Genomic DNA, 54,265 nt, shown 5'->3' on the forward strand with positions numbered 1-54,265 from the left:
TGATCTCCCGCCACACCGTCAGCAGTTCCGCTTGTCCTTTCCAGCGGGTGAGCCGCGCGGGGAGGGTCACCCAACGTTTCCCGCGGGTTTCCGGGAACTGCGCGTACCACTGGGCGAACCAACCGGGGTCAGGGCGGTAGCCGCGCGGATAGGCAGCCGGGTCGATGCCGCGTGGGATGACGACCAAACGCTCCGGGTCGGTTTTCGGGTAGTGGCAGAGCACGTAGTGGCGAATCGCTTCGGAGACGCAGATCGCCGTTTCGCCGCGGGTCATCACGGCGCTGTAGCGGTTCACGGAGTAGAAGCCGTGCACGGTGGTCACCAGCCGAGGACGCAAAGCAGGTGGAATGCGACGCCAGGCGAGGTAACCGACCCAGGCCGGGAGGCGGGAGCGCAGGTGGAGGATATCGACCCGCTCGCGCATGAGGAGGTCGCGCACTTTGGGAACGAAACGCCAGAGGGTGGCGACTGACTTTTTGCCTACGGGCCAGGGAATCCATTCTGCGCCGATCGCGCGCAGATGGTCGGCGTAGCGGCCCCCGTCGGCGATCACGATCGCGCGATGCCCCGCGGCAACCAGCGCTTCGGCGATCTCGACGGTACCGCGTTCGACGCCCCCCGAGTGGAGCGCCGGTAACATCTGGACGACGGTGAGTGGCCGCGCGTGCATAGGGAAAAGGCTAGCGGTTGAACCATTTCAGTGTCGCGCCCCAGGGTGCGACGTCGATGCGGGTGGCGTGACTACAGGCAAAGTCGAGTGCGAGCCACCGTTCGCGCGGCAGCCCCAAGAGGTGTCCGGCAATGGCTTTCAACGGGCCGGCGTGGCCGACGACGACGATGGCATCGACGTCGAGACGGCGTTCGCGCGTCTCCTGCCACCATTCGAGCGCGCGGATCGCCATTTCGGCGGCCGATTCGCCGCCGGGGGGCTGGAAGCCGAACGGGTTCGCCGCCCACCGGGCGATGAGCTCGGTGTCGATCGTCGCAAACGGGACGCCTTCCCATTCGCCAAAATCGATTTCCAATAACCGGTCGTCGTAGGACGGACGGCCCAACGCGCGGGCGAGTTCCGCGGCCCGTTCGCTGGGGCTGCTGTAGAGGTGGAAGTGTTCGGGCAGCAGTGGCGTGAGACGCGCTGCGACCGCTTCCGGGTCTTCCGCGAGTGGCCATTCGCTCTGGCCGTAGCAGACGCCGTCGGGTGCTGCCGTTTTGGGGTGTCGGATCAAATAGAGTTCCATGCGCACAAAATTCCTAGTAATCCTGTGGTAAAGGCCGTCGATTCGATCGCGCCGAGCACGTCACCGGTAAAGCCGCCCAAGCGCTTGTCGGTGCGCCAGATCCAGTAGCCGGCACCAAGCCCGATGCCGGCGATCATGCCCGATGCCACCGCAAGCGGCAGTGCGGCTAAGGGCAGTACGATCGCCAGTCCCGCTTTCGCCCATTCGCCGCGAGTCAGTTTGGCGGCGGCGAAGGGGTAGGCCTTGCTGCCATCGGCGGAACGCAAATAGGGCAGGCGCGTCATCGGTATGAGAACGATGAAGCGGGCAGCCGCATGGGCAGCGACGAGCGCGCTGCAGACGGCGAAAACGCCATGGGCGCTGCCCAGCAGGGTGAGCGCCTGCCACTGCAGGGTCAATGCCAGCCACAGTGCGACTGCGCCGAACGTGCCGACGCGAGAATCCTTCATGATGGCAAGAACGCGAATTGTATCGTAGCCGCCGCCAAAGCCATCGACGGTGTCGGCCAGTCCGTCTTCGTGAAATGCGCCTGTGACGATAAGGTGGGTTGCTAGGGCGCAGAGCGCCGCAAGCGAGGCACTGGCGAAAAGGGTGGAAGCGACGAGGTACGCGCCTGCGCTCAGTCCCCCTACGATGAGTCCGACCCAGGGAAAATAGGGCAGGGTGCGCGGAACGTGCGCGGCGCGATAGCGCCCGGCGCTTGGGCAGGGTAAGCGCGTGAAGTAGCGGAGCGCTTGCGCGAAGCGCCTCCATTCACGGTGTAAAGAACGCATCCAGCGGGGCGGCATTTGCCGATAGCGGTTCACGCGCGGTCGGCGACGCCAGCCGATTCGAAGCTCGCCATTTCGTTGAGAAACGCGGCGGCGGCTTGTACGAGTGGGTAGGCAAGCGCCGCTCCGGTACCTTCGCCCAGCCGCAGGTCGAGGTCAAGGAGGGGCGATACGCCCAGGTGGTCGAGCACGGCGCGGTGCCCCTGTTCGTTCGAGCAGTGGGTGAAGATCAGGTAGGGGCGGATTTCCGGTGTGATCGCCAGCGCCGCGACAGCCGCTGCGGTGGCGATGAAGCCGTCGACCAGCACCGCGACGCGGCGTTCGCTGGCGGCGAGCATCGCGCCCGCCATTTGGGCGATTTCCAGTCCGCCATATTCGGCGAGGATCTGCCACGGGTCGGAAGGCGTGCCGCCGCGCGCCAACGCTTGTTCCAGCACGGCGCGTTTGCGCGCGACACCCGCGTCATCAAGCCCTGAGCCGCGACCGACCAGCGTGGCAAGCGGCAACCCCGTGAAGCAGTGCAACAAGAGGGTGGCGGTAGCGGTGTTGCCGATCCCCATTTCGCCCAGGATCAGGACGTCGAGGGGATCCGGTAGGCGGCTGACGATTTCCGCCCCGGTCGCGACAGCGCGGTGGGCAAGCTCCAAGCCCAGCGCAGGCGCAGTCACCGCGTCGTTGCTGCCAAAAGCGAGTTTCGCATCGATGAGATCGGGGTGTGGTGTGAAGAGGTGGTCGACCCCGGCGTCGACTACTTTCAGCGGGATGCCGAAGGTGCGGCAAAAGACGTTGATCGCAGCGCCTCCGGCGAGGAAGTTCCGCACCATCTGCCAGGTGACGTCGCGTGGGTAGGCAGAGACGGGGTGGGTGCGGGTGAGGCCGTGGTCGGCGGCGAAGACGAGTGCGTAGGGGTGGTGCGCGCTTGGGTCGAGGCGGTTCTGGATCAATCCGAGTTGCAACGCCACCGCTTCGAGCCGCCCCAGCGCACCCAGGGGTTTCGTTTTGCGGTCGATTTTGTGTTGGAGTTTGGGGGCCAGGGTTTCGTCGATCGGCGCGGGTGTTGGGCGCATGGGTGTTCCTTTCAGGATTTGAGCGGGAGGGGAAGTCCTGCAGCGACGAAGGTAACCCGGGTGGCAACGGCCGCAACCGCCTGGTTGAGCCAGCCCGCTTCGTCACGGAAGTGACGAGCGAGGGGGTCGTTGGGGACGATGCCCAGCCCCACTTCGTTGGCCACGAGAAGAATCGTGTGGTGCGGCGCCGCTTTGGCGAGATGTTCCAAGAGCGCGGCGCGTTCGGCTTCCCACGCTGCGCGCCGGGTGGCATCGGAGGCGTCTCGTGGTGTCGGTGGCAGAGCGTTCGGGGGCGACCACGCCGTTTCCCACCAGAGCAGCCAATTGCTCAACCAGAGGGTGAGGCAGTCGATCACGACGGTGTTGGCGTGTGTAAGCGCTGCGTCGAGCGCTCTGCTCAGGTGGTACGGCGCTTCGATGGTGTGCCACGTGTTCGGTCGCTGCGCGCGGTGGTGGGCGATGCGCGCCGCCATTTCGTCGTCGCCTGCGTGGGCGGTGGCAAGGTACGCCACGGGCTCAGGGGCGGCGCGGGCGAGCGATTCGGCGTAGCGACTTTTGCCGGAGCGGGCGCCGCCCAGGATGAGGTGGATCGTCGCTTGGGGGTTAGGTGTCGGCGGCATCGGGGTGACGCTACGCGCTGTGGTCGGCCAAGAACGGTATCGCGAGTTGTTCCATCGCTTGGGCAAGCGCGACGTCCTTCGCGGTGAGGCCACCGGCGTCGTGGGTGGTGAGGGTGACTTCGACCCGGTTCCAGACGTTGCGCCATTCGGGGTGGTGGTTTATTCGTTCGGCAACGAGCGCCACTTGGCTCATCCAGCCGAACGCTTGGACGAAATCGGTAAAGCGGTAGGTGCGCTTGAGCGTTTCGCCTTCGCGTTGCCAGCCGCGTGGTAACAAAAGGGTTTCGAGGGTGTGCCGGTCTGCGTCGTTGAGCTGAGCCATTGCGGTCACTCCTGTCGCGTCGATGCGGGGATGATACCCAATTCATGCGCTGGCGCGGCGTACCGTTCCCAGTGGAGGTGGTCGGAAAGGGGGTCACGCTTGGCCCAACCGACTTGTTGCAGCTCCGGTTCGGGAAGGAATTCGCGCACCCATCCCAGGCAGAGATAGGCGATCGGGACGACGTGGTGTGGCAAACGAAAGATCTCCCGTAAGGCTTGCCGTCGGATGATGCTGACCCAGCCAACGCCAATTCCTTCTGCGCGCGCCGCCAGCCAGAGGTTTTGGATGGCGCAGACGCAGGAAAAGAGATCCATCGAGCGCTGGTGGGTGCGCCCCAGTACTACGGGACCCCCACGGCGGCGGTTGCAGGCAACGAGGAGGTTGATCGGTGCTTCGCGAATCCCTTCCAGTTTGAGTTGGCGATAGCGGGTGCGCCGTTCGCCGCTGAAGCGCATTGCGGCTTCTGCGTTGGCTTGGGTAAATGCGGCATGGACTTGGGCTTTGGTTTGCGGGTCACGCACGATGACGAATTCCCACGGCTGGGAAAACCCGACCGAAGGGGCGCGGTGCGCGGCGTCCAACAGGCGCATCAGAAGTGGTTCAGGGATAGGGTCGGGGAGAAAGTGGCGGCGCACGTCGCGCCGCTCGGTAATCGCGCGGTAGACCGCAGCGCGTTCGGCAGGGGAGAAAGCGTTAGCGATCATCTCCGGACGTGCTCGGTTGCGGTGGTAAGGTGCGGAGCCGTTCGATGTAGGCAAGCGGTAACTGCAGTTGGGCCGCGAGCGCTTCGTTGCTGGCTGGGGAAGTTTGAATCGCGGCAATCGTGCCGCTAAGCCCCTGCGAGAGCGAGTGTGCCGGGCGTTCGCCGGGTAACGGGGTACCGTCGGCGGCGTATTTGTTGCCGTAGCCGCGCGGTGTGACCATTTTTCCGTGCGCGACGAAGGTGTTGCTGTTGCCCACAAGCACGGTCGAGAGCATACCGATTTCGCATTCGGCCATTTCGGCAAGCGTCGTCATCTGGATCTGCTGCCGTTTGCGGTATGCCGATTTGACGATGGCTACTGGTGTGGTGGAGGCACGGTGTTGCAAAAGCAGCCATTGCGCTTCGACGATCTGCTGGGTGCGTCGTCCCGATTTGGGGTTGTAGAGCGCGACGACGAAGTCGGCGGCGGCAGCGGCGGCGATGCGTCGGGCAATCACCGGCCACGGCGTGAGGAGGTCAGAAAGCGAGATCGCGCAGAAGTCGTGGGTGAGCGGTGCGCCGATAAGTGCCGCGACCGCAGAGAGTGCGGTGACGCCCGGTACGACCTCGACCTGAATATCCGCTTCGGCATCGGGGCGCCAGCCGCTGGCCAAAAGCGCTTCGAAGGTGGGGCCAGCCATGCCGTAGATGCCGACGTCCCCGGAGGAGATCAACGCGACGGTGTGTCCGCGTCGGGCGTATGCGATCGCTTCTTGTGCGCGGTCGATCTCTTCGGTCATCCCTTTTTTGATGATCGTTTTCCCGGCGGTGAGATCGGCGACGAGCCGCAAATAGGTGACGTAGCCGATCACCACATCGGCCGCTGCGATCGCTGCGCGCGCGGCATCGGTCATGTGCGCTTCGCTCCCAGGGCCGATGCCGACGAGATAGAGCGTTCCTTTGGTACTCATACGCTAGCTCCTTCAGCGGGGTTCAGAGCAAAGCGAGCGGTACACGTCGCGTTCGGATGCGTTGCGGGTTGCGCCATCGGGTTTCGTTCCTTCAGGGGGTTGGTAACAGTAGGCGAGGGAGATGGTGACGTTGCGCCCGTCACTGCCGCAACGGCGCAGTTTTTCCACCGGGAGCATCGGGTAGCCCGGATGTTCGGCCAGGGTCGATGCGCGCCACCCCGCTGCGAGCAGCGCCGCCGCTTCGGCAACCGAAGGGGTGCCGGTATAACGGCGCACCGTCTCCGAAGGGGAAGGAACCGGAATCGCGGCGAGCGCTTCGGGCGGGTAGAACGAGAGGCTGGCGCCAGCGTGAAGGTAGGGCGCCAACGCTTCGTGTAACCCCGATTCGTCGCGCTTCAGGGTGATCGACGCGCAATGGACGATTGTGGCCGGTTCGGGCAGACGTGCCAACGCTTCCTGCAGGGCCGTGGCGATCGTTTCCGCAGGGGTGCCCCGGTCGCAACCGACACCGACGGCAACGCGGGTGCGGTCGATCCGCTCCGGCGGCGCGTAATGGATGAGCCGTTCTGGGAACGCTGCGCGGACCTGCGGCGGGGGTGGGATGCGACCCACCCAAAGGAGCGCGCGGAAGTGGTTGGCGAGTTCGCTGGGAAAGGGGCTGTCCGGCGAAACGTGCCGCACGTGGATGTGTTGGGGCAGTGGTATGCCGCGGCGGCCGCCGGCGTGGTGGGACCACCAGTCGCGGTCGTGGTCGCACGTTTGCCACAGGAGCACGGGGTCCCCATTGACGACGGCAGCCGAGACATGGACGACCGTGTCGTGGCTGGCTTGGAAGCGCCAGTCGAGTTCGCGGCCCAAAAGGTCGACCGCAAGGCTTTTCTGGCTGTCGGATGCGGTGGTGAGCACACAGGTGGCTCCCAGCGCTTCGGCAATCGCTTGCGCCAACGCGTTGGCGCCACCCAAGTGGCCCGAGAGCACGGGGATGACGAAGCGGCCGGAGTCGTCGATCACGACGACCGCTGGGTCGCGGTTTTTGTCGGCAAGGAGCGGCGCAATGAGGCGGACGATCGCACCCAGTGAGACGACCGCGACAAGGGCGTCGTGTTGCTGCCACAGCGTCTCGATCGCGTCGGCGGTTTTTCCGGCGTAAGGAGCAACGCCAGGTGTATTGCCGAGCGCGGCTGCGTGTTTTTCCGGGAGGTAGAGCGGCGCGGACGGTGCCACCGCGGCGCGCGCGCGGGCCGCGGTCTGAGCGCCGTGGCGGGTGATTGCGACGAACGCAGGGGCGGCGAACGTACTGCGCGCCGCTTGCCAGATGGCAGCTTGGTTGGGAGATGTTTGAGTCGGGGCTTCTGGCGTCGGGTTCGTTGGCTTGGGGGGCATCGTTGGTGTCATCGTGGCGTTACTGGGGGCCTGGGTTCCTGGGGCTTGCGACAGCGGCGTGGGATTCATGGGGTTTCGCTTCGGATGCGGGAACGGTCACGCTGGTGCGTGGAGATGCCGCGGTCTTTTTGCGACAGCCGCGAATGCGTTCGCCGACCGGCGTCGCGTTGGGGTTACGCAGGATGAGGAGCGCGAGGTAACTGAGCGTGGCGTCGGCAAGAGCGCGGAGCGCTTCGCCGCGAAGGATACGCTCGTTAGGCAAGCCGACTCGTTCCGCAAGGAGCGCGTGCGGAAGGAGCGACCGTTCGCTGAGCCAGGCAACGAGCGTAGGCCAGAGGGGTTTGACTTTGAGCAGGATCAGGGTCTCGAAGTGGGGCAGGACCGCTTCGATGAGAGGTAAACCGTAATTGGCGGGAAGCACCGCGATGCGTTCTTCCTGTGCAGCAAGGGGAATCGCTGCGGCTGCCGCGGCAGCGGCGAAGCTATTGACACCCGGCAGGGTTTGGATGCTCATACCGGGAGCCCGTTCGCGCACGGCCGCAGCCAGATATTGGAACGTGGCGTAGGTCGAGGCGTCGCCTTCGACAAGAACCGCAACGTCGCGACCCGCAAGCAGGGTGGGTAGGATCGCCTCCGCGGCGCGGGCCCACGCCCTGGTGAGGACAAGGGGATCGTGGCTCATCGGGAAATGGAGTTCGATCGCGTCCGCCGGGGTGGTCAAGCCTGCCCGGTTCGCGATCGTCAGCGCGACCGATTCGCCACCCTGTTTGCGTACCGGATAGGCCCACCGTGCCGTGCCGGTGAGGATGCGCCATGCGCCGCGGGTGATCCAATCCGGGTTGCCGGGGCCAAGCGAGATTCCGTAAAGGGTGCCCAGCGCCTCGGTCGTTGCGGCGGCTGGAGGTGTGGTCTCAGACAGGAAGTGTGGCGAAACAGTCATGATGGCTCCTTCGTCGCCGCAACGAGCCAGACCGGGTTTTCGGCGGCGAAGCGGTGCATCGCCAGGATGGGTTTGGTGCGTGCCGCCCACAGTTGGGTGGCGTGCCACGGGGCGTCGAGTGCGGTCATCGCCGCGGTGGCGGTAGCCAAGTTTTCCAGGGTCACGAAGGTGGCGACGAGCCGTCCGCCAGGGGCGATGCGTTGCCAACAGTAGGTCAGGAGTTCGGCCAGTTCGCCACCGGAGCCGCCGATGAAGACCGCGTTGGGGTCGGGGGCTTCCTCGAGCCCAGCGGGCGCTTTGGTGTGGCGAATCGTCCAGTTGGCCGCGTGAAAGCGGCGCGCGTTGGTCAGGGCGATCGCGACGTCGTCTGCGTTTTTTTCGAATGCCCATACCGCCCCTTCGGGGGTGAGGCGGGCCGCTTCGAGGCCGACGCTGCCCGACCCGGCGCCGATGTCCCAGACGGTGTCGTGTGGGGTGAGGGCAAGAAGCGCAAGCGCCACCGCGCGCACTTCCCGTTTGGTGATCAGCCCTTTTTCCGGTTGTCGTTGGGCGTAAGCGTCGTCGTCCCAGCCGAAAGCCGCTTCGGTGCCGGGGGTGGTGCTGGTCAAGATCGCGATGTGCGGGTGGGGAAACGCGGTTGCGGCAGCCTGCGACGGTTCGAGATCGCGCCACAGCGCTTCGCCGTCGAGCCCGATGCGCGCAGCGACGCTGATGCGGTACCGATGCGCCAGGGATAGCTCGGTGAGCGCACTGGCGATTTCGGTTGCGCCAGCACCGGGCGCCGTCAATGCGACGATCGGTGATCGGTTGTGCGCAGCCGCTACGAGCACGGGGCGCAACGGATGGTGGGGAGCGTTCTTCCACGACCACGGTTCGCGTACTTTGCCGTGCGCGGAGACGAGCGTGGCGTTGTGCCAGGGGATACCCAGACGCGCACAGGCCAGTTGGACCGAACTGCGCTCAGGCAGCACCGTGACCGCGTCGGGACCGAAGTGCGCAAGCAGTGCGGCCGCTGCGCCGTGAAAGAGGGGATCCCCCGTGGTCGCAACGACCACCCGTTCTCCTTGTGCGATCGCACGAGCGCACCGCTCTGGCAGTTGCGCGAGCCACGCTTCGAACGGTTCGAAACGGGCGTTGGGCGCAAACCGTTCGGCAAGCGGGGCAAACCCCTTCGCCCCGAAAACGAGGGTGGCCTGTGCCAGCGCGTCGGTGACTGCGGGCAGAAGCGGTTCTCCGGGTAGCCAGCCGATGACGGTCGGATTCATCGTTCCTCCCATTCTGCAAGCCACTGCGGCGCTGTGGATTCATCGATGCGCGCCACCGCATTGCCGGCAAAATCGACGGTTTGGATGGTGAGCCGCCGAGCCGACCCCGGCCAATATTTCGTTTTGAGCGTGTGCCAGGCGCGTGCAGCAAGCGCCGAGTGAAACGCGACGTCGAGGCCAAGTTCGGCCAATCGTTCTGCGGCAAAACGGGCCGTTTCGGCGGCGGCGATCTCAGCAACCAGGGCGGACGGCGCGCCGACGGCCCGCGCGCAGTCGGCAAGCAAGGTGCGATCTACCTCCCCTTTTCCGGCGTGGGTGACGGGCATTCCTTGCGCCATTTTGGTGAGTTTGCCGACCATCGCGCCGATGATCAGGTGGCGGATCCCGTTTTTGCGCGCGGCATCGAACGCGGTGCGGACGAAGTCCCCCATCTGGACGAACGCCGCTTCGGGCAGCTCCGGCCACAGCGCCATCATCGCCTTTTCGGTGCGCCCACCGGTGGTCAATACGACGGTGTCACACCCTTGGGCACGCGCAACCCCGATCGCTTGGACGACGCTTGCGCGAAACGCCGCGGTGGAGTATGGGCGAACGATGCCGGTAGTTCCCAGGATCGAAATGCCGCCCACGATTCCCAAACGCGGGTTGAGCGTGCGTTTGGCAAGCGTTTCGCCCCCAGGCACTGCGATGGTGACGAGAAGACCGTGGTCCGCGCAGTTCGGAAGTTCCGGCGTCAGGCAGACAGCGCGTTCGGGAAGGGGGGAAGTGGGTAGCGCGGCGCAGGTGGCTGGAGGTGCTGCACCCAACAGTTCGCTCAGATTCTCACACAAATTTTGCCGCGGCACCGGGTTGATCGCGGGTTCGCCCACGGGAAGACCAATGCCAGGGCGCGTGACGATGCCAACCCCTTCGCCAGCAGCCACGAAAAGGCCAGGGGCGGAGACCCAGGCAACGGTTGCGGTGATGGGCGCTTTGTCGGTGACGTCGGGGTCGTCTCCTGCGTCTTTGATCACGACCGCGGTGGCGCGTCCGTCGGGATAAAGGCGCTTTTCGTGGATGGGGAAGACGACGCGTTGCCCGTTGGGGAGCTTGGTTTCGATCGCATCCGGGATCGCGCCGGTGAGTAACCCTTGTGCCGCCGCACGCGCTGCTGCGGCGGCACACGCGCCGGTGGTGAATCCGGTGCGACCGCGGTGGGCGCGCCGCTTGGCGTTGGGATCTGCGTGGCCGGTCACAGCGCGCGATTCCTTCAGCGTTCCGAATCCGCCGTTTCCGCGAGCGCCATCAATGCGTGAAGTGCCGCAACCACCAACGTCGATCCCCCTTTGCGCCCGCGCACGACGATCCACGGGGCACGGTTGCTGGCAATCAGTGCCTCTTTCGATTCGGCGGCGGAGACGAACCCGACAGGCATACCCAGGACCACCGCCGGCTGTGCTTGCCCGGCTTCCATGAGTCGAACCACTTCGAGGAGCGCGGTGGGGGCGTTCCCGATCGCGACGACCGAACCGGCCAAGAGGCCCTGTTCGGCGGCACGGCGCATCGCCATCACCGCACGTGTGGTATTCGCCGCTTTTGCCGCGGCGATCACTTCGGGATCCGAGATGAACTCATGCACTTCGATGCCGAAGTGCTGTAGCCGAGGTTTCGAGAGCCCAACACGGATCATCTCGACGTCGACGATGAAGGAGGCGCCGCGCCGTACCGCTGCGATCGCGGCGGAGACCGCCTCGGGATGAAACTGCACAAGCCCGTTCATTTCGAAGTCGGCCGAGGCGTGGATCATGCGTCGCACCACGGGCCATTCGTGCGCAGGGTAGGCGTGAGCGCCCACTTCACGGTCGATGATCGCGAACGATTCGTGCTCGATTGCGGCACCTGCAGCGGTGAGTTGTTCGGTAACACGCGGAGTGGGTAACGGGTTCGTCATACTTGTTCCTGGAGTTGCTCAGTGTGGAAGTGGAGATCGGGGCCGTTTTCGTGATGGGGGTGGTCGTGGGGTTCGTGAACGCCACGGTGGTGGTGGAGATGGTGGTCGTGATGATCGTGGTGATGATGGCCAAGCCCGTGTGCGAGCGCAAATGTGCGGTATTTGCACCCGGTGCAGGCGAGCGTCGGCAGCGTTTCGTGCGGTTGGGTGAGGAGTCCGTCGAACCAGGCGGCGATCTCAGGGCGAAACCCGAGGTAATCACCAAGCGCCCACGCGACGGTGGGATATTGCCGCTCGAGACGCGCCACCTGCGCGCGGATCCGTTCGATCAAAACGCCGGTGAAGAGATAGACCGGCAGCACGATGATCTGGGTCATGCCCCAGGTGACGAAGCGCTGCGCAACCCGTTCCAGCCGCGGGTAGGTGACACCGGTGAAGGCGAGGTCGACCAGTTCGTGGTCGGTCGCTTCGAAAAGGCGTCGCGCGAGTTTCGCCAATTCGGCATTTGCCCCGGGGTCACTCGAACCGCGCCCCAATAGGATCACCCCTGTGGTCTGCGGATCGGGCATCGCCAGGCGGCGCATCGCACGCTTGCGTTCGCCTTGAAGCGCGGCAAAGAGTTCGTCGCCGGTTCCCACTTGCGGGGTGATGGTGAATGTGACGTCGGGAAAGGCGCGTGCGGCTTGGGCGACGGCTTGCGGGATCTCCATCTTGACGTGACCCGCGGCGTTGATGATGAGGGGGATTACCAAAACTGTCGCTGCCTCTGGGGCTGCCGCGCGTGCGGTTTGGGCAGCATGGGCCAACCCTTCGGGCAAAAGCACTTCGGCAAACTCGATGAAGCAGGTGAGGATGGTGTGGTGCGGATGGCGTTCGCGGGCGGCTGCGGCGAACTGCTCGACTTCATGATTGCCTGCGGGTTCGCGCGAACCGTGGCCGACGATGAGGACGACGGGGTTGGCGGAAGGGCTCACGACGCTCCTCCGTTGGGTTTTTCGGGTGCCTTGTCTGCACGACGAAAGCGGTGGGTGAAGGTTGGGTCGTAGAGCTTACTGCGGGGGGCAGCGTCCCATTGTCGCGCACCGAGCGCTGGCGAAACGATGATCATCGCTTGCGAGACGATCTTTGCGGCGCGGCAAGCGGTGCTGAGTTCGGACAAGGTGGTGCGGACGATCCGCTCTTGCGGCCATGACGCTTTGTGGACCACCAGCACCGGGCTCTCCGGCGCCCAGCCGGCGGCAAGGAAGGCGCGTTCGATTTCCCGCGTCAGTGTGATCGACAGAAAGAGACAGACCGTGGCTTGGTGCGCGGCGAGCGCCTCGAGCCGTTCGCGCGGCGGCATCGGGGTTCGTCCTTCCGCACGGGTCAAGATCACCGTCTGGGTGACCTCTGGCAGCGTGAGGGATTCGCCCGCTGCCGCGGCAGCGGCAAACGCCGACGAAACGCCTGGCACCGCGCGCCATGGGACACCTGCTGCGTCGAGCAGCCGCGCCATTTCGGTGAGTGCGCCGTAGAGCGTGGGATCCCCTGTTTGGAGCCGCACCACGGTAGCGTGGCGTTGCGCCCGTGTGGTCAGCCACTCGGCGATCGCCTCGAGCGTCATACCTTTCGAATCGGCAATTTCGGCCGACTGCGGTGCGTAGCGCGCGACCGCCTCATCGACGAGCGAACCGGCATAGAGCACCGCGCCTGCTTCACTGAGCAGCCGCTGCCCTTTGACGGTAATGAGTTCTGGGTCGCCAGGGCCCGCCCCGACGAACCAGACGGTGCCGGGGCAGGGGCTAAGCGGTGGCAAAGACACGGGGTGTTACCTACCAGTGCGCGACCGTTACGCGGCGCGATGCAGACGAGCGGTAAAGAGCGTGTCTTCGCCGAGCCACGGTTTGGCGTGTTTCGCTGCGGCAAGGAGCGCCAAATCGAGCGCCGGTTCGACCACCAAGACGCTCAAATAGGCAGCACCAAAGGTCGCGATCTGCTGCCACGCTTGTGCACCCAGTCCCAGGAAGGCCCAGAACGCGACCCACAGCACCACACCACCCTGGTAGGTGAGGGAAAGACGAAAGACGTCACGGTAGCGCAAATCGGTGTAGGGGGTTTGCGGCGCGATGGTCCGTTTCGCGACCGCCGCGACGGCAAAGAGCGGGACGAGAAGGGTGGTGACGTTCGCGAAATATTGCGGCAAATCGTACGGGGCGAAGAAGAGGCTCTGAACGAGCAACGCCGTGGCTAAACCGACCGCCGCCGGGGCAAGGCCAAAGAGCAAGAAGAGCGTGCTGCCCAAGATGAGGTGCACTTCGGAAACGCCCACCGCGGGGTGTGGCAGCAGTTCGAACGCCGCAAATGCGATCGCGAACGCACATGCGCTGCGCACCCAAAAGCGCAGGAGGTGTGCAAACGTTGGAACCACGCGTTCGGAAACGAACAGCGTCGTCCAGACAGAGCGCGCCGCGCCGAAGAGTGTGGCCGTGCCAGTGAGGTAGGAGAGGGCCATCTTGGCCCCGGTCAAGAGTCCAGGTTCGATATGCATCGTGCTTCCCTCCGAGCCATGCCGTTACGAAAATTCTGCGCTCGGGGGAAACAGCGAAACCGTGAATACGGAGTACGATGACGCTATCCCACGTGCCGTCACCCCGCGGCGCAGTTGGGTTTGCGCGTCACGATCGGTCTCCTGGCTTGCCGTCGCCCTGCCGCGACGCCTTCCCAGAGCGGTTGCTCCAGTGGCATCGTGTCGCGTCAGTCAGGCTCACAGTAGCGGGGGCTGCGCCGGATTTGCACCGGACTTCCCGTGTGGCCAATTGGCCACTATCGTCACGCGTGCGGTAATTATCAGGATTTGTCGTGTTGGAGTCAACACAAGCGTAGCACAGGAAGTCTCTTGACATCGAAAATGAGAACTACTATCATTGGCGTCATTGATCCGATCGGCGGCAGAGGAGAAGAAGTGATGAGTGGTTGCACGTTACAGCGGTTTGCGATGGGGGTATTCGTTACGGTCGCCTGTTTTTCGACAGTAACCGTTGTGCACGCAGAGCAGGGGATGGATGCGGTAAAGACGTATATGGTCGAGCATGCTACTCGAATGTTGGAAAACAGCAAAAAACTTTCAAATGCTGCCGAACGGTATTACCAAGCAAGCAAGACCTTCCGTTTCGACTACGGAGCGCTTTGGCAAAAGGATCGTCCGAATGTTGTCGGTTGGGTAAGTGAAATGAAAAAAGCGTGGTTATCCGCGCACAACAACTATGAAGAGGTGGAAGGGATCGTGGCAGGGATACCGACGTTGGCGCAATACGATTTGATTCTCGATGCGGGCAATCCTGGGACCTGAATCCGTGGTCACCAAAGTCGAAACCTTTCCTGTGAGCTGTCCGGCATGAAATTTTTGCCGGACAGACCGATTCATTGTCATGCCGACCATCTTTTCGGGGGTGATGGACCCGTATTTGCCCGCAAAAGTCGGCCTTGTCGGGACGGCGTTACGTCATATTGCAGCTTTCAGGCGAAGGGCTACCTTCCACCGCAGCGGAATCCGTCCTTGGGGTGGGTTTCAGCCCGACCATCGTCATGGCGATGCCGCTCGCAACAATCGCTGCTGAAGCGCGACGAACACCTGCACATGGCCGGCAAATCCGCGGCCAAAGTCGAGAATGAGTTTTCTGGCATGTGCCACAAACTTCGCCGCCCGGTACATGATCTCCTGCAACACCGTCTTGAGCCTTCTGCGCTTGGCCGGGTGGCGAATGGGCGCAATCTCGCCGGTCAGGCCCAATTGGCCAAGGAGGCGCAGGCAGTTGTAGGCGAATGCCCCCAGATGCAGGATCACGTCGTTGGTGTCGAACTTGCCCGACGGCAACCGTTCCAGATCAAGGTCAGATTTGATCTCGGCATGGAACTGTTCGTGTGTGCCGTGATACCGGTAGTGCTCGATCACCTCCACAGCCGGCAGGGTGAGGCTCGTCCACCAGCCTTCGATCTCAATGTCCGGCACCAGCAGGTGTTGTCCCTTCTTGTCGATGGTGCGCTCGGTCACCCGCACGATCAGCCGGAAGGTGCGCTTTTGTTTCTGCCAGGCGCGCTCGACCTGGAGGTCGAGAAGTCCCACCCGCTTGCCTGGTCGGGTCACTTCAAAGGCGTTCGCTTCCTCGGCCCGCTTGACCCAGGCCGTTCTGTCCTGCTTTCTTGGGTTCCACTTCGTGACGAATTCCAATACGCGCCCATCACGCGCCCAGGCGTCGCGTTCTTCCGCTTTGGCGAACAGCAGTCGCGCGCTGTCAAAGCCGCTGTCTTCGACCATCAGGACGGGTTGATCCGCCCTGACCAAACGCTTGACCCGAGGAAACGCCCGTTCGTAGAAGTACTCGGTCTCGAGCGCCGAATGCCAGTTCCCGGCACGCAGTTCCAGTCCCATGTTCCAGCCTTCGTTGCCCAGGTAGCCCGCAATCGGGCAATAGCCATCAACGCCTTGGTAGGTGTGGCCGACGTCCTCCTTCTTGGTATCGCTGTTGTCCATGACGAAGGTGTCGATCTCGAAGCGCACGAATCCTTTGTGCGGCGTGATCGGCGCTTTTGTCCTCTCCAGCAGGCGCACCGACAGCTCGTCCGTCCGCTCCCGCAACTCGCCGGCCTTGGCGTCGAGTCGCTGGCGCATCCAGGCACTGCTCGGCACCTTCGACAGCCCCAGCGCTTCCTTGAAGAAGCGATCCTGCCGAAACGGCTCGATGGCTTCGAAGTCGCTCTTGCCCAGACTGAGCAAGCCAGTCATCGCCTTGACCAAGTCGGAGGTCTTCATGCCTTGCGATACCGGCAAGCGCGGATCGATCACGGCTTCCACCTGCGCCGCCTCGCAGCATTGCCCAATCAGCGCCAGGCCGGAGTAAGAGGTCAGATTCAGCTTCGCGGATTGACGGACTTCAAAGCGGGGCATGATCAGTTGGGTGAAGAAGGAAGATGCCGTATTCTATCAATAAATCATATGGTTGCAATTGATCGGGGACAGGTTTCCCACGGATTCAGGCGTGAGGCAGTTGTGTTTCGCGATCGCGCTGAGCAGCTTTTGGGTAGCTTGCAGGGTGAAATGACGCCAGAAACGGTGGCGCAGTTGCGCGCACTATTTGCCGAGATGAAAACAGTCATTTTGAACAAAGGAGACGGCGGGCGCATCACGACACTCAGTCACGAAGCCGCTGACTTGGTGCACAAGGCATTTGCTGCTGTGGAAATAAAGCGCGACTGGCGTTCGGTTTTCCCTCTGTTATTCGAAACGTTGGACCAGATTCCCGAATTGGCGGCTGCGCAGCGGTGGGAAGAGGCGGAGATGAAGCGGCTTGAAGCGTATGCGTTCTTCGATCCCGATATCGAACAGTACCTCATGCCGCGTGCGCCGTCGTTGGTGGTGGCGCTGGAACGATCGTTTTGGGAGGGCAGTGCCGATCGTCCTGGGCTGCAACGGCTCATCGCCGAACGAGCGGATGCGCAACGGTTAAGGACACACTGATTTATTCGCAGATCGATGGGCCGAACTCATCCCTGACATGCGACAATTGAAGTACTGACATTTGATAGGCACTTGACGATGCAAGCGAGCTTTTCCGAACTGGAATATGCGAGCAAGAAGAAAGTGACGCGGCGCGACCGGTTTCTTGCCGAAATCGATGCGGTAACGCCTTGGTCGGCGCTGGTGGCTGAGATCGAACCGTTCTACCCGAAGGGAACCGGACGAGGCCGGCCGCCGATTGGCGTGGAACGCATGCTGCGCATGTATATTGCCCAGCAGTGCTTCGGATTGTCCGATGAAGGGATCGAAGACGCCATCTACGACAGCCAGGCCATCCGGCGCTTCGTTGGCATCGACCTGTCGCGGGAGTCTGCGCCCGATGCCACCACCCTGCTCAAGTTTCGCCGCCTGCTGGAAAAGCACCATCTGACCGAGCGCATCTTTGCTGCCATCAATACCGTGCTGGCGCAGAAGGGTTTGATCCTCAAGGAAGGCACGGTCGTTGATGCCACGATCATCGCCGCACCGTCCTCGACCAAGAACCGAAGCGGCAAGCGCGATCCGGAAATGCATCAAACCAAGAAGGGCAATCAGTGGTACTTTGGCATGAAAGCCCACATTGGCGTCGATGCCGAAACCGGCATCACCCACACGCTGGTGACCACCCCGGCCAACACCAATGATGTCACCCAAGCCCATGCCCTGCTGCATGGAGAAGAGAAAGTGGCCTTTGGCGATGCGGGCTACCAGGGCGTCGAGAAGCGGCAAGAGAACCGCAACGGCAAGGTTCGATGGGAAGTTGCGATGCGTCCGGGCAAACGCAAGGCGCTGCCGAAGACGGCGATGGGCAGGTTGATCGACAAGATCGAGCAACTCAAGGCAAGCGTGCGTGCCAAGGTCGAGCACCCGTTTCACATCGTCAAGAACCTCTTCGGCATGAAGAAGGTACGCTACAAGGGATTGGCGAAGAACACTGCGCAGCTCTACACGCTCTTTGGGTTGGCGAATCTGCTGATCGCCAAGCGGCAATTGTTTGCGCTGGTTGTGCAACCTTTTTTCTGTAAATTTCCGTGGTGTTGGTCATGACGCCGGGGTTACGGGTTGAGGTTGAGATAGACCTTGCCGGTCATCCACTCGTCGTCGAGTTCGGCCAGCAGCGCCGAGACCAGGCGCAGGCAGGAATCCATGTTGGGGAAGATGCTGGCCACTCGGGTGCGTCGTCGCAGTTCCCGGTTGATGCGTTCCAGCCCGTTGGTGGTACGCAAACGGATACGGTGCGCAGCGGGGAAGTCGAACACCGTCAGGGATTCAGGAATCGCGGTTTCGGCCCACTCGGCCAGTTTCGGATGCTCCTTGCGCCAGGTGTCCAGGGCGGCTTTCAAAAGCCGCTCGGCTTCTGCCTTGTCCGGAGCATTGAAGATCGCGCGCAGTGTCGCGGCGACGTGCTTTTTCGCCTCCTGTCGGGTGACGAACTGGCCGGCGTTTTGCTGCAGATGGAACTGGCAACGCTGCCAGGGAACAGAAGGGAACACCGCTTTGCGGGCAGCTTTGAGGCCCGCATGATCATCCGCGATGATGAGCTTGATCCCGTGCAAACCGCGGGCAAGGAGGGATTCCAGGAAACGTCGCCAATTGATCTCGGCTTCCGACGTGGCCACCGTGCAACCGAGCACCCGCCGTTTGCCCGTCGCATCGACGCCGACGGCGATCAAGACGGCACAATCGACGATTCGCCCTTCCAGCCGCACTTTCTCGTAACGGGCATCCAGAAAGAGATAGGGCACTTCGCCCAGAGGACGCTCGCGCCAGGCCGCAAGCCCCTCGTCGAGCCTGGCGGCGGCACGGCTCACCTGGGCGGTGGAGAGCGAAATCTCCGGCCCCAGCAGGCGCTGCAGTACCTCGATCACCCGGCGGGTGGAGACCCCCTGGACGTACATCTCGGCCAGGGCCAGATGCACCGCCTGATCGGTGCGGGTGCCTTTTTCGAGGGCAGAAGGGTAGAAGTCGCCGCAACGCACCTGGGGCACCTGAAAGGTCAGCTCACCAAGGCGGGTGAGTACCGTCTTGGGTTTGTACCCGTTGGCGTAGTCACGCCGTCGCTCACTACGTTCATAGGGCGCCGCTCCAAGGAACTGGGATCGTTCGATCTTGGCGGCTTCATTGACGAGGATGCGCAGAGCCTTGCCGGCACCCTCCAGTCCGTGTTCGAGCAACACAGCATAAGCCATTTCCAAAGGATTGGTTTCGACACGCATCGCCATGATGGGCATACTCCTTTCTCGAAGTCATGGCGTCAGACCGAGCGCCGCGCGCTTCCTGCCAGAGGCACTAAACGGAATTTACAGAAAGGATGGTACACAACCGTTTGCGCTCAACGCCCAAGGTGCGTCCTGAGAGAGGCGAAATGAGGAAATTCGCCGAGAAACGGGGCGAAAGCCAGCCGAAAATGGCGGCAAAAAAGACATTTCTTGCCCACCGAGGTGTGAATGTCGAAGGGATACGGTCACTCTCGCTCATTTCCAGTAAAATGCTGATTTGTTCAGCGTGTCCTTAAGGGAGCACATTGCAGCACTCAAAAAGGAGTTGAACGAAGGCAGAGCGCGATTGAGCGCCCAAGCCAGTCCGTTGGCAGTTTTGTTGCAGTCTCTGGCGATCATGATTCGAGAAGGTCTCGAAGCGGTTTTGGTGATTGGGGCGTTGCTCGGTGTTCTGAGAACGATGCAAGGAAACGAGTACACGCCCTACGTGTGGGGTGGGGTATCACTTGCCGTGCTCGCCAGTTTTGCGCTTTGGCTGCTTGCTGAACATATCGTTACCATAACGACGATGCAAAGAGAGTTGCTCGAAGGGGTCACCGCATTATTGGCTGCTGCAGTTTTGGTATATGTCACGCATTGGATTTTTCATAAGACTTATGTCGTGCAGTGGGTGCGTTTCGTTCAAACAAAGACCTGAATCCGTGGGAAACCTGTCCCCGATCAATTGCAACCATATGATTTATTGATAGAATACGGCATCTTCCTTCTTCACCCAACTGATCATGCCCCGCTTTGAAGTCCGTCAATCCGCGAAGCTGAATCTGACCTCTTACTCCGGCCTGGCGCTGATTGGGCAATGCTGCGAGGCGGCGCAGGTGGAAGCCGTGATCGATCCGCGCTTGCCGGTATCGCAAGGCATGAAGACCTCCGACTTGGTCAAGGCGATGACTGGCTTGCTCAGTCTGGGCAAGAGCGACTTCGAAGCCATCGAGCCGTTTCGGCAGGATCGCTTCTTCAAGGAAGCGCTGGGGCTGTCGAAGGTGCCGAGCAGTGCCTGGATGCGCCAGCGACTCGACGCCAAGGCCGGCGAGTTGCGGGAGCGGACGGACGAGCTGTCGGTGCGCCTGCTGGAGAGGACAAAAGCGCCGATCACGCCGCACAAAGGATTCGTGCGCTTCGAGATCGACACCTTCGTCATGGACAACAGCGATACCAAGAAGGAGGACGTCGGCCACACCTACCAAGGCGTTGATGGCTATTGCCCGATTGCGGGCTACCTGGGCAACGAAGGCTGGAACATGGGACTGGAACTGCGTGCCGGGAACTGGCATTCGGCGCTCGAGACCGAGTACTTCTACGAACGGGCGTTTCCTCGGGTCAAGCGTTTGGTCAGGGCGGATCAACCCGTCCTGATGGTCGAAGACAGCGGCTTTGACAGCGCGCGACTGCTGTTCGCCAAAGCGGAAGAACGCGACGCCTGGGCGCGTGATGGGCGCGTATTGGAATTCGTCACGAAGTGGAACCCAAGAAAGCAGGACAGAACGGCCTGGGTCAAGCGGGCCGAGGAAGCGAACGCCTTTGAAGTGACCCGACCAGGCAAGCGGGTGGGACTTCTCGACCTCCAGGTCGAGCGCGCCTGGCAGAAACAAAAGCGCACCTTCCGGCTGATCGTGCGGGTGACCGAGCGCACCATCGACAAGAAGGGACAACACCTGCTGGTGCCGGACATTGAGATCGAAGGCTGGTGGACGAGCCTCACCCTGCCGGCTGTGGAGGTGATCGAGCACTACCGGTATCACGGCACACACGAACAGTTCCATGCCGAGATCAAATCTGACCTTGATCTGGAACGGTTGCCGTCGGGCAAGTTCGACACCAACGACGTGATCCTGCATCTGGGGGCATTCGCCTACAACTGCCTGCGCCTCCTTGGCCAATTGGGCCTGACCGGCGAGATTGCGCCCATTCGCCACCCGGCCAAGCGCAGAAGGCTCAAGACGGTGTTGCAGGAGATCATGTACCGGGCGGCGAAGTTTGTGGCACATGCCAGAAAACTCATTCTCGACTTTGGCCGCGGATTTGCCGGCCATGTGCAGGTGTTCGTCGCGCTTCAGCAGCGATTGTTGCGAGCGGCATCGCCATGACGATGGTCGGGCTGAAACCCACCCCAAGGACGGATTCCGCTGCGGTGGAAGGTAGCCCTTCGCCTGAAAGCTGCAATATGACGTAACGCCGTCCCGACAAGGCCGACTTTTGCGGGCAAATACGGGTCCATCACCCCCGAAAAGATGGTCGGCATGACAATGAATCGGTCTGTCCGGCAAAAATTTCATGCCGGACAGCTCACAGGAAAGGTTTCGACTTTGGTGACCACGGATTCAGGAAAGATCCAGCAGTCAGTGTCAGACGGTCATTTGTTTGCGGTAGGAATGCTCAGTTTTTTGTCGTCTTCCGGGAAGGGTTCGAGACGGTACTTTTTTACGAAGCGCTGCTGCTCGATAGCCCTCCGTTTTGGGTGTTTTCCGGTTTTCTGATCGGTGTCGCGGGGACGATTTTCATCGCGTGGCTGCTATTGAAATTGGGTAGAAAGTTGCCTATCGAGAAGTTCTTTGCGGCGACCGGTATCTTGCTTATGATTCTTGCATTGGTGTTTACTGGTTTCGGAATGCGGGGACTGCAAACCGCAGGAGTTATCGAATCAACTCCTGTCCCTCATTTCCCGGAGTCGACTTTTCTGCAACTTTACTTGGGAATTTTCCCTACTTGGGAAAGCTTAATGGCGCAGGCAGCTCTTCTCTTGATGTTCCTAGTGGGGGTATTGGGAATCGTAGTTGTCGCCCGAAAAAACAGGGCAGCAACGCCCTCGTAGAGGTCGAAACCCCCAGCGTCTTCATGGTGAGTTAGGGTCGAGCAAAAACCGTGCGTCCGTGATTCCGGCTTGTGTGAGGGCCACCATCAATTGTGCCGCGGCTTCGAACGGCACCGTGCGTTCCACCGCAAGCAGCACCGGAGGTGGTGCGCTGGGTTGTGCACCGTCAACGAGCGCTGCCAACCGTTTTGGAAGTACCTCGCGGGGGAGCGGTTCGCCGTTCCAGAGCAGTGTTCCCGATGCGGTCAGCGTCAAAATGATCGCTTCTTGCGGTGGCGTTGCCGGTTCGGCATCGGCGTGGGGCAGTTTCGTACGGACCGCGTGCAAAAGGGCGGGAGCGGTGACGAGCAAGATCACGAGGAGCACCAGAAGCACATCGACGAGCGGGACGATATTGATCGTCGGGTTTGCCGTGATTCGGCGCTTTACGGTCAGGAACGGCAACGAGCGGTGCTTCATGGTGTTCGAGGAGGCTGTTCTTCGTTTTCCGCTAAGAGCAGCAGGTAGCAGGCGTGGGCAAAGGCCTCCAGCTCTGGGATCACCAAGCGGTTGGCGCGGCCGAAGAGGTTGTGGGCAATCGCCGCGGGGATCGCTACCGCCAGCCCCACCGCGGTCATGATGAGCGCCTCCCCAACCGGCCCGGCAACGGCGGCAAGCGACGCTTCGCCGGCGATCGCGATCGTGCTCAAAGCGTGGTAGATGCTCCAGACGGTACCGAAAAGGCCGATATAGGGGGCGGTGTTGGCCGCGGTGGCAAGAAGGGTCAGGCCCCACTCCTGCTCGGCCACTTCGCGTTCGAGCTGTGTTTGCAACGCCCGGTAGAGCCATTCGCTGCGGTGGAGCATCGCCCGGTGGCTGGCGGTACGCCAGGCGTCGAGCGCCGCGTGCGCCAGCCGCCCGTAAGGGTGATGCGTCGCCTCGCGCGGCGCAACCAGCGCGCTCAGCGCCGCGTGGCTGTCGACTTCGGCAAAAGCAGCGCGAAACGCGCGAACGAACGGCCGCTCGCGTGTGGCCAGCCAGAGCCGCGCGCCGATGATCGCTACGGTTGCAAAGAAGAGGAGCACGAGAACGATTAAAACTATCCACCCCACGGCATCGAGGCGGGCGAAAAAGGGGTGCGCAAAAAAGGCAAGCGGCATGAACGGTTCGCTCACGATGTTACCCGGAGTGTAACTGGAAACGAAAGGGTTGCCAGACGGTCACAGTCCGATCCTGAGATGCTCTCGGCAGGGCGCAGCGCCATTGGCGCACCGCTTTCAACGCGGCGGCGGTAAGCGCGGGATGGTCGGTGGAGGAGCGTTCTCGGTCGATCTCGGCGGCAACGATCGTTCCCGCCCCGGTGAGGGTCACGCGCAGGGTGACTACCCCCTCTATTCCGAGCCGCCGCGCCACGAGCGGGTAGGGAGGGGGCGGGCGATGGGTGCAAAAGACTTTGAGCTCAGCGTTTGCTGGCTCGGGGGGCGTTGGCGCGGGTGCTGCAGGAGAGGGCGCTGCCAGAGGTGCTGCTGCTGCTGCCGCAGGATCGTTCCCGTGGGTTGCGGCAGCAGGGTGGGCTTCCAGCGTAGCTGAGGGGGTTGGCTCGGCAGCCGTCTCCGCGTCGGCCGGTGGCGCTTTCTTGGAGGGAATGGGGGGGACAAGTGCAGAAGTGGCGATCGATGACGTCTGACGCGCCACCACCGGCTGTTCGACAGGGCGCGCGGGTTGCTCTTTTCGCGGCGGACGTTCCCGGCGATTGGCGGGTTTCGGGAACGAGTTGGGTGTAAGGGGAGCAGCAACTTGGGTTTTCGCGACCGGTTCAGGGGCTGCGTTTGGCATGGGTTCGGATGCAGGGGTTGCGGTAGGTTCAGGTGCAGGTTCGGGCGTCGGTTCAGATGCAGGACGGGACGCGGCGGACGCGCCATTTTGGTTTGTTACGGCAGATTCGGTCGTAGGCCCTGGTGCAGGGGCAGTAACCCAACCGACGGAAAGCGTTACGGCACGGGGCGGAGCCAGGGGGGTTGGGGTAGGAGCAAGCGCGCCCGCAGAAAGCGCCGCCCCGCCTACGAGCGATAGGCTGAGGAGCGCCCCTGCGGTTCGCTGTCGGTTGTGCCATGCGGTCATGGGATGAAGCATACCATCGGCATGCGCTGCCTGTGCGTGTTCAGAAGCGCACGCGCAGACTGGTCCACAGGGTACGCCCAGGGCCAGGGACTGGGGTACCCCACTGCGGCACGTTGGGGGGCGTCGGGTTGGTCATCGTCGTCCCTTGACCAATGTAGGCGCCGCCAAGCGGGTGGGCGTAAGAGCGGTCGAACACGTTGTCGATGCCGAAATGCCACGTCACGGCGTTGGAGAGCGTCAGGCTCCCTTGCCAGTGAAGCAGCGCGTAGCCCGCTGTCGGAATTTCGTTGCGTATGCGGTTGGTCCGCGATTTGCGTTCGACCGCTTCGACGATGAAACGCTGTTGCCACTGCCCACGCGTCTGGTCAAGCGTGAGCTTGACGTTGCGCGGCATCACCCCGTAGAGGTTGTCGCCCGTTTCGGTATTGCTGCCGCGGCTACACGCGAGCGTTGCGGCAAACGCCCAAGCGCCCCAGCCGTTGCGGGCAAGGGGCCCGCGTAGCGTCAACTCATGCCCGTAGAGCTTCGCCCGTTGGTTCACATATTTGAGTACCGTGAACCGGTTGGTGACGGGGGTGGCGCGGGGGGCGTTGGCGGTGGCGTCCCACTGCACGGCGTCGATGTAGTCTTCGATCACGGTGAGGTAGGGGCGCCACTCGATGCGCCACCCTTGGTCGCTTGCTTGCCAAGCCAGGCGTGCTGCAGCAGTGTAGGCCTGCTCCGGCTTCAGATCGAGGTTGCCGATGTAGCCGTTACCGTCGCCGACGAAATTGTTCATGAGCGCCGCCATTTGCCAGGTGCTCCACGGGTAGCGCTCATAGAGGCTCGGTGCGCGGCTCTGATGCGCCAGGTCGAGCACTGCGCTCCATTCCGGCGAGAGTTGCCAACTGTTGGACCAAACCAGGTTCCAGAGGGTGTCGCTGCGGGAGCGGTCGCTCGTATTGAACGCGGTGCTGTCGCGCAGTTGATAAGTGAAGCCTGGCGCGGTGCCGTCGCTGTTGGCGTAACCGTGTACCGGATCGGCGTCGGTGGTGACGCGCTCGACGCGCACCCCGAGCGTGGTGTGCCACGTGGGCGAGAGGGCGCGTTCCCATTCGGTGAAGAGCGCGGTCCGTTCCCGCACACCGTTGCGGATGTTCCAGAAGGTGTCGGGCCACATCCCACCACCCGAAGGGGGCCACCAGTCGTCCAGGGTGTAGCGGTTCCACTCTCCGCCCACGCGCACGAGTGACGCATCATCGAGTGCGACCGTTGCTTTGATCTTCGCGCCGTCGGTGGTGCTCGAGGCGTACATCGGCATTCCAGCGGCGCAGGTCGGGCCGAGGGGGGCGCACGGGGAACCGTCAAACGCCGTCGGGCCACCGGACGCCATCCCGTACCAGTAGCGTTTGTCTGCGCCGAAATCCATGAAGTGGTCGACCGTTTCATGGTAGAGCCGTGCTTCGAGCTCTCCCCAGGCGAAACGGCCGCGGTAGGTCAACGCGGCACGCTTCTCCTCGTTGTCCAAAAGATCCATCCGTTGGTTGGGGTAGAGCTGGTAGGGTTGCTGCTGCAGCCCCACTTCGGCACGTACCTCGTGTTCGCCGCTCTTCCAGCCGAAATCGACGGCGTGGTTGCGAACCTGGTAGGCGGTGGAGCCGATTGCGTCGGTATCCAAGGTGTGGCCAAGCCGTCCGGTAAAGCGGTAGTTTTTGAAGGGGCCGCCAGCGCGCAGGTTGTCGCTTTCGGCAAAACTGCCCTGGTATTGTGCTGCGAAGGTCTCGGTGCCGTACCAGGCGGCGAAGTCGACCGCTTTGCCGTTGCCGTTGCTGCGGTAGGTGGCGCCCGCTTCGCCACCACGAACGGGCGTTGAGTCGCTCGCGAATGGCGCTTTGCGCCGTTCCACCACCACCGCGCCGCCGATCGCGTCGCCACCCACCGAAACGGGGGTGACGCTCGGGTAGAGGGTGAGCTGTTCGATGCTCGTTGGCGCGATATAAGAGAGCGGCGTATTCATATGGTTGGGGCAGGTTGCGGTGAGATCCGCACCGTCGATCGTTACCCGCAGCCGTTCGTCGGCCAGTCCGCGCACCACCGGTAGCGGCGAAAGGGCTCCGCCAGCCAGGATTGAGCCGCCAGGTAATTCGCGGAAAAGCGCTGCGGTGGTCTGATACCGAGCGCGCAGCGAACGGATTGTTTCCGGGGTCAAGGCGAGCGCGTTGCCGCCGTCTTCGATCGCCTTGTCCGTGACCGTGATCGCAGGAAGCGTCTGTTGGGCTGCAGCAGGCAGAGAGACCGCTGCTAAGAAGGTGATAATGAGGTGCCTACGCATCAATGCGCTCCAGTAATCGAATTGCAGTGCGATATTGTGAGAAGAGCGCCGAACGCAAGCAATTGACAGCGATCAACTCGTTTGTTGCTGTTTGTTGATTCTGGTCAATGTCGCATCTCGATCGCTTCGGCTATACTTGAACCATGAATCGTCGAAACGCTGCGCTGTTGGTTGCCCTGTGGTGGTGCCTGACTGCGTTCTTCCCACTGGTGTCGTGGGAAGTGCAGGCGCAACACGTTTCTGCCGACGGCTGCCTCTTGGTCGGTGACGATTCTGGTGCGGCGATCGGGGTGCCATCGCGAATCCCCAGCGCCGCACACGACCATCACGATCCTTTCGCGGCGTGCGGATACTGTCTTCTTGCAACGACCCACCCAGGCATTGCGTCGCCATGGGTCGCGCCATGGGGGAGGGTTGTCACCGTCGCGACGCTGCCTGTCGCCTTTTATTTCGTTTTTGTCGATGCGATCGCGCATCGCCTCCCCCCGGTGCGCGCGCCACCCCGTTGATACTGCGATCGTTGAGGTTGTCGTGGAGTCATCGTATCAGCGGAGTACGCAATGGGACGTTTCTTCGTCACGTGCCGCCGTATCGTATGGGTGGTCTGTGCGGTAGTGCTTACTGCCTGTTCGGATCGACCGGCGTTTCACGCCCAAGAGATCACAGGTGCCGAATTCGGGCGTGATTTCGCGTTGCCGGATACCGAAGGGAAGGTGCGCCGCCTTGCCGATTTTCGCGGTGAGGTGGTGGCGCTCTATTTCGGTTTCATTCAATGTCCGGACGTCTGCCCAACGGCGCTTGCGCGTGCCGTCGAGGTGAAACGCCTTTTGGGCGCGCAGGGCGAACGCTTTCGCGTGGTGTTCGTGACTGTCGATCCCGAACGCGACAAACCGGAGGTGGTTCGTGCGTACCTGAATGCGTTCGATCCGGCGTTCGTCGGGTTGATTCCGCCCGATGCAGCAACGCTTGAAGCCACCGCCAAGGCGTTCCGTGTTTTTTACCGCAAGGTGCCTACGGGTGCGAGTTATACGATGGACCACACGGCAACCACGTTCGTTTACGACCCGAAAGGGAAATTGCGCTTGGCCGTGCCGCATGCGATGGGTGCGAAGGAGTTCTCTGAGGACGTCGCGCGGTTGTTGGCCGAGGCGCCGTGAGTGACGATTGGGTGGGTGTGCAAACCCTACCCGGAACGAGGAAAGGATTTGCCGTGGAAATGACACGTTTTGTGGTTCGCCGTAATCTGTTGGCTTGGCTGGTGGTTGGCGCAGTGGCTGGGGTGACCGCCACGGCACACGCACAAGCGCCGGTGACGATAACCGACCCGTGGGTACGGGCAACGGTACCTGGTCAGAAAGCCACCGGCGCGTTCCTGCAAATCACCGCGCACGAAGCGGTGACGCTGGTGGGCGGCAAGACACCGGTTGCCCCGGTGGTGGAGATCCACGAAATGAAGATGGTAGGCGACCGCATGCAGATGCGCGCGCTCCCCAATGGCTTGGCGATTGGAGCTGGGCAGACGGTTGCGCTCGAGCCCGGTGGTTACCACGTGATGTTGATCGATTTGCCGAAAGCGGTCGAGGTGGGGCAGAAGGTTCCCCTGACCTTGACGTTTACCACGGCCAACGGAGAGCGATTGGACGTCGATATCGAGGCGGAAGTCCGCCCGCTGGGGCGGATGGGGCGCCCGATGTCGCACGGAGGGCTTGGCCATGGGCCTCAGCGTTGAAGCGCTTCTTGGGGGGTCGGTCGAGTCGGTCGCAGCTGGCATACCCGCTCATCCTTCGCAGCAGAAGGAGACGCACGCTACGCGCCACGTCGAACGCGGCGTGCCTCTTTGGGCCGCGAAGCACGCTGGCCCGACGTGGCGCGTCGAGCGGGGAATCGTTGCGCTCTTTCAGCCCGACGATGGTCGTCTGAGTGCTGCCGAGCGGTTCGTGATGCTTGCTTACGGTGGTGACCTCATCGGGGTGGAGGCGCAACTCTTCGGCACGTATGCGTTCGATGCGGTTGCGCTCACCCGTACGGTGCTCACCTCGTGGAGCGCGGCACCGCTGCTACCGACGCACTATTTGCGCCAGGCCGAACGGGCGCACGAAGGGGCGCTCTTGCGCTCAGGTTCGGCGCTCGCGCGGCTCCAACGGTTGCGCAGGCTGCTCGACCGTGCTGCACCGGGGGCGCCGTGGCCAAGGCTGCGCGACATCGCCGCGATCACTGGGTTGCAGGTGGAGACGGTCTCGCGCCTCCTGTCACGAGAGCGTGGTAGGATTGTCGCTTCGTGTTCGTGACCGGATTTCCCCGACGATGGCAGACGCACCCGAACGGGCGCTGGCAACGCCAGCGCCCACGCAAACCGATGCAACCGAAGCGCGCCACCAGGCGCGGATGGCGCGCAAAAAAGCGGTAATCGACCAGAAGATCGCTGCGGCGAAAACCGAACGCGGTGTGGTGTTGGTCCATACGGGGCCAGGCAAAGGGAAATCGACCGCGGCGTTTGGGTTGCTGGCGCGGGCGCTCGGTCATGGCTTGCGTGCCGTCGTCGTGCAGTTCGTGAAGGGGCGAAGCGACACGGGCGAAGAGGCCTTTTTCCGGCGGCAGGCGAACGTCACTTGGGTGGTGAGCGGCGAAGGGTTTACCTGGGAGACGCAGAGTCGAGCGCGCGATGTCGCGGCGGCGGAAGCAGGGTGGCGCGCCGCGGAGACGGCGCTAGCGGACCCTACGGTTGGTCTCGTGGTGCTCGACGAACTCAATATCGTGCTGAAGTACCGCTACCTGCCGCTCGAGCGGGTGTTGACGGCGCTCGCCAACCGTCCGGCGATGCAGCACGTGGTGATCACGGGGCGCGGCGCGCCGCCGGAACTGCTCGCCGCTGCCGATACGGTGACCGAGATGCGGCTCGTGAAGCATGCGTTTCAGGCGGGCGTTGCCGCGATGCCGGGGGTGGAGTTTTGATCGCTTCGTTGCTTGCTGCCCCAGCGTCGGGGCAGGGGAAGACGGTGGTAACCGCGGCGCTTGCGCGCGCGCACCGCAAGCTGGGGCGACGTGTGCGGCTCTTCAAGTGCGGTCCCGATTTTCTCGATCCGATGGTGCTCGCTGCGGCCTCAGACGCGCCGGTGGAGAACGTCGACCTTGCGATGTGTGGGCTCGACGATGCGCGCTGGCGGTTGGCGCGTGCGGCTCGGGATGCCGACGTGGTGCTCGTCGAAGGGGTGATGGGCCTGTTCGACGGCGATCCGTCGGCGGCCGAACTGGCAAAACGCCTCGGATTGCCGGTGTTGCTGCTCATCGACGCAGGCAAGATGGCGCAGACCTTTGCGGCGATCGCGCACGGGTTGGCGTCGTTCGACCCCGAATTGCACGTTTGGGGGGTCGTGGCGAATCGTGTCGCGGGGGCGCGTCACGCGGCAATGCTCAGCGAACGGTTGCCGTCTGGGCTGGCATTCGTCGGCGCGTTGCCTAAGCGATCCGAGGCGCAGTTGCCCGAACGCCATCTGGGGCTTTTCCAGGCTGCTGAGATCGCCGACCTCGACGCGCGGCTCGACGCATTGGCCGACGCGATTCTGCCGTGGGTTGCCGACGCTCCCTGGCCTGAGGTTGATTTGCCGGATGCGCCTGCACCGAACCTGCCGCCGCTGCTTGCGGGCAAGCGCATCGCGGTGGCAGAGGACGCGGCGTTTTCGTTCCTCTACCCAGCGAACCGCGAATGTCTTGAAGCACTGGGGGCAACGCTCATCCCGTTTTCCCCCGTTGCCAATGAGGCTGTGCCATCGGCTGCCGACGCCGTCTGGCTCCCCGGGGGGTACCCCGAGCGTTTCGCAGCGGAGCTGGCGGCAGCAGAGCGGTTTCGCATGAGCCTTCGCGCCGCCCATGCTGCTGGGGTTCCGATCCTTGCCGAATGTGGCGGGATGGTGGCGGTGGCGACCACGCTCGAAACGCTCGATGGGCAGCGATATCCGATGGCTGGATTGCTCCCGGGGCATGTCGTGATGCAGTCGCGCCTTGCGGCATTGGGCGGGCAGCGGCTGGTGCTGCCGGAAGGGACCCTCACAGGCCACACCTTTCACTATTCCCGTTGGGAAACGCCACCGCAGACGCCGTGGCGCTTCGCGGAATATCACCCCCCACGGGACAAGGGAGCGCACGGCGAAGCGATCTACCGGGTGGAGTCATTGACGGCAAGCTACGTCCACTGGTATTTCCCTTCGGCACCTGCCGTGATCGCCGCCTGGTTGGGTGGCAAGCCGGAGTGAGCGGTGCGCTTGCCGGTCGATCGCGTCCTCGATTCCCCCCATGCCGACGCACGCCCGTCCGACGCCGTGGTGACGCTCGCGGTGATCCATGCGATCAGCCTGCCGCCGGGCCACTTTGCCGGAGACGCGATCGAGCGCTTTTTCCTCGGCAGACTCGACCCAGACGCGCACCCGTTTTTTCGCACGATTGTCGGGCTTCGCGTCTCGGCGCATTACCTGATTCGACGCGATGGTACGACCATCGCGTTCGTCCCGCCCGAACGACGGGCGTGGCACGCGGGAGTTTCCCGCTGGCGCGGGCGCGATCGGTGTAACGACTTTTCGATCGGGATCGAGCTCGAAGGCGACGACAGCACGCCGTTTGCGCGGGCGCAGTACGATCGCCTCGCCACATTGCTGACGGCGCTGCGTCACCGTTTCCCGCACATGGTCGACCTCGCGGGCCATTGCGATATCGCGCCCGGTCGTAAAACCGATCCCGGGCCGCTTTTCTCATGGGCGGCACTCGCTGAGCGCTTGTACCCTACCGGCCTATCCTGGCACTTTCCCCACACGTGATCGCAGCGGTGTCGCAGATTCGCCACAACCTTATCCGCTTTCTGCTTGTTTTTGCGTAATTTTTCTTGAAACGTCAAGCTTTTGGCGCTATCCTAGCGACACCCCCAAAGAGAAGACACTGCCGCTGGGCGTTTGCCTAAAGCGGTAGGAATTTCTTCGCCCGACACGAGTCGGGTGGTCGAAAAAAAAGGAGTCACACAATGAGATGGGTACAGTGGTTTGGTCAGGCGGCCGCCCTGACTTTTTTTTCCGGGCTGCTTTATGTTGCCCATCACGATCCTCGTCCGCTCTTGACCTGGTCGATCGAACCGGTGAACGCCGCCAATTTGCCTGCGCTTCCGCCGGCGTTCGTCGGATACCAAGGCGAGGATCGTCCGCTGGCGATTCCCGCGAACGCAGAGGGTCGTTCCAGGGTCGCGGTAACGCAAGGCGACGATCGCGCCGAATTCGGTGCCCAAACCTCGTTGCAGATCTATTCGCTCACGGAAAGTACCCCCGAACTCAGAAAATTGCGCCGTTTCGTCGCGAAGCGCTACGATACGCCGGAGCAGCAATTGGTGCGCTGGTTCAAGGCGATCGAGACCGAAGCGCGCCGTTATGGCTTCGATCCGCTGCTGATCGTCGCGATGATCGCGGTCGAATCGGGGTTCGACCCGAAAGCGAAGAGCGATCAAGGGGCATTGGGCCTGATGCAGGTAATCCCTGAATGGCACCTGGACAAGATCGATGCACGTGTCGATGGCGCACCGCAAGCCGACCACCTTTTCGATCCCGAGATCAATATCGCGGTCGGGATCGAAGTGTTGGCCGAAGGGTTGCAGCGTTTCGGTTCGTTGGAATTGGCGCTGCAGTACTACAACGGGAGTTTGAAAGATCCACAAAAGCGCTACAGCAAAAAGGTGTTGGCGCGCTATCGGCAATTACAGCGTGTGGCTGGGCTCGAAGGTACGCGCGTTGCGGTTTTGCCCGGCACCGACGATACCCGCTGAGGTCCGGCGAAACACCACGACATGGCGGGTGTCGAGCCGTACGCCGATCGCGCTCTCGAGCGGCAAGGGATCGTGGCTGGGGTGATCCATGAGGACGATGGCGCCGCTTGCGAGCCGCAAGGTATAGCGGATGATCGAACCGCGAAAGACCGCATGGATCGGGCGCGCGATCACCGGGCTGGCTTCGTCGTGCACGAGGTCGTCTGGGCGCAGCAGCACGTCGACCGCATCCCCCGGCGAAAGGGTGGTATCGGTGAGGCACGGTAACGTGCCCAGTTCGGTGCGCACCTGTCGTCGCGCTTCGAAGGTTCCGGGTAAAAACGCCCCCTCGCCGACGAATTCGGCAACGAAGCGGTTCTGGGGTTGATGGTAGAGCCCATACGGGGTATCCCATTGGACCAGTTGGCCGTTTGTGACCACGCCCAAACGGTCGGCGATCGCAAATGCCTCGAATTGGTCGTGGGTGACGAGGAGTGCCGTTACCGCTTCGTGTTTGAGGATGCGGCGCACCTCCATTGCCAGACGTTCGCGGAGCCTCGAATCGAGGTTGGAGAACGGCTCATCCAAGAGCAGAAGCCGAGGCCGTGGCGCCAGCGCCCGAGCCAACGCAACGCGTTGCTGTTGGCCGCCGGAAAGCTCATGGGGATACTTGTGCGCGGCGGCGCCGAGATCGATCAGGCTGAGAAGCGCTTGGACGCGCGCCGTGCGCTCCTTGGGCTGCCACGCCCGTAGCCCGAACGCGATGTTCTCCGCAACCGTCAAGTGCGGGAAAAGCGCATGGTCCTGAAATACCATGCCCACGCGGCGGCGGTGGGGTTCGAGCGCGCGGCGGGCATCGGCAACGGGCGTGCCGTCGATTGCGATCGTCCCTGCGTCCGGGGTATCGAACCCCGCGATCAGCCGCAGCACCGTCGTCTTGCCGCTTCCGCTCGGCCCCAGCAGGCAGCCGATCATGCCCGCATCGAGCGTCAGCGAGAAATCGCGCAGAACCGTATGGGTGCCAAATCGCTTCGTGACCTGCTCCAGTGTCAGCATGGTGTTTCCCGAGTGTGTGCCGAGGTGGGATGGGTGACCTCTTTGGCAAGGAACCAGGCGGGAAGGGTGCCCGCCAACGTCACCGCCAATGCCGGAAGTGCCGCCTCTTTCCAACGCCCGTCGTTGGTCAATTCGAAAATTCGGGTAGCGAGCGTCTCCCAACCGAATGGGCGGGTCATGAGGGTGATCGGCAACTCTTTCAAGATATCGATGAAGACGAGTGCCGCTGCGGCGAACAGCGCCGGCCGCAGCAACGGAAGGTGGATCCGGCGCAGAACGCCGTATTGGGTTTCGCCCAAACTGTGCGCCGCTTCGTCCATCCGCGGCGTGACCCGTGCCAGCGCCGTCTGGATGGGGCCGAACGCGACCACCAAAAAGCGGATTGTGTACGCGATGAGCATCGTCACGACCGTCCCGCCCAGAATGGGCGGCCAGTGGGCATCGAACCACCGGCCCAGCGCGACCCACGCGTGATCGACCGCGCTGGTGACCGCGACGACGCCCACCGCCAGAACCGCACCCGGCAGCGCATAGCCCACGGTGGCGATGCGAACTGCGGTGTGCATGAGCGGGCGACCATCGAGCCGCTGCGCGTAGGCAAGGAGCACCGCGAGCAACACGGTAACGAATGCGCCACTACCGCCCAGCAAGAGCGAATTGGCGAAAAAGTGCCAGTAACGGCTCGTCAACGCGTCCCGCCCCAGTGTCCACGCCCAAACGCCGAGTTGCGCAACGGGCAAGAGGAGCGCGACCGCCAACACCACGGTGCAGACGAGCGTTGCGCTCCAGGCGGGGAGTGGTGCGAGCCGTGTCGGGGTGAGTGGCTGACTGCGGCCCGTGGTGGTGAAACGCGCCCGCTTGCGCGCCCACTGTTCGAAGAGCAGCGCCAGAACTGCCAAAAACGCGAGGAGCGCGGCGATCTGCATCGCAGTCGGTAAGGAAAAGAGTGCATACCACGCCTTGTAGATCCCGACGCTCAACGTTTCGACGCCGAAAAGCGCGACGACCCCGAAATCGGCGAGCACCTCGAACGCAACGAGCGCGCACCCCGCAACGATCGCCGGACGAGCAAGCGGGACGGCGACACGCCAAAAGGCTTGTCGTCGGGTGAGCCCCAACGCTTGTCCTACCTCCAACGCCCGCGCGCTGGTAGTCACGAACGCGACGCGCGCTGCCAAATAGACGTACGGATAGAGCGCGAACGCAAGGACCCAGGCCGCGCCCCACAGTGTCCGCACTTGCGGCAAAGGGAGGTCCCAGCGCTGCAGGAAGCCGGCGACACTGCCGGTGACGTCGAACCAGGCAAGATAGACGAAGCCGAGCACGTACGCAGGCATCGCGAGTGGCAGCAGAAGTGCCCAGCGAAAGAGCGCTACGCCAGGAAAGCGGTACGCCGTGGTGAGCCACGCCAGCCCCACCCCCAACCCGAACGCCAAGAGCAAGACGACGAGCAGCAACTGCGCCGTCTCTAGGAGTTGTGTCGGTAAGAGATAGGTGGTGAGATGGTGCCACACGTCAGAATCGATCGCGCGAAACGACGCGACGATCGCAACGAGCGGTGCAGCGGCAAGGGCAACGAGCCCCGCCACCACGACGTGCCAAAAAGCGAAACGGGGCACACCTGCGGGTGTGCCCGTCACGGCAAAGCGTTTCAACGTGTGCAAGTGACCGATTAGCGCCAGCCAGCGCGATCCATCAATTGTACCGCTGCGCGCTGCAATTCACCCGCTTTGCTGAGCGGCGTCTGGCTCGCTTGGAAAGTACCCCAGCGGGCGACGACGGGGCTCACCGGTGTGCCTTCCACCACCGGGTATTCGTGGTCCTGCTCGGCAAAGATCTTTTGCGCGTCAGAGGTAACCAACCACTCGATGAACCGTTTCGCCAGTTCCGGGTGTTTGGCGTGTTTCGTCACGCCAACCCCTGAGACATTGACATGCACGCCGCGATCCTGTTGATTGGTCCATACCGGCACCACGGGGAATTGTGGGTTTTTGGCGACCAAGCGTCCCAGGTAGTAGGTGTTGGTGATACCGACATCGCAGATTCCTTGCGCGATCGCTTCCAGGACGGCCGTGTCGTTGGGGAAGGGGAGCGTGGCAAGGTTCGCGACCCACCCTTTGACGATCGCTTCGGTCTTGGCTTCACCCAGATCGGCGATCATCGTCGCGACCAACGACTGGTTGTAGACGTTTTTCGACGTGCGCAGGCACAAACGCCCTTTCCATTTCGGGTCGGCCAAATCCTCATAGCGCGCGATTTCGTCGGCGCGGACGCGCTCGACGTGGCGCATCACGGTGCGGGCGCGCAGGCTCACGCCAAACCAGTGGTTGTCTGCATCGCGCAGATGGGCGGGAATTTTTTGCAAGACGACGTCGCTGGTAAGCGGTTGCAGCACGCCAGATCTCTTCGCAAGCCACAGGTTGCCCGCGTCGACGGTGATCAAGACGTCGGCTGGTGTGTTTTCGCCTTCGGCTTTGAGCCGTTCGATCAACGCGCCGTCTTTGTCCGTGGTAAAGCGGACGGTGATGCCAGTGGCTTTGGTGAACGCATCGAACACCGGTTGGATCAACTGTTCGTTGCGCGACGTATAGACGGTAAGCGTCTCGGCCGCAACGGTTGCCGAAACGGGCGCAGCGATCAGCGCTGCGGTGAGTGCGGTCAGAAACGTTCGGCGTTGCATTGCTGTGGGCTCCTGTGATGTTGAAGACACGCGCCATGATAAAACAAACAAGAATCGTTTGCAATAACTTCCGAGAAATTTTGTGCGCAGCAAAGACGCCGAAAGAGAGGCGTAAGTTTCCCGCTCAGCCGACAGTGAGCAGGCGCGCGATCCGAACGCACGCTTCGGCGATGCGATCGGCGTCGGTGGTGTAAGCAAAGCGCAGGTAGCGGTGGGCGTTGTGTTCGCCGAAATCGCGCCCCGGGGTCACCGCGACGTACGCTTCTTCCAGGAAACGGTGGGCCCAGGTGTCGGCGTCGTCCCCGAGCGAAGCGATGTCGACGTAGGCGTAAAACGCCCCTTGCGGGTGCGCGGGCGGAGTGAGGTGAAGCGCGGCCAACCCTGCAAGGAGCGTTTCGCGGCGCTCAGCAAACGCCTGGCGCCGTGCCTCCAAAATTGCCAGCGTCTCCGGCGAGAACGCAGCGAGTGCGGCGTGTTGCGCCACGGTAGAAGGCGCGATGTAGAGGTGCTGCGCGAGTTTTTCCGCTTCGCGCGCGATCGCGGCGTCGGGGCACAGCAACCAACCGAGCCGCCAGCCGGTCATGCCAAAATATTTCGAAAAGCTATTGACGAGGAACGCGTCGGGAACCGTTTGGTAGAGCGTTGCGCGAGGGCTCTCAAACGTCAACCCCTGGTAGATTTCATCCAGGATCAGCACGCCGTAATGGGCACGGACCACGTCGGCAAGCGCGGCAGCCTGCGCGGGGGTGATCATCGTACCCGTGGGATTGCTGGGAGAGGCGAGAAGCAGTCCACGGGTGCGCGGCGTCCAAGCCTCGGCAACGGCCTGCGGCGTCGGTTGGAACGCTGTTTCGGGATGCACGGGGAGCAACCGAGCGTGCCCTTCGAAGAGGCGGATCAGATGGCGGTTGCAGGGGTAAGAGGGGTCGGGCAGCAGCCATTCGTCCCCCGGATGGGTGGTGAGCGCCAAGGCCAACGTCAGCGCAGCCGACGCGCCCGCGGTGACGACGATCTGTTCTGGGGTAACCGCCGCCCCCAACCGTTCGGTGTAATCATGGGCGATCGCTTCGCGCAGCTCGGGAAGGCCTGCGGCATTGGTGTAGGGGACACGCCCCGATCGTAGAAACCGTTCAGCTGCGGCGACGATCGGTTCCGGTGTGGGGAAGTCCGGTTCGCCCACCTCCATGTGGATCACGTCGTGACCGGCGCGTTCGAGCGCGTGCGCGCGGCGCAGCAGTTCCATCACATGAAAAGGGGCGATTTCCGCAACCCGTGGGGCGAGCGTCCAGGAGGGCATCGTTTCCTACTCACGTTGTCAGACAAGCGGCAATGTTTTATCATGTTCGCTAGCGATTGGCTAGAGGATGCGTGCAGATGGCGATGATGCAGGTCATACGGCGTGTGGCCGTGGGTTTCCTCTTAGGCATGTGGCTGTCGTTCGCCCATGCCGCAGCAGGCCCAGGGGTGCGGTCGGAAGCCTATCTGGCGGTCGACGCCCAGACGCTCGCGGTGTTGGCGCAGCACGGGAATCCAGAAGAGCCGCGGCCCATTGCGTCGATCACCAAGCTCTTGACGGCGCTCGTGGTGCTCGACGCCCAGCAACCGTTGGACGAGCGGATCACGATCACCCACGCCGATTACGACCGGATCAAGGGAACGCGATCCCCGTTGTCTGCGGGAACGCAGCTCACCCGCAGCGAAGCGCTCAAAGTGGCGCTGATGGCTTCCGACAACCGCGCCGCAATGGCGCTTGCGCGCCATTATCCTGGCGGACCAGAGGCGTTCGTACGCGCGATGAACGTGAAGGCCAAGATGCTTGGCATGCGCCACAGCCGCTTCGTCGATCCGGCGGGGTTGTCCCCGGAGAATGTCGCCTCCATGAACGATCTGGTGCGCCTAGTGCGTGCCGCCTACCAGCACCCGTTGATCCGCGACTATTCGACGCAAGAGGAAACCGTGGTGCGAACCCGAAGCGGTTTGGTGCGGTTTCGTTCCACCAATGCGTTGGTGCGCAACGACTCCATGCCCGTTGCGCTGCAAAAGACGGGCTATACCCGCGAAGCGGGGCGTTGTCTGGCGCTGGTGACTCCGGTCAAAGGGCGCCCAACCATTTTCGTCCTCTTGAACAGCTGGGGGAAATATACCCGCATTGCCGACGCCAAGCGGTTGCGCTATTGGTTGGAAACGGGCAAACCGTTGCCTGCCCGCGCGCAGCAGGGTGGTCGCCGTACCGGTTGACCGTGGGTACGGGCCGGTTGCGTTCGGCTACTGCTTGTGCCCAAGCGCGCGCGAAATCGCTGCCGCGGTGGCTTTGACGAGTGGTGCTTTGTCGCGGTCGAACCGTTCCGCAGGGGTCGAGAGCGAAATGCCGGCAACGAGTGCGCCGGTTTCGTCGCGGATCGGTGCGGCGATGCAGCGCACGCCGAGCTCCTGTTCTTCCAAGTCGTACGCAACCCCCTCCTGAGGCAACTTGGCGAGTTCGGCTTCGAGTGCAGCACGCGTGGTTAACGAATGGGGGGTTTGCGGCGCCAGACCCGTACGGGCACAATAGGCGGCGCGCTCAGAGGGCGACATCTCGGCCAAGAACCACTTGCCGGTGGCGGTGGTATGGAGCGGCGCGCGCGAGCCGACGATATGGACCACGCGTACCGACGAGCGGCCACCCGAGGCGCGCTCGATATAGACGATCTCGTCGCCATCGCGTACCCCCAGATTCACGCTCTCGCCCGTGGCGTCGTGGAGCTGTTGGAGATAGGGAAGTGCGACGTCCCGCACGGTGAGCCGCTCTTTCACCTTCGCGCCGAGTTCCAAGAGGCGCAGCCCCAGTTGATATTGGCCGCCGTCGAGTCGTTCGACGAGGCCGCTTGGGACGACTGCGTTGAGGATGCGGTGCACGGTGGACGGCGGGAGCCCCACCTGCGCGGCCAGATCCCGGAGTGCAACGGGGGCGTTGTGTTCGGCCAGGAGATCAAGGAGGCGCACCAGGCGGTCGATGACTTGGATTCCTGAGGGCTTCTCGTGGGGGGCGTTCATCTTTTTTGGGCTGATCACGATCCCGTCATTGTACCGTACTTTCCATCATATGGAATAACGCTTCCCTTGACGGTAGGATTCGAACTGTTTAGAGTGCACGAAACAGCGAAAGGTGTCCTGCACATGAATCTACAGCAGTTGCGTTATGTGATCGAGGTGATTCGCCACGGCATGAACGTTTCCGACGCCGCCGAATCGATGTTTACCTCGCAGCCTGGCGTTTCGAAACAGATTCGGGCGCTCGAGGAGGAGCTGGGTGTCGAGATTTTCGTGCGCCACGGCAAGCGCCTCACCGGATTGACGGAGCCGGGCAAACAGGTGGTTGCGCTCTGTGAGCGGATTCTGCGCGACGTCCATAGCCTCTATACCGTTGCGGAAGAGTTCGCGAAAAGCGACGACGGCGTGTTGGCGATCGCCACCACCCATACCCAAGCGCGCTATGTGCTGCCGCCGGTGATCGACCGCTTTCGTCGCCTCTACCCGAAAGTGCGCTTTTCGCTCCATCAGGGGAGCCCCCGGTACGCGTGCGAAATGGTCTTGGCGGGCGATGCCGACCTGGTGATCGCCACCGAAGCGATCAGCCAATACCCGGAATTGGTCGAATTGCCGTGCTACCAGTGGACCCATTCGCTGGTGGTTCCGAAAGACCACCCGTTGGCAACCGTCGAGCCGCTCTCGCTCGAAGCGATCGCGCACTATCCGCTCATCACGTACGACGGCGCGTTCACGGGGCGCGACCACATCAACAAGGCATTCTTGGGACGGGCGCTGAAACCAACGGTAGCGCTCACGGCGATCGACTCCGACGTGATCAAGACCTACGTGCGTTTGGGGCTGGGGGTTGGGATCATCGCGAAGATGGCGTTCGACCCCGCTGTCGATGGCGATCTGGTGCAGCGGGATCTTGGCCATTTGATCGAATCGAACGTCACCCGCATCGGGATCCTGCGCAACGCCTACCTGCGCGGCTTCGTCTTTGCGTTCATCGAAACGCTCGCGCCTCACTTGAAGCGCGACGTGGTGGCGCGCGTGGTACGCGGTGAGGGCAGTTTTTACGAATTGTGACCGCGAAGCGGCATGTGGCCCAGGGGCTGCGCGCCGCGCCCGGCAGCAATGTGGGGGCACGCACCGATCGCGCGTTGTAGGTAACTGTGCGCCGCGGCAAAACAGGTTTGGGCTGCTTCGGCAGTGAGGGTTGGCGCGGCGTGCGGCGCGGCAGTAGAATTTTCTCCCGAAGCGTTCTGCTTTGTGAACCAAAAGCCGAGTTCCGCGGTGAGCGCCGCGGCAAGCGTACAACCGGTGCCGTGAAGCGCGCCAAAGGGTTGGCGGGGGGCGCGGAATTCCAGCATCGTTTCCCCATCGAACGCCAGATCGACCAGCTCGTCGCCCGGCAGATGCCCTCCTTTGAGCACGACCCATCGCCCGGATGTGGCGGGAAGGAGTGCACGCAGCCGTTCCGCGGTGCGGCGCATTTCGGCGCGCGACGTCGCTTCCGGTAAGCCAGTGAGCGCTGCGGCTTCCGGCAGGTTCGGGGTTACCACGGTCGCAAGTGGCAGCAGCTGTTCGACCAAAACGGAGACCGCGTCGGCATCGAGCAGCCGGTCGCCACTGGTCGCGATCATCACCGGGTCGACGACAAGGGGCGGCAGTGCTGCAGGGTCGGGAAACCAGCGGCGCAACGCTGCCGCAACCGTTTCGATCACCGCGCGGTTACCCAGCATCCCGGTTTTGATCGCGGCAACGGGGAGGTCGGCGAAGAGGGTGTCGAGCTGCGCGGCAAGGAAGGTGGGGGGCGGGGTGTGAATCGCAGTGATGCCGCAGGTATTCTGCGCGGTGAGCGCAGTGACCACGCCGCAGCCGAACGCGCCCAGTGCGGTGAAGGTCTTGATGTCGGCCAAGAGCCCCGCGCCGCCAGACGGGTCGACACCGGCGATCGCGACGCAGTTGGGGATAGGGGTGGAGTGGGGTTCGGTCATAACACCGCTTCCGCTTGCGGGGAAAGCCACTTCCGCAATTTTTTCAGCGCGGCGGCTTCGATCTGCCGCACCCGTTCCGCAGAGATCCCGTATTCGGCGGCCAGTTCCTGCAGCGTTGCCGGTTTTTCGCTGAGCCAGCGGCGGGTGACGATCGCGCGGCTGCGTTCGTCGAGCTGCGTGAGCGCCTGCTGCAACCCCTCATGGCTCAACCGTTCCGCTTCCGCTTCGGCCACCGCCTCTTCCGGCGTGCCGCCGGGGTCGGGCAGGTAGGCGAGCGGCGCGCGCCAGTCGGCCTCTTCGTCGCTATCGATCGGCGCCTCCAACGCGACGTCGCCACCTGCGAAGCGCGCGTGCATCTCCGCGACCTCTTCCGGTTTCACCGCCAGCGTTTCGGCAATCGCGTCGGCTTTCGCGCGCGTGAGCGGTTCGCTGCCCAGAAGTTTGCGTAGGTTGAAGAAGAGTTTTTTCTGCGCCTTGGTGGTCGCGATCTTCACCAGCCGCCAGTTGCGCAGGATATAGTCGTGGATCTCCGCTTTGATCCAGTAGGCGGCAAACGTGAGGAAGCGCACCCCTTTGTACGGGTCGAAGCGGCGCACCGCTTTGAGGAGCCCCACGTTGCCCTCTTGGATGAGGTCGGCTTCCGGCAAGCCGTAGCCGAAATATTGCCGGGCGATCATCACCACGTAGCGCAGGTTCGCGAGCACCAGCTTGCGCGCGGCGTCCAGGTCGTTCGTTTCATGAAAGCGACGCGCCAGCTCCTGCTCTTCGGCCTCAGAGAGCACGGGAAAGCGGTTTACCGCCTGGATGTAGCGGGACAAACTGTTTACGGGACTAGGAAGCGACCCTTGCCACGCCGCGGGCAGCGCCGCGGTGCTGTGGACGCCAGATGCAAGCGGTTGGGGTAGCGTCGTTGTGGCTTCGCGCATCGTGAACCCTCCTTCCTCGACCCGATGGTCATTTTAGCACTCTCACCCTTGGAGTGCTAAAACGGGCGGAAAGTTCCACATAAAAACAGTGTCAACGATTTGTGGCGCGAGTGCAACAGCTCGGTGCAGGGAGAGAGACGCAATTGTTCATTGCCTCTTGCGTTGGGACGTGATCGTGGTCACAATAAGCGCCAAGCATTCGCGCTTGCGGTGCTCAGTTGGCGGGTGCAGGCGCACCCAGGGTTAACATCTCATGCAGAGGAGAAGCACGATGCAAAAGAAACTGATCGCTCTGGCAGTTGCCGGGCTGGTCGCTGCGCCGGCGATGGCTCAGTCGAACGTGACGATTTATGGCGTGGCGGACGCCTATTTTGGGTTTGGTTCAGACGACAATAAGGATATCTCCGCGATCGACAGCGGCGGGCTGGCCGGTTCCCGTATCGGTTTCAAAGGGTCTGAAGACCTGGGTAATGGTCTGAAAGCTGTCTTTACCCTGGAGCAAGGTTACGCAATCGATACCGGTAAGGCCGGTCCGTCCGTCGGTGACAGCGTCTTCAGTCGTCAAGCGTGGGTCGGGCTGCAGGGCAGCTTCGGTACGGTGTCGCTGGGTCGTCAATACGCACCGGGGTTCTTCGTGGCCGATTATGACGCATTGCTGAGTTCTAAGATCAGCCCGCAATCTACGCTTTCCGGTCTGAAAGGCATGACCATTACGCCAAACTCGCCAGCACGTTGGGACAACTCCGTGAAGTACACGGGTAGCTTCGACGCGGTAAACGTGCAAGCCATCTACTCGATGGGGACAACCGAAGTCGCAGCAAGTGGGGTGAGCGACGACGACAAATACGGTTTGTCGGCCGCTTACGCGAATGGTCCGGTCAGCGTTGGGGTGATCTACCACAACGTGGGTTACGCCAGCAAGGATCAGTCTGAATGGTTGATCGGTGCGTCGTACGATTTCGGGATGGCGAAAGTTGCCGGTTCGTATCAAGCCGCGTCCAACATCGGTGGTATTGCGAATGCCGATTCGAAGCTCTGGAACTTGGGTGTGATCGTTCCGGTGGGTGGAGGCAACGTGCATCTTGCGTATGCGAAGGTTGACGAGGACGGTACCAGCGTCGATCCGTTCTCCTACACCTTGGCTTACACCTATCCGTTCTCCAAGCGCACCACTGCCTATGCGGGTTATCAGAAACTCGACTACGATACCGCTACCAAGGATGACATGGATCTCTTCGTGGTTGGTGTGAACCACAAGTTCTGATCGCATCGGCTGAACGGTTCGATCATGATGAAAAGGGCGCGCAGGCGCCCTTTTCTTTTTGCCTTTTGTGCTCCATGCGTACCGAACTACCTAAACGTTGCGGTTGGCGTTCGGTGCGCTATTCTTCCGTCAGCGGCGGTTGTTGCGCATCGCGCGTTGTTCCAGCAAATCCGCGTCGAACGCAATTCGGCGCGGCCCTTTCATGCGTGGCTCCTTGCGTCAAATTCCGGGAAGGCGTTCGCAAGCGCTTCGTACGCGGCGCGTTGCGCGTCGTTCGCAGGTTGCGGAAGGACGACGGTGAGTTCCAGGTAGAGGTCGCCTGCTGGGTTTCCGGGAATCCCCCGGCCTTTGACGCGCAGCGTCTTGCCGTTTTGCGCGCCCGCCGGCACGCGGACTTTGAGTTCGCTGCCGTCGGGCAGTCGCACCGGGACGACCGCGCCCAGCGCCGCTTCCCACGGCGCGAGCGGCAGTTTGCGGTAGACGTCGCGCCCTTCCACCCGATAGTCGGCACTCGGGCGGAAATGGACTTCGAGCAGCAGGTCGCCGTTCGGGCCACCGTGGATACCCGGTCCCCCTTGGCCCGCCAGCCGGATGATCTGCCCTTCGCGGATCCCTTTGGGAATTTTGATTTCGAGCGTGCGCGGTTTGACCACGAGATGGCCGTGCGCGTCGAGCTCGGCAGCGCGCAGGGTCACGGTTTTGGTGCCGCCGCGGTAGGCCTCTTCCAGGTCGATGAGGATCTTCGCGTGGTGGTCTTCGCCGCGAAACGCTTGGGTTCCGGTGTGGGCGCGGCGATGGGTTCGGTGTCCGGCGCCCATGCGGCCGAAGAGTTCGGTGAAAAAGTCGGAGAAGTCGCCCATCTCGGCAGCGTCGAAGGGGCCGCCGCGAAATTCGAAGCCGGCGTCCCACCCGGGTGGCGGCCGGAACTCTTGCCCGGCCCGGTAGTGGGCGCCCAGTTGGTCGTACGCGGCGCGTTTTTCCGGGTCGGAAAGGACCGCGTAGGCTTCGTTGATCGCTTTCATCTTCTGTTCGGCATCCGGCTCTTTCGAGACGTCCGGGTGGTACTGCCGCGCCAGTTTGCGGTACGCTTTTTTGATCTCGTCCTGGGTTGCAGTGCGCGGCACACCCAAGATTTGGTAGTAGTCGCGAAATTCCATCCGCTCAGCCTTTTTCTGCTTGCATTGCCTGTTTTCAATGTAGGCGCGCGCGGATGGGTTTTCAAGTGGCGCGCTGCGGCTGGGAGCGGAGCGGTTGTGGTGGACAAGCCTAAACGGGGCGGCAAGGTGGTGCGGTTGTGGCGGGCAAGGCCAAACGGGGTGACAAGGTGGTGCGGTAGAATCGGTCAACAGCTTGGGGAGGTGCTCTATGCTCGGCCGTCGCAAACTTCCCATTGGTATTCAGACCTTTGCGAAGATCCGCAACGAAGGGTACTACTACGTGGATAAGACTCCGCTCGTTGCCGCTCTTGCAGAAGGCGGAGGTGCTTATTTTCTTTCTCGTCCACGCCGCTTCGGCAAGTCGCTTTTCCTCGATACCGTGGCCGAAGCTTTTGCCGGAAATCGTCTGCTGTTCGAGGGTGGAGCGCGCGCCGAGCGGCTTGGGGCTGATCCGCAAGCGGCTGCGCGCTCGCGGCTTTATCTTGCCGACCATTGGGATTGGGGCAAGCGCCATCCGATCGTTCGGGTTTCGTTTGCCGAGGGGCGATTGGAGCGGCGGGCGCAGCTCGAGGAGCACATCCATGCGGTACTGGAAGAGAACGCCGAGCGGTTGGCGGTACCGATCTCGGATCGTGCAAGCGACGTCCATATCCGGTTTCAACAGCTGATTTCGCGCGTGGCAGAGCGGTACGGCGAGCGGGTGGTGGTATTGATCGACGAGTACGACAAGCCGATCCTCGACAATCTCACCGAACCGCAGGTGGCGCGGGCGATGCGCGAGGGGTTGCGAAACTTCTACTCGGTACTGAAGGGGCGTGATGCCGATCTGCGCTTCGTATTGCTGACCGGCGTTTCGAAGTTCAGCAAGGTTTCGCTTTTTTCCGGTTTGAACCATTTGCGTGACATTACTTTGTCGCGCGCGTTCGCCACGATCTGTGGCTATACGGAGCACGATCTCGATTCCGTTTTCCAGCCCGAGTTCGCCGCAGCGGCAGAAGCGGGTGTGCCATTGGAGCGGGAAACGGTGCGCCGATGGTATAACGGGTACGCGTGGGAGGGCGAGCCGGTATACAACCCGTTCGACATCTTGCTGCTTTTTGCCGAACGTGTCTTCCGGCCCTGGTGGTTCGAGACGGGGACCTCTTCGTATTTGGTCGACTGGCTTCGCTCACGCGGCTACTTTACCCCTGCGCTGGAACAGACCTTCGCCACGGAACAGCTGCTGTCGGCATTCGATGTCGATCATATCGAACCGGAAGCGATGCTGTGGCAGAGCGGTTACCTGACGATCGAGGCGGCTATCCCTTCCCATAGGGGAGTGGTCTACCGCTTGCGGTTGCCTAACCAAGAGGTGCGCTCTGCGCTCAACGAGGCGTTGCTCACCGTCTGGGCGCCGCCGCAGGTCAATGCGCTTGCCAACGCGGCTACCTTTGCTGTGTACGACATTTTGGCCAAGGGTGATGCGACCGCGCTGCGCGATCATTTCGAACGGCTTTTTGCGGCGATACCGCACGATTGGTATCGTAAGAACCCGATCGCGCAGTACGAGGGCTATTTCGCGAGTGTCTGTTACAGCCATTTGGCAAGCCTGGGCGTGACCATCGTTGCCGAGGATGTCACGAACCAGGGTCGGGTCGATCTGACGGTGCAGCACGGCGGTACCGTTTGGGTCTTCGAATTCAAGGTGGGGGAAGGGCAAGGGGCACAGGAGGCGCTTGCTCAGCTTCGAGCCCGGGATTACGCCGCGAAGTACCGCAATGCACCCGGCGTGAACCAAGTGGTCGAGGTCGGGGTGGCCTTTTCGCCGCGCACGAAGCGCATTGCCGGTTGGGAGGTGAATCGGATTGCGGTCAATTCGGCGGGGTGATGAGCCGCTGATGTTCGATTTTGAGGCATCGGTCTTGCACGACGGTGATGCCGCGCGCGATCAGGGGTTCTACCGCTGCGTCGTTGCGGATCCCAAGCTGTAGCCAGAAGGTTTGGCACCCTTTGGCGAGCGCTGCGGTGACCACTGGCGGGACGTCTTCGGCTTTGCGAAAGACGTCGATGATGTCGATCGCACCGGGTACGTCAGCGAGCGTCGGGTAGGCGGGCAAGCCTTCCCAGGTGGTTAGCCGCGGGTTGATGGGGAGGATTTCGTAGCCGGCGTCGCGCAGATAGCGTGCGACGCGGTAGCTCGCGCGGTCGGGCTTGTCGGAGATGCCGACCACTGCGATGCGGCGCGCGTTTGTAAGGAGCGTTTTGAGCGTTTCGTCGTTCGGGTTGGGGATCATCGTGTGGCTCCGGAAAGGGTCAATCGGCAAAGGTAAGAGCTGCGGTCGTTTCAGTCACCGGCAGCGCGGTGACCTCGGGTATCGCGGCTGGGTTCCAGTGGGCAACGGCCCATGCCACGATGGTTTTCGGGGATGCGTTGCAGAGCGCCTTTGGGGGATTTTGCCGCAAAAAGGTGAGCGCGGCAACGAGCGCAGCGGCAAGTGTTCGGGGGTCGTCGTAGGGGAGCGGTGGCGCGAGGTTCTGTTTCGAGAGTTTCTGGCCGTTCGCTGCAAGCGCGACCGGTACGTGGGCGTACTGGGGAACGGGTAGGTCCAGCGCCCGAGCGAGCGCAATCTGGCGGCAGGTGGAGCCGAGGAGATCGGCGCCGCGGACGACGTGGGTGACGCCGATCTGCGCGTCGTCGACCACGACCGCCAGCTGGTACGCGGCAACCCCATCGGCACGCCAGACGATGAAGTCGCCCAGATCTTCGGGGAGGTTTTCAGTGACGCGCCCTTGGATGCGGTCGCAAAAGCTCAGGGTTTCGGTGGTGCGGTAGCGCCACGCCCGGGGTGTGCGCTGAGGGGCAAGGCCGTTGCGGCAGGTGCCGGGGTAGCGGCGACTGCCGTCGATGGCGCGCGGGGCGTCGGCAAGGTCTTTGCGCGTGCAGCCGCACGGGTAGAGGCGACCGTTTTGGCGTAAGGTTTCGAACGCGTCGCGGTAGGCGTCGCGGTGGTGCGACTGGTAGGTGACGGGGCCGTCCCATTCGAGTGCGCACGCTTCGAGTTGGCGAAGGATCGTTTCGGCGGCATCCGGAACGACCCTAGAGGTGTCGAGGTCGTCGATCCGAACGTGCCAATATCCCTGATGCGCGCGCGCGTCGCAGTAGCTCGCGAGCGCCGCGACGAGCGAGCCGAAGTGGAGCGCCCCGGTGGGCGAGGGGGCGAAGCGGCCGTGGTACGCGAAGGGCGGTGGTGCGGGTTCCGTGGTGGGGTTTGGGTCAGCGCTGGCTGCAGGTGCCGCGGTTGGGTTCGCGTTAGCGGCGTTCACCATGGTTTGCCAAAAGGCGTTGGATGCGCACAAGGCCCCGTTCCCGGCGGAGCCGTTTGATGATGCGCGCCAAATGGACGCGGTCGCGCACGTCGATCACGAATTGGATCAGGGTGGTGGCTTCGGGTTGCGCGTCGAGTTGGACATGGACGATGTTGCCGCCTTCCTGTGCGATTGCGGCGCTGATCCGCGCAAGCATCCCGATTTCGTCACGGGCGACGACGGTGAGCGCCGCGGGGAAGTGACGCGATTCGGGGATGGTGTCGCTCCATGTGACTTCGACCCAGCGCGGTTTGCCGCCGCGGCGCACGATGGGGCATTCGCTGCGGTGGATGTCGAGGCCGTGCCCTTGCCGCAGGATGCCGACGATGTCGTCGCCGGGCACAGGGCGGCAACAGGGGGCAAAGGTGATCGAGACGTCGGCGCGTTCGCCCACTTTGAGGCGGGAGAGCGGTTGTGGTTTCAGAAGGCCGCTGCGGCCGCTCTCGTGGTCCTGTGCGGCAACGAGGAGTTCAGCGAGCGCGATCGCGTTGCGGTGTCCCAAACCCACCTCTTGCAGGAGTTGCTTTTTGCTTTTGCCCGAGAGTTGCCGGAGGAGCCGATCCCACGCGAGCGCGGAGATCGCGCCCAACGTGAGACCATAAGGGCGCAGCGCCTGGTCGAGCAGCCGTTCACCCAGGATCACCGCTTGTTCTTGGGTCTCTTGCCGCAGGAAGCGGCGGATCGCGGCGCGGGCGCGCGCGGTGCGGACGAAGTTGAGCCACGCGGGGTTGGGGCTTGGGGTGTTGCTGGTGATGATTTCGACGCGGTCGCCGTTGTTGAGCTCGGTGCGCAGCGGCATCAGCTCACCGTTGATGCGGCACGCGATCGCTGCGTGGCCCACTTCGGAGTGGATCGCGTACGCGAAGTCGACTGCGGTGGCGCCGCGTGGCAGGGAAAAGATCTCGCCGCGCGGGGAAAAGACGAAGACTTCGTTGGGGTAGAGGTCGATACGCACCGCTTCGAGGAAGTCGTGCGCTTCGCTTTCGGCTTGGAGTTCCAGGAGCGACTGCAGCCACGCGTGGGTTTGCCGTTCGGCGTCGCTCGCGGGTTCGGCGCTTTTGTAGAGCCAATGGGCGGCGACCCCTTGTTCGGCGAAACGGTGTTGCTGGACCGTGCGAATCTGGATTTCGAGCGGCACCCCTTGTGGGCCGATCACCGTGGTGTGGAGCGACTGGTAGCCGTTCGGCTTGGGGAGTGCGATGTAGTCTTTGAGTTTGCCGGGGATCGGTTTGAAGTGGCGATGGATCGCGCCCAGGGCGAGGTAGCAGCTTGGTTCGTCGGTGGTGACGATGCGCAGGCCGAAAAGGTCGAGGATCTGCTCGAAGGGAAGATGCTTTTGCCGCATCTTCTGGTAGATCGAGTAGAGGTGCTTTTCGCGGCGGTAGATTTCGGCATGGATGCCCCATTCGGCGAGCGCGGTTGCCACCGCGTCGTGCAGTTCGTCGAGCAGTTGCGCGTTGGCGCCGCGCGCCGTTTCGACCGCGGCAGCGAGCACTGCGTGCCGCCACGGGTGTTCGGCGGCAAACGCCAGGTCTTGGAGTTCGCGAAAGAGGGCGTTCAGCCCCAAACGGTGGGCAATCGGGGCGAAGATTTCGAGGGTTTCATGGGCGATGCGCCGCCGTTTGTGGGATTTGAGCGCCGAAAGGGTGCGCATGTTGTGGAGGCGGTCGGCGAGTTTGATCAAAATCACCCGCACGTCGCGCGCCATCGCAAGGAACATTTTGCGAAAGTTCTGCGCTTGTGCCTCTTCGACGGTTTGCGATTCCAGCTTTTCGAGTTTGGTGAGCGCATCGACCAGTTCGGCAACGGTGGTGCCGTAGCGGTGCGCGATTTCGTGCTTCTTGACGCCGCAATCTTCGATCACGTCGTGGAGCAGCGCCGCGATGATGCCGTTGTCGTCGATGTGCCACTGCGCCGAGATTTCGGCAACCGCGATCGGATGGGTGACGTAGGGTTCGCCACTTGCGCGCTTCTGGCCCTCATGGGCCCATGCGGCGAAATGGACCGCATCGTCGATTCGGGCAAGCGCTGCGGCGTCAAGGTAGGTAGCGAGCGTTTTGCGCAGCGCGCCGTAAGTGACCGGGATGTTTTGCGGTTGAAAAGGGCTAAGCCGGGAAAGCGGTGCGGCAGCCGCAGCGGGAGGGGGCGCGTCTGCCATCGCGGCTTCCCGGTTGCGGATCAGGTGTTGCGTTTTTCCAGGATCTCTAAGCCCACCGCACCCGCGGCGATTTCCCGCAGTGCGATCACGGTGGGTTTGTCTTTGCTGTTGGGTTTGAGCGGAATCAGTGGTTCCGCGCCCAGGCTCAACTGCCGCGCGCGCGTTGCGGCGGCGAGCGTCATTTCGAAGCGGTTGGGGATCTTTTTGAGACAGTCGTCTGCAGTGATGCGTGCCATCTTCGGGTTCCTCAATGCGTTGGGGACAATGCGGCAATTTCCGAGAAAAGTTTCCGATGCCGTGCGGCCTGTTTGGCAGTACGACACCGTTCGGCCGTAACGACCGCGATGAGTTCTTGGGTTGCGACGTCCAAGCGATCATTGATGATAACATATTCGAACTCATGGACGTGGCGAAGTTCCTCATGGGCGTTCGCAAGGCGTTTCGCGATCACCGCGTCCGAGTCCGAAGCCCGTTTGCGCAGCCGCGCTTCCAGTTCGGCAAACGAGGGAGGGAGGATGAAGATCGTGACGCACGCGGGGAAACGCGCTTTGATCTGCCGGGCGCCTTGCCAGTCGATTTCCAGCAATACGTCGCGGCCAGCTGTGAGTTCCGCCTCGACCCACACGCGCGCGGTTCCGTAGTAGTTGCCGTGGACTTCGGCCCATTCGAGAAAGGCGCCGTTTTCGACCATCGTGCGAAATTGCGCTGGGGAAACGAAGTGGTAGTGAACGCCGTTTTGTTCGCCAGGGCGTGGAGCGCGTGTGGTATAGGAGACCGAGAGGCGAAGGAGCGGGTCGGACTCGATCAGGCGGTGGACGAGGGTGGTTTTGCCCGCTCCGGATGGGGCGCTGACTACGAAGAGGGTGCCGGCGAAGTGGATGGTTGGGTTCACGGTCGCGTTCCTTTGCGCGTGACTGGGATGCTGACGCTACGGGGTCACTCGATATTTTGCACCTGTTCGCGCATCTGTTCGATCAATACCTTCATTTCCAGCGCGATGCGGGTGAGGTCCGGGTGTGCTGCTTTTGCCGAGAGGGTGTTGGCTTCGCGGTGAAATTCTTGCATCAAGAAGTCGAGCCGTTTGCCAACGGGGCCGTCGCGGGTAAGCGTATGGGCAAGTTCGTCGATGTGGGCGTCCAGGCGATCGAGCTCTTCGGCGACGTCGACTTTCTGGACGTAGAGTGCTACCTCTTGGCGGATGCGATCCTCGGTCTCGGGCGTGGTGATCTGGGCAAGCGCTGCAGAGAGTTGCGCGGCGTAGCGGGCGTGCGCTTCGGGGGCGAGACGGCGCGCTTCGCGGACCCATTCGCGGAGTTGCTGGGCGCGCGTTTCGAGCGCTGCAGCCAATTGCGCCCCTTCACGGGCGCGGTGGGCGATGAGTTCGTCCACTGCGGCGTCGAACGCGGCAAGGAGCGCCGCACGTTGGGCTTCGGTGTCGTCGGCATCACCTGAGAGCACCCCGGGCCATTGCGCGATTTCGCCGACAGAGAGGGGCGGCGCGTCGGGAAAGTGGTCGCGAATGGTTGCTTGGAGCTGCGCCAAGGCCGCCAATGCTTTTGGGTCGACAGCGGGCGGAGGGCTTTCCGCGGTGTGTTGGAGTTGTAGACGCACTTCGACTTTGCCCCGTTTGATTCGTCCGGCAAGGCGCTGGCGCAATTCCGGCTCCAAAGGCCGCCACGGGTCGGAGAGGCGAAAGGAGAGGTCGAGGAAGCGATTGTTGACGCTTCTGAGCTCCCACGTGGCTTCAGCAGCGGGGCCAAGCGCGATGCGCTTCGCCGCGAACGCGGTCATGCTGTGGATCATCGGCTGGCTCGTTATAATGCGATGATGGGAATTGTACACGCTGCCCACCATGGCTGAAAGTGCGCCGAACGTTCCGTTGCCCGTCGGATGGTTGGTGGAGGGTTACCGGATCCGATCGCTCGTGGCGCGCGGGGGCTTTTCATTCGTCTATCGGGTTACGGGAATGGACGGGCAGACCTACGCGCTCAAAGAGTTTTTCCCGCACGAGATGGTCGTGCGCCACGCCAAAGAGGTCGAGCCGACCGTTTTGCCGGGAAAAGAGAAGGCGTTTTACTTCGGCTTGAAATGTTTTTTCGACGAGGGGCGAACGTTGGGGCAGATTGGGCATCCCAACATCGTGCGGGTCTATAGCCTCTTTCGCGCGTTCGAGACGGTCTTTCTGGCGATGGCGTTCGAGGAAGGGGTGAGTTTACACGACTACATTCGCCGTAAGCGCGGGCGATTGCGTGAGACGTTTATTCGCGTGCTGCTCATTCGGCTGCTCAAAGCGTTGCGAGAGATTCATGCGCACAAACTGCTCCACCTCGACCTCAAGCCCGCCAATATTTTGTTGCGCCAGGGGGGAGATCCGGTGCTGATCGATTTCGGTTCGGCGCGGCAAGGGATCGCGCACGAGATCGCTTGGGTGCGGACGATGTTCACACCGGGGTACGCGCCGCCCGAGCAGCTGGAAGCGAAAAAAGAGGCGATCGGCCCGTGGACCGATCTCTACGCGTTGGGTGGGATCGTCTATGCGTGCATGACGGGCAGTTCGCCGCCGCGCGCCGAGGAGCGCCAGACCGCAGACCCGGTGCCGTGTAAGTTGGCCGAACTGCAAGGAGTTTATAGCGCAGAGCTTTTGGACTTGACCGCGCAACTTTTGGCGCTCGATGTCGCGAACCGGCCGCAGAGCGCCTATCAAGTCTATAAACGGATCGCTGAAAGTACCTACCAATTGACGCGAACGAGTACGCTCGTGGTGGGCGGCGAATAGGGGAAAGAGGATGCGGTTTGCCATTTTCCAGGCGACCTCGGTGGGCGATCGCCGCAAAAACGAAGACCGGGCTGGTTATGCTTACTCCCGCGACGCACTCCTCATGATGGTCGCCGATGGAATGGGCGGGCATGTCTCGGGTGACCGCGCCGCAGAGGTCGCGGTGCAGGTTTTGGCCAAAGCCTTTTCGCTGGCGGCAAAGCCCACGGTCGATGATCCCGCGACTTTTTTGGCCCATGCCTTCATCGAAGCCCATTTCGCGATGAATGCGCTCGTTGCCGGCGATCGCGCCGGTAGCGCCGGTAGCGCCGGTAGCGATCAGCAACCGAGGACAACGCTGGTTGCCGCGTTGGTGCAAAATGGGCAGCTGTGGATCGCCCACGTCGGTGATTCGCGCCTCTACCATCTGCGTAACGGGCGGGTGACGCTGCGCACGACCGACCACTCCCAAGCGCAGCTCTTACTGCAGCAAGGGCTCTTGACCGAAGCGGATCTGCGGTACCACCCGTCGCGCAACCGGCTGCTGGCGTCGATCGGCGGTGAAGAGGTGCCGCGGGTCGAATTCACGCGGCGCGTCACGTTGCAGCACAACGATGTCGTCGCCCTCTGCTCCGACGGGTTGTGGGGGCAAGTGGACGACGAAGAGATCGCGAAGCGCCTCTCTGTGCCCAACCTGGAGTGGGCAACCAAAGCGCTGGTCGAAGAGGCGGTGACCCGCGCGATGGGCCATTCCGACAATGTGACGCTCTTGACGATGCGGTGGCTGGAAACCGCGCACGAATCGCTCGATGCGGTATTCACCGAGACCACCGCGGGGGTGGTGACCTCGATTTTTTCCGAGATGGACGACGCGGTGCCGAGCGATCTCGTGTTGTCCGACGACGAAGTCGATCGGGCAATTCAGGAGATCAACGAAACGATCGAAAAATTCCGGAGGAACCGATGAGCGAGCGTGTCGATGGCCGCGCTGCCGATGTGTTACGGCCTGTCACCATTACCCCAGGGGTCGCGCCTTATGCCGAAGGTTCGGCGTTGATCGCGCTGGGCAATACCCGGGTGCTGTGCACGGCAAGCGTCGAGGCGCGCGTGCCGCCGCATCGCAAAGAGAGCGGCGGCGGTTGGGTCACCGCGGAGTATGGGATGTTGCCGCGCGCGACGCACACCCGCAGTGAGCGCGAAGCGGTGCGCGGTAAGCAGAGCGGGCGTACCCAAGAGATTCAACGGTTGATTGGGCGGAGCCTGCGAATGGCGGTCGATCTCGACCGCTTGGGGCCGCGGCAGATCATTCTGGATTGCGACGTGTTGCAAGCCGATGGCGGGACCCGCTGCGCGGCGATCACCGGGGGCTGGGTGGCGTTGGCGCTCGCGTGCGACCGTCTGGTGCGCGAGGCGGTGCTACCCTCGTCCCCCCTGGTTGCGCAGATCGCCGCGGTCTCGGTGGGGGTCGTTGCGGGGGCGCGTCTGCTCGACCTGGCATATGAGGAAGACTTCCGCTGTACGTTCGATATGAACGTGGTGATGAACGCGCGTCAGGAACTCATCGAAATCCAGGGTACGGCAGAAGGGCAAGGGGTGTCGCGTGCCGAGTTCATGCAACTGCTGACCCTTGCCGAACACGGGATTGAGGGGCTTATCGCTGCGCAACGGGCTGCGTTGCAGGCTGCTGGCGTAGCGCTGGCCGAGGAGTGTGGAAGATGGTGACCGTGGTACTCGCAAGTGACAATCGCGGCAAACTCGCTGAATTCGAGGCGCTGCTCGCACCGCTCGGGGTGACGGTGCGGCCGCAGGGCGCTTTCGCGGTGCCCGCGGCGAGCGAGCCGTACGGTACGTTCCTGGAGAACGCGCTCGCGAAAGCGCGGCATGCTGCACGTCTGACCGGGTTGCCCGCGTTGGCCGAC

58 protein-coding genes and 1 riboswitch (1 of these 59 cut by a window edge) are annotated in these 54,265 nt (G+C 62.8%); of the genes, 22 read left to right on the top strand and 36 right to left on the bottom strand.

Going from position 1 to position 54,265, the window contains the following annotated elements; genetic code table 11:
* From ACYQ4Z_RS07075 to ACYQ4Z_RS07150, 16 genes are all read right to left on the bottom strand, one after another.
* A partial coding sequence (locus tag ACYQ4Z_RS07075) for a glycosyltransferase (RefSeq protein ID WP_459860497.1) occupies window positions 1-670 on the bottom strand: 670 nt, incomplete at its 3' end.
* A 10-nt stretch (window positions 671-680) separates the two neighbouring features.
* The gene (locus ACYQ4Z_RS07080; protein ID WP_459860499.1) at window positions 681-1,238 is read right to left on the bottom strand and encodes a histidine phosphatase family protein; all 558 of its coding nucleotides are present in this window, start codon (window positions 1,236-1,238) and stop codon (window positions 681-683) included.
* Entirely contained in the window at window positions 1,223-2,011 is a 789-nt protein-coding gene (locus tag ACYQ4Z_RS07085) for an adenosylcobinamide-GDP ribazoletransferase (protein ID WP_170141341.1), read from the bottom strand. Before ACYQ4Z_RS07085 ends, ACYQ4Z_RS07080 begins: the two co-directional genes overlap by 16 nt.
* 29 nt (window positions 2,012-2,040) lie before the next feature.
* On the bottom strand, window positions 2,041-3,075 hold the full coding sequence (gene cobT / locus ACYQ4Z_RS07090; protein WP_459860501.1) for a nicotinate-nucleotide--dimethylbenzimidazole phosphoribosyltransferase: 1,035 nt from the start codon (window positions 3,073-3,075) through the stop codon (window positions 2,041-2,043).
* A gap of 11 nt (window positions 3,076-3,086) precedes the next feature.
* Complete coding sequence (gene cobU / locus ACYQ4Z_RS07095) at window positions 3,087-3,695, bottom strand: bifunctional adenosylcobinamide kinase/adenosylcobinamide-phosphate guanylyltransferase (protein ID WP_219971961.1); 609 nt, start codon at window positions 3,693-3,695, stop codon at window positions 3,087-3,089.
* Window positions 3,696-3,705: 10 nt separating this feature from the next.
* Window positions 3,706-4,017, bottom strand: a complete 312-nt coding sequence (locus tag ACYQ4Z_RS07100; protein WP_219971962.1) for a 4a-hydroxytetrahydrobiopterin dehydratase — start codon at window positions 4,015-4,017, stop codon at window positions 3,706-3,708.
* Window positions 4,018-4,022: 5 nt separating this feature from the next.
* Entirely contained in the window at window positions 4,023-4,721 is a 699-nt protein-coding gene (gene bluB / locus ACYQ4Z_RS07105) for a 5,6-dimethylbenzimidazole synthase (protein WP_219971963.1), read from the bottom strand.
* On the bottom strand, window positions 4,711-5,670 hold the full coding sequence (gene cobJ, locus ACYQ4Z_RS07110; protein WP_219971964.1) for a precorrin-3B C(17)-methyltransferase: 960 nt from the start codon (window positions 5,668-5,670) through the stop codon (window positions 4,711-4,713). The genes bluB and cobJ overlap by 11 nt, the downstream gene beginning before the upstream one ends.
* Window positions 5,671-5,682: 12 nt before the next feature.
* Entirely contained in the window at window positions 5,683-7,122 is a 1,440-nt protein-coding gene (locus ACYQ4Z_RS07115; RefSeq protein WP_459860504.1) for a cobalt-precorrin 5A hydrolase, read from the bottom strand.
* Window positions 7,073-7,993, bottom strand: coding sequence for a precorrin-2 C(20)-methyltransferase (gene cobI / locus ACYQ4Z_RS07120; RefSeq protein ID WP_459860506.1), 921 nt, complete (start codon window positions 7,991-7,993; stop codon window positions 7,073-7,075). The genes ACYQ4Z_RS07115 and cobI overlap by 50 nt, the downstream gene beginning before the upstream one ends.
* Window positions 7,990-9,258 (bottom strand): precorrin-6y C5,15-methyltransferase (decarboxylating) subunit CbiE, encoded by a 1,269-nt coding sequence (cbiE, locus tag ACYQ4Z_RS07125; RefSeq protein WP_219971967.1) that lies wholly within the window; start codon window positions 9,256-9,258, stop codon window positions 7,990-7,992. Before cbiE ends, cobI begins: the two co-directional genes overlap by 4 nt.
* A complete protein-coding gene (locus ACYQ4Z_RS07130) occupies window positions 9,255-10,493 on the bottom strand; it encodes a cobalt-precorrin-5B (C(1))-methyltransferase (protein ID WP_219971969.1) in 1,239 nt (412 codons plus the stop codon). The genes cbiE and ACYQ4Z_RS07130 overlap by 4 nt, the downstream gene beginning before the upstream one ends.
* A 14-nt stretch (window positions 10,494-10,507) precedes the next feature.
* Entirely contained in the window at window positions 10,508-11,188 is a 681-nt protein-coding gene (locus ACYQ4Z_RS07135) for a precorrin-8X methylmutase (protein WP_459860507.1), read from the bottom strand.
* Window positions 11,185-12,162, bottom strand: coding sequence for a sirohydrochlorin chelatase (locus ACYQ4Z_RS07140; protein ID WP_438438384.1), 978 nt, complete (start codon window positions 12,160-12,162; stop codon window positions 11,185-11,187). The genes ACYQ4Z_RS07135 and ACYQ4Z_RS07140 overlap by 4 nt, the downstream gene beginning before the upstream one ends.
* Window positions 12,159-12,989: a precorrin-4 C(11)-methyltransferase gene (gene cobM / locus ACYQ4Z_RS07145; protein ID WP_197713685.1), complete on the bottom strand. Its 831-nt coding sequence runs from the start codon at window positions 12,987-12,989 to the stop codon at window positions 12,159-12,161. Before cobM ends, ACYQ4Z_RS07140 begins: the two co-directional genes overlap by 4 nt.
* 27 nt (window positions 12,990-13,016) lie before the next feature.
* Window positions 13,017-13,715, bottom strand: a complete 699-nt coding sequence (locus ACYQ4Z_RS07150; protein ID WP_459860508.1) for an energy-coupling factor ABC transporter permease — start codon at window positions 13,713-13,715, stop codon at window positions 13,017-13,019.
* Between the two features lie 114 nt (window positions 13,716-13,829).
* A riboswitch (cobalamin riboswitch) is annotated at window positions 13,830-14,013 on the bottom strand.
* 50 nt (window positions 14,014-14,063) lie between these two features.
* On the opposite strand from ACYQ4Z_RS07150, the gene ACYQ4Z_RS07155 reads away from it, so the two are divergent.
* Entirely contained in the window at window positions 14,064-14,516 is a 453-nt protein-coding gene (locus tag ACYQ4Z_RS07155) for a hypothetical protein (protein WP_459860509.1), read from the top strand.
* A 234-nt stretch (window positions 14,517-14,750) separates the two neighbouring features.
* Here the strand turns inward: ACYQ4Z_RS07155 and ACYQ4Z_RS07160 are convergent, their stop codons facing one another.
* The gene (locus tag ACYQ4Z_RS07160) at window positions 14,751-16,112 is read right to left on the bottom strand and encodes an IS1380 family transposase (RefSeq protein ID WP_169116535.1); all 1,362 of its coding nucleotides are present in this window, start codon (window positions 16,110-16,112) and stop codon (window positions 14,751-14,753) included.
* Window positions 16,113-16,262: 150 nt separating this feature from the next.
* On the opposite strand from ACYQ4Z_RS07160, the gene ACYQ4Z_RS07165 reads away from it, so the two are divergent.
* Complete coding sequence (locus ACYQ4Z_RS07165) at window positions 16,263-16,682, top strand: hypothetical protein (RefSeq protein ID WP_459860510.1); 420 nt, start codon at window positions 16,263-16,265, stop codon at window positions 16,680-16,682.
* Window positions 16,683-16,760: 78 nt separating this feature from the next.
* Window positions 16,761-17,768 (top strand): IS5 family transposase, encoded by a 1,008-nt coding sequence (locus ACYQ4Z_RS07170; RefSeq protein WP_459860511.1) that lies wholly within the window; start codon window positions 16,761-16,763, stop codon window positions 17,766-17,768.
* 8 nt (window positions 17,769-17,776) lie between these two features.
* Here the strand turns inward: ACYQ4Z_RS07170 and ACYQ4Z_RS07175 are convergent, their stop codons facing one another.
* Entirely contained in the window at window positions 17,777-18,943 is a 1,167-nt protein-coding gene (locus ACYQ4Z_RS07175) for an IS256 family transposase (protein ID WP_459860512.1), read from the bottom strand.
* A gap of 283 nt (window positions 18,944-19,226) precedes the next feature.
* Between ACYQ4Z_RS07175 and ACYQ4Z_RS07180 the strand changes: the two genes are divergently transcribed.
* The 3 genes from ACYQ4Z_RS07180 to ACYQ4Z_RS07190 all read left to right on the top strand — a co-directional run bounded on the left by ACYQ4Z_RS07180 (window position 19,227) and on the right by ACYQ4Z_RS07190 (window position 21,809).
* Entirely contained in the window at window positions 19,227-19,637 is a 411-nt protein-coding gene (locus ACYQ4Z_RS07180; RefSeq protein ID WP_459860514.1) for an FTR1 family protein, read from the top strand.
* A gap of 85 nt (window positions 19,638-19,722) precedes the next feature.
* Window positions 19,723-21,084, top strand: coding sequence for an IS1380 family transposase (locus ACYQ4Z_RS07185; protein WP_169116535.1), 1,362 nt, complete (start codon window positions 19,723-19,725; stop codon window positions 21,082-21,084).
* A 182-nt stretch (window positions 21,085-21,266) separates the two neighbouring features.
* Window positions 21,267-21,809 carry an FTR1 family protein gene (locus ACYQ4Z_RS07190; RefSeq protein ID WP_459860737.1) on the top strand — a complete coding sequence of 181 codons (543 nt, stop codon included), beginning with the start codon at window positions 21,267-21,269 and terminating at the stop codon, window positions 21,807-21,809.
* Window positions 21,810-21,830: 21 nt separating this feature from the next.
* On the opposite strand, the gene ACYQ4Z_RS07195 is transcribed toward ACYQ4Z_RS07190, so the two are convergent.
* The 4 genes from ACYQ4Z_RS07195 to ACYQ4Z_RS07210 form a co-directional block, all read right to left on the bottom strand.
* Window positions 21,831-22,268, bottom strand: coding sequence for an ExbD/TolR family protein (locus ACYQ4Z_RS07195; protein WP_459860516.1), 438 nt, complete (start codon window positions 22,266-22,268; stop codon window positions 21,831-21,833).
* Complete coding sequence (locus ACYQ4Z_RS07200) at window positions 22,265-22,963, bottom strand: MotA/TolQ/ExbB proton channel family protein (RefSeq protein ID WP_219971973.1); 699 nt, start codon at window positions 22,961-22,963, stop codon at window positions 22,265-22,267. The genes ACYQ4Z_RS07195 and ACYQ4Z_RS07200 overlap by 4 nt, the downstream gene beginning before the upstream one ends.
* 4 nt (window positions 22,964-22,967) lie before the next feature.
* On the bottom strand, window positions 22,968-23,624 hold the full coding sequence (locus ACYQ4Z_RS07205; protein WP_459860518.1) for an energy transducer TonB: 657 nt from the start codon (window positions 23,622-23,624) through the stop codon (window positions 22,968-22,970).
* Window positions 23,625-23,949: 325 nt separating this feature from the next.
* Entirely contained in the window at window positions 23,950-26,220 is a 2,271-nt protein-coding gene (locus ACYQ4Z_RS07210) for a TonB-dependent receptor plug domain-containing protein (RefSeq protein ID WP_459860519.1), read from the bottom strand.
* Between the two features lie 143 nt (window positions 26,221-26,363).
* Between ACYQ4Z_RS07210 and ACYQ4Z_RS07215 the strand changes: the two genes are divergently transcribed.
* The 8 genes from ACYQ4Z_RS07215 (at window position 26,364) to ACYQ4Z_RS07250 (ending at window position 32,017) form a co-directional block, all read left to right on the top strand.
* A complete protein-coding gene (locus tag ACYQ4Z_RS07215; RefSeq protein WP_459860520.1) occupies window positions 26,364-26,729 on the top strand; it encodes a DUF2946 family protein in 366 nt (121 codons plus the stop codon).
* Between the two features lie 51 nt (window positions 26,730-26,780).
* Window positions 26,781-27,377, top strand: a complete 597-nt coding sequence (locus ACYQ4Z_RS07220; protein WP_459860521.1) for an SCO family protein — start codon at window positions 26,781-26,783, stop codon at window positions 27,375-27,377.
* A 59-nt stretch (window positions 27,378-27,436) separates the two neighbouring features.
* Window positions 27,437-27,949, top strand: coding sequence for a copper chaperone PCu(A)C (locus tag ACYQ4Z_RS07225; RefSeq protein WP_285615545.1), 513 nt, complete (start codon window positions 27,437-27,439; stop codon window positions 27,947-27,949).
* Window positions 27,933-28,508 (top strand): hypothetical protein, encoded by a 576-nt coding sequence (locus ACYQ4Z_RS07230; protein ID WP_459860523.1) that lies wholly within the window; start codon window positions 27,933-27,935, stop codon window positions 28,506-28,508. Before ACYQ4Z_RS07225 ends, ACYQ4Z_RS07230 begins: the two co-directional genes overlap by 17 nt.
* Before the next feature lie 16 nt (window positions 28,509-28,524).
* Window positions 28,525-29,172, top strand: a complete 648-nt coding sequence (gene cobO, locus ACYQ4Z_RS07235; RefSeq protein WP_219971982.1) for a cob(I)yrinic acid a,c-diamide adenosyltransferase — start codon at window positions 28,525-28,527, stop codon at window positions 29,170-29,172.
* Window positions 29,169-30,470: a cobyrinic acid a,c-diamide synthase CobB gene (locus ACYQ4Z_RS07240; protein ID WP_119335846.1), complete on the top strand. Its 1,302-nt coding sequence runs from the start codon at window positions 29,169-29,171 to the stop codon at window positions 30,468-30,470. Before cobO ends, ACYQ4Z_RS07240 begins: the two co-directional genes overlap by 4 nt.
* Before the next feature lie 3 nt (window positions 30,471-30,473).
* A complete protein-coding gene (gene ampD, locus ACYQ4Z_RS07245) occupies window positions 30,474-31,028 on the top strand; it encodes a 1,6-anhydro-N-acetylmuramyl-L-alanine amidase AmpD (protein ID WP_119335845.1) in 555 nt (184 codons plus the stop codon).
* Between the two features lie 200 nt (window positions 31,029-31,228).
* Window positions 31,229-32,017 carry a transglycosylase SLT domain-containing protein gene (locus ACYQ4Z_RS07250; RefSeq protein ID WP_219971984.1) on the top strand — a complete coding sequence of 263 codons (789 nt, stop codon included), beginning with the start codon at window positions 31,229-31,231 and terminating at the stop codon, window positions 32,015-32,017.
* Here the strand turns inward: ACYQ4Z_RS07250 and ACYQ4Z_RS07255 are convergent.
* The 4 genes from ACYQ4Z_RS07255 to ACYQ4Z_RS07270 form a co-directional block, all read right to left on the bottom strand.
* The gene (locus ACYQ4Z_RS07255; protein WP_459860524.1) at window positions 31,949-33,052 is read right to left on the bottom strand and encodes an ABC transporter ATP-binding protein; all 1,104 of its coding nucleotides are present in this window, start codon (window positions 33,050-33,052) and stop codon (window positions 31,949-31,951) included. The genes ACYQ4Z_RS07250 and ACYQ4Z_RS07255 overlap by 69 nt on opposite strands.
* On the bottom strand, window positions 33,046-34,692 hold the full coding sequence (locus ACYQ4Z_RS07260; RefSeq protein ID WP_459860525.1) for an ABC transporter permease: 1,647 nt from the start codon (window positions 34,690-34,692) through the stop codon (window positions 33,046-33,048). Before ACYQ4Z_RS07260 ends, ACYQ4Z_RS07255 begins: the two co-directional genes overlap by 7 nt.
* 32 nt (window positions 34,693-34,724) lie before the next feature.
* Complete coding sequence (locus ACYQ4Z_RS07265; RefSeq protein WP_219971987.1) at window positions 34,725-35,732, bottom strand: Fe(3+) ABC transporter substrate-binding protein; 1,008 nt, start codon at window positions 35,730-35,732, stop codon at window positions 34,725-34,727.
* Between the two features lie 124 nt (window positions 35,733-35,856).
* Window positions 35,857-37,029 carry an aminotransferase class I/II-fold pyridoxal phosphate-dependent enzyme gene (locus ACYQ4Z_RS07270; protein ID WP_459860526.1) on the bottom strand — a complete coding sequence of 391 codons (1,173 nt, stop codon included), beginning with the start codon at window positions 37,027-37,029 and terminating at the stop codon, window positions 35,857-35,859.
* 77 nt (window positions 37,030-37,106) lie between these two features.
* Between ACYQ4Z_RS07270 and ACYQ4Z_RS07275 the strand changes: the two genes are divergently transcribed.
* Complete coding sequence (locus tag ACYQ4Z_RS07275) at window positions 37,107-37,970, top strand: serine hydrolase (protein ID WP_459860527.1); 864 nt, start codon at window positions 37,107-37,109, stop codon at window positions 37,968-37,970.
* A 27-nt stretch (window positions 37,971-37,997) separates the two neighbouring features.
* On the opposite strand, the gene ACYQ4Z_RS07280 is transcribed toward ACYQ4Z_RS07275, so the two are convergent.
* Window positions 37,998-38,765, bottom strand: coding sequence for an IclR family transcriptional regulator (locus tag ACYQ4Z_RS07280; protein WP_219971990.1), 768 nt, complete (start codon window positions 38,763-38,765; stop codon window positions 37,998-38,000).
* 123 nt (window positions 38,766-38,888) lie between these two features.
* Between ACYQ4Z_RS07280 and ACYQ4Z_RS07285 the strand changes: the two genes are divergently transcribed.
* On the top strand, window positions 38,889-39,830 hold the full coding sequence (locus ACYQ4Z_RS07285; RefSeq protein ID WP_219971991.1) for a CysB family HTH-type transcriptional regulator: 942 nt from the start codon (window positions 38,889-38,891) through the stop codon (window positions 39,828-39,830).
* Here the strand turns inward: ACYQ4Z_RS07285 and thiD are convergent.
* Complete coding sequence (gene thiD, locus ACYQ4Z_RS07290) at window positions 39,818-40,741, bottom strand: bifunctional hydroxymethylpyrimidine kinase/phosphomethylpyrimidine kinase (RefSeq protein WP_219971992.1); 924 nt, start codon at window positions 40,739-40,741, stop codon at window positions 39,818-39,820. The two genes, ACYQ4Z_RS07285 and thiD, sit on opposite strands and share 13 nt — an antisense overlap.
* Window positions 40,738-41,667 carry an RNA polymerase sigma factor RpoH gene (rpoH, locus tag ACYQ4Z_RS07295; RefSeq protein ID WP_219971993.1) on the bottom strand — a complete coding sequence of 310 codons (930 nt, stop codon included), beginning with the start codon at window positions 41,665-41,667 and terminating at the stop codon, window positions 40,738-40,740. The genes thiD and rpoH overlap by 4 nt, the downstream gene beginning before the upstream one ends.
* A 271-nt stretch (window positions 41,668-41,938) precedes the next feature.
* On the opposite strand from rpoH, the gene ACYQ4Z_RS07300 reads away from it, so the two are divergent.
* Window positions 41,939-42,931 (top strand): porin, encoded by a 993-nt coding sequence (locus tag ACYQ4Z_RS07300; protein ID WP_459860528.1) that lies wholly within the window; start codon window positions 41,939-41,941, stop codon window positions 42,929-42,931.
* Between the two features lie 200 nt (window positions 42,932-43,131).
* On the opposite strand, the gene ACYQ4Z_RS07305 is transcribed toward ACYQ4Z_RS07300, so the two are convergent.
* Complete coding sequence (locus ACYQ4Z_RS07305; RefSeq protein WP_459860529.1) at window positions 43,132-44,088, bottom strand: DnaJ C-terminal domain-containing protein; 957 nt, start codon at window positions 44,086-44,088, stop codon at window positions 43,132-43,134.
* Window positions 44,089-44,296: 208 nt separating this feature from the next.
* Between ACYQ4Z_RS07305 and ACYQ4Z_RS07310 the strand changes: the two genes are divergently transcribed.
* Window positions 44,297-45,955 carry an ATP-binding protein gene (locus ACYQ4Z_RS07310; RefSeq protein ID WP_459860531.1) on the top strand — a complete coding sequence of 553 codons (1,659 nt, stop codon included), beginning with the start codon at window positions 44,297-44,299 and terminating at the stop codon, window positions 45,953-45,955.
* Here the strand turns inward: ACYQ4Z_RS07310 and ACYQ4Z_RS07315 are convergent.
* The 6 genes from ACYQ4Z_RS07315 to ACYQ4Z_RS07340 are packed head-to-tail and all read right to left on the bottom strand — an operon-like array spanning window position 45,939 to window position 51,394.
* Entirely contained in the window at window positions 45,939-46,361 is a 423-nt protein-coding gene (locus ACYQ4Z_RS07315; RefSeq protein ID WP_119335832.1) for a CoA-binding protein, read from the bottom strand. The two genes, ACYQ4Z_RS07310 and ACYQ4Z_RS07315, sit on opposite strands and share 17 nt — an antisense overlap.
* A 19-nt stretch (window positions 46,362-46,380) precedes the next feature.
* Window positions 46,381-47,394: a tRNA glutamyl-Q(34) synthetase GluQRS gene (gene gluQRS / locus ACYQ4Z_RS07320; RefSeq protein ID WP_459860532.1), complete on the bottom strand. Its 1,014-nt coding sequence runs from the start codon at window positions 47,392-47,394 to the stop codon at window positions 46,381-46,383.
* Entirely contained in the window at window positions 47,378-49,591 is a 2,214-nt protein-coding gene (locus tag ACYQ4Z_RS07325; RefSeq protein ID WP_459860534.1) for a RelA/SpoT family protein, read from the bottom strand. The genes gluQRS and ACYQ4Z_RS07325 overlap by 17 nt, the downstream gene beginning before the upstream one ends.
* A gap of 20 nt (window positions 49,592-49,611) precedes the next feature.
* Window positions 49,612-49,827 carry a DNA-directed RNA polymerase subunit omega gene (rpoZ, locus tag ACYQ4Z_RS07330; protein WP_438438362.1) on the bottom strand — a complete coding sequence of 72 codons (216 nt, stop codon included), beginning with the start codon at window positions 49,825-49,827 and terminating at the stop codon, window positions 49,612-49,614.
* A gap of 11 nt (window positions 49,828-49,838) precedes the next feature.
* Complete coding sequence (gene gmk, locus ACYQ4Z_RS07335) at window positions 49,839-50,483, bottom strand: guanylate kinase (protein WP_285615523.1); 645 nt, start codon at window positions 50,481-50,483, stop codon at window positions 49,839-49,841.
* Window positions 50,484-50,527: 44 nt separating this feature from the next.
* A complete protein-coding gene (locus ACYQ4Z_RS07340) occupies window positions 50,528-51,394 on the bottom strand; it encodes a YicC/YloC family endoribonuclease (protein ID WP_459860535.1) in 867 nt (288 codons plus the stop codon).
* Between the two features lie 49 nt (window positions 51,395-51,443).
* On the opposite strand from ACYQ4Z_RS07340, the gene ACYQ4Z_RS07345 reads away from it, so the two are divergent.
* The 4 genes in view from ACYQ4Z_RS07345 to rdgB are tightly spaced (at most 10 nt apart) and all read left to right on the top strand, a layout consistent with a single transcriptional unit that may run on beyond the window.
* Window positions 51,444-52,367, top strand: coding sequence for a serine/threonine protein kinase (locus ACYQ4Z_RS07345; protein ID WP_459860536.1), 924 nt, complete (start codon window positions 51,444-51,446; stop codon window positions 52,365-52,367).
* 10 nt (window positions 52,368-52,377) lie between these two features.
* Window positions 52,378-53,313, top strand: a complete 936-nt coding sequence (locus tag ACYQ4Z_RS07350; RefSeq protein ID WP_459860538.1) for a PP2C family protein-serine/threonine phosphatase — start codon at window positions 52,378-52,380, stop codon at window positions 53,311-53,313.
* Window positions 53,310-54,068 (top strand): ribonuclease PH, encoded by a 759-nt coding sequence (rph, locus tag ACYQ4Z_RS07355; protein ID WP_459860540.1) that lies wholly within the window; start codon window positions 53,310-53,312, stop codon window positions 54,066-54,068. The genes ACYQ4Z_RS07350 and rph overlap by 4 nt, the downstream gene beginning before the upstream one ends.
* A protein-coding gene (gene rdgB, locus ACYQ4Z_RS07360; protein ID WP_459860542.1) for an RdgB/HAM1 family non-canonical purine NTP pyrophosphatase crosses the window boundary here: on the top strand, window positions 54,062-54,265 show its 5' end (the start). The gene runs 423 nt beyond the window's last position; 204 of the gene's 627 nt are visible here — the first part of the coding sequence; its start codon is at window positions 54,062-54,064; its stop codon lies beyond the right edge, outside the window. Before rph ends, rdgB begins: the two co-directional genes overlap by 7 nt.

The sequence above is a fragment of the Hydrogenophilus hirschii genome, assembly GCF_054656675.1.

What these genes read in the sequence shown, in the direction of transcription:
- ACYQ4Z_RS07285 (WP_219971991.1), top strand. Translation starts at nt 38,889, where the DNA reads ATGAATCTACAGCAGTTGCGTTATGTGATCGAGGTGATTCGCCACGGC.
- ACYQ4Z_RS07325 (WP_459860534.1), bottom strand. Translation starts at nt 49,591, where the DNA reads ATGGCAGACGCGCCCCCTCCCGCTGCGGCTGCCGCACCGCTTTCCCGG.
- cobT (WP_459860501.1), bottom strand. Translation starts at nt 3,075, where the DNA reads ATGCGCCCAACACCCGCGCCGATCGACGAAACCCTGGCCCCCAAACTC.
- ACYQ4Z_RS07225 (WP_285615545.1), top strand. Translation starts at nt 27,437, where the DNA reads ATGACACGTTTTGTGGTTCGCCGTAATCTGTTGGCTTGGCTGGTGGTT.
- rpoZ (WP_438438362.1), bottom strand. Translation starts at nt 49,827, where the DNA reads ATGGCACGCATCACTGCAGACGACTGTCTCAAAAAGATCCCCAACCGC.
- ACYQ4Z_RS07310 (WP_459860531.1), top strand. Translation starts at nt 44,297, where the DNA reads ATGCTCGGCCGTCGCAAACTTCCCATTGGTATTCAGACCTTTGCGAAG.
- ACYQ4Z_RS07275 (WP_459860527.1), top strand. Translation starts at nt 37,107, where the DNA reads ATGGCGATGATGCAGGTCATACGGCGTGTGGCCGTGGGTTTCCTCTTA.
- ACYQ4Z_RS07160 (WP_169116535.1), bottom strand. Translation starts at nt 16,112, where the DNA reads ATGCCCCGCTTTGAAGTCCGTCAATCCGCGAAGCTGAATCTGACCTCT.
- ACYQ4Z_RS07185 (WP_169116535.1), top strand. Translation starts at nt 19,723, where the DNA reads ATGCCCCGCTTTGAAGTCCGTCAATCCGCGAAGCTGAATCTGACCTCT.
- ACYQ4Z_RS07085 (WP_170141341.1), bottom strand. Translation starts at nt 2,011, where the DNA reads ATGCGTTCTTTACACCGTGAATGGAGGCGCTTCGCGCAAGCGCTCCGC.
- ACYQ4Z_RS07205 (WP_459860518.1), bottom strand. Translation starts at nt 23,624, where the DNA reads ATGCCAAACGCAGCCCCTGAACCGGTCGCGAAAACCCAAGTTGCTGCT.
- ACYQ4Z_RS07270 (WP_459860526.1), bottom strand. Translation starts at nt 37,029, where the DNA reads ATGCCCTCCTGGACGCTCGCCCCACGGGTTGCGGAAATCGCCCCTTTT.
- ACYQ4Z_RS07230 (WP_459860523.1), top strand. Translation starts at nt 27,933, where the DNA reads ATGGGCCTCAGCGTTGAAGCGCTTCTTGGGGGGTCGGTCGAGTCGGTC.
- ACYQ4Z_RS07250 (WP_219971984.1), top strand. Translation starts at nt 31,229, where the DNA reads ATGAGATGGGTACAGTGGTTTGGTCAGGCGGCCGCCCTGACTTTTTTT.
- ACYQ4Z_RS07100 (WP_219971962.1), bottom strand. Translation starts at nt 4,017, where the DNA reads ATGGCTCAGCTCAACGACGCAGACCGGCACACCCTCGAAACCCTTTTG.
- cobI (WP_459860506.1), bottom strand. Translation starts at nt 7,993, where the DNA reads ATGACTGTTTCGCCACACTTCCTGTCTGAGACCACACCTCCAGCCGCC.
- cobJ (WP_219971964.1), bottom strand. Translation starts at nt 5,670, where the DNA reads ATGAGTACCAAAGGAACGCTCTATCTCGTCGGCATCGGCCCTGGGAGC.
- ACYQ4Z_RS07300 (WP_459860528.1), top strand. Translation starts at nt 41,939, where the DNA reads ATGCAAAAGAAACTGATCGCTCTGGCAGTTGCCGGGCTGGTCGCTGCG.
- ACYQ4Z_RS07170 (WP_459860511.1), top strand. Translation starts at nt 16,761, where the DNA reads ATGCAAGCGAGCTTTTCCGAACTGGAATATGCGAGCAAGAAGAAAGTG.
- ACYQ4Z_RS07255 (WP_459860524.1), bottom strand. Translation starts at nt 33,052, where the DNA reads ATGCTGACACTGGAGCAGGTCACGAAGCGATTTGGCACCCATACGGTT.
- cbiE (WP_219971967.1), bottom strand. Translation starts at nt 9,258, where the DNA reads ATGAATCCGACCGTCATCGGCTGGCTACCCGGAGAACCGCTTCTGCCC.
- ACYQ4Z_RS07265 (WP_219971987.1), bottom strand. Translation starts at nt 35,732, where the DNA reads ATGCAACGCCGAACGTTTCTGACCGCACTCACCGCAGCGCTGATCGCT.
- ACYQ4Z_RS07220 (WP_459860521.1), top strand. Translation starts at nt 26,781, where the DNA reads ATGGGACGTTTCTTCGTCACGTGCCGCCGTATCGTATGGGTGGTCTGT.
- ACYQ4Z_RS07345 (WP_459860536.1), top strand. Translation starts at nt 51,444, where the DNA reads ATGGCTGAAAGTGCGCCGAACGTTCCGTTGCCCGTCGGATGGTTGGTG.
- bluB (WP_219971963.1), bottom strand. Translation starts at nt 4,721, where the DNA reads ATGATCGCTAACGCTTTCTCCCCTGCCGAACGCGCTGCGGTCTACCGC.
- ACYQ4Z_RS07165 (WP_459860510.1), top strand. Translation starts at nt 16,263, where the DNA reads ATGACGCCAGAAACGGTGGCGCAGTTGCGCGCACTATTTGCCGAGATG.
- ACYQ4Z_RS07195 (WP_459860516.1), bottom strand. Translation starts at nt 22,268, where the DNA reads ATGAAGCACCGCTCGTTGCCGTTCCTGACCGTAAAGCGCCGAATCACG.
- ACYQ4Z_RS07210 (WP_459860519.1), bottom strand. Translation starts at nt 26,220, where the DNA reads ATGCGTAGGCACCTCATTATCACCTTCTTAGCAGCGGTCTCTCTGCCT.
- ACYQ4Z_RS07340 (WP_459860535.1), bottom strand. Translation starts at nt 51,394, where the DNA reads ATGATCCACAGCATGACCGCGTTCGCGGCGAAGCGCATCGCGCTTGGC.
- ACYQ4Z_RS07305 (WP_459860529.1), bottom strand. Translation starts at nt 44,088, where the DNA reads ATGGAATTTCGCGACTACTACCAAATCTTGGGTGTGCCGCGCACTGCA.
- cobO (WP_219971982.1), top strand. Translation starts at nt 28,525, where the DNA reads ATGGCAGACGCACCCGAACGGGCGCTGGCAACGCCAGCGCCCACGCAA.
- ACYQ4Z_RS07175 (WP_459860512.1), bottom strand. Translation starts at nt 18,943, where the DNA reads ATGGCGATGCGTGTCGAAACCAATCCTTTGGAAATGGCTTATGCTGTG.
- ACYQ4Z_RS07280 (WP_219971990.1), bottom strand. Translation starts at nt 38,765, where the DNA reads ATGAACGCCCCCCACGAGAAGCCCTCAGGAATCCAAGTCATCGACCGC.
- ACYQ4Z_RS07215 (WP_459860520.1), top strand. Translation starts at nt 26,364, where the DNA reads ATGAATCGTCGAAACGCTGCGCTGTTGGTTGCCCTGTGGTGGTGCCTG.
- ACYQ4Z_RS07150 (WP_459860508.1), bottom strand. Translation starts at nt 13,715, where the DNA reads ATGCATATCGAACCTGGACTCTTGACCGGGGCCAAGATGGCCCTCTCC.
- thiD (WP_219971992.1), bottom strand. Translation starts at nt 40,741, where the DNA reads ATGACCGAACCCCACTCCACCCCTATCCCCAACTGCGTCGCGATCGCC.
- ACYQ4Z_RS07115 (WP_459860504.1), bottom strand. Translation starts at nt 7,122, where the DNA reads ATGAATCCCACGCCGCTGTCGCAAGCCCCAGGAACCCAGGCCCCCAGT.
- ACYQ4Z_RS07350 (WP_459860538.1), top strand. Translation starts at nt 52,378, where the DNA reads ATGCGGTTTGCCATTTTCCAGGCGACCTCGGTGGGCGATCGCCGCAAA.
- rph (WP_459860540.1), top strand. Translation starts at nt 53,310, where the DNA reads ATGAGCGAGCGTGTCGATGGCCGCGCTGCCGATGTGTTACGGCCTGTC.
- ACYQ4Z_RS07135 (WP_459860507.1), bottom strand. Translation starts at nt 11,188, where the DNA reads ATGACGAACCCGTTACCCACTCCGCGTGTTACCGAACAACTCACCGCT.
- ACYQ4Z_RS07315 (WP_119335832.1), bottom strand. Translation starts at nt 46,361, where the DNA reads ATGATCCCCAACCCGAACGACGAAACGCTCAAAACGCTCCTTACAAAC.
- ACYQ4Z_RS07080 (WP_459860499.1), bottom strand. Translation starts at nt 1,238, where the DNA reads ATGGAACTCTATTTGATCCGACACCCCAAAACGGCAGCACCCGACGGC.
- cobU (WP_219971961.1), bottom strand. Translation starts at nt 3,695, where the DNA reads ATGCCGCCGACACCTAACCCCCAAGCGACGATCCACCTCATCCTGGGC.
- rpoH (WP_219971993.1), bottom strand. Translation starts at nt 41,667, where the DNA reads ATGCGCGAAGCCACAACGACGCTACCCCAACCGCTTGCATCTGGCGTC.
- gluQRS (WP_459860532.1), bottom strand. Translation starts at nt 47,394, where the DNA reads ATGGTGAACGCCGCTAACGCGAACCCAACCGCGGCACCTGCAGCCAGC.